We start from the raw sequence: 57,671 nt of genomic DNA on the forward strand, positions 1-57,671 counted from the left end.
GGAAATGTGCGTCGAATGGCAGGTGACGACGCGGCCAGTGCCAATCCTTCGAAAACACCCCCACTCAGGAAACGACAACCGTAAATTCGACGCCTGATTCGAAGTCCAGCGTTGTAGTCGAAAACCGCGGATCGTTGTCGAGGTAGTGCTTGTACGATCGAACGGCGTCCTCGGCGGTGTACATATTGTCGGCAAGTACCACCGATCCCGGGCGCAGCAGGCGCTCGATCTGCTTGAACAGTTTCAGATAGGCGTCGGCCCATATGTCGATAAATACCATGTCGAACGTACCGTCCAGATCGGCAACGGTAGCGTTTGCGCGCGAGCAGGGTATTGAGCGCGATACCGCTTTGCGCGGTCATCTCCTTGAAGGACTGCCCTTCCAGTTCATGCGCGATAAAAACCTCTCGCTGATTCGCTGGCAACTCGTCGAGTGCGTCCTGCAACGCCTTGAGCACCAGCGCGCGAGCGTAGAGCGCTTCGGGGCCGGCATCGTGTGCCGGGAGCGCGAGGTCCAGGCGATACTCGCTGCTCGTTTCGTCCTCGGCGTCGAGCAGGTCGGCCAGCGGCTGCTCTTTCTTTTTGCGAAAACGATCGATGATGCGGTTGCGCGCGGTACGGAAAAGCCACGCGCTCGCCTGTTCGATTGGAGCAGGCAGCCGATAGGCTTGTACGAATTCGTAAAACACGTCCTGCAGGATGTCCTCGGCATCGTCCGGGTCGCGGATCCGGCGCCGGATGAAATTGGCTAGCCTCGTTCGTTCGCGCATCACCGTCGCAGTGATGTCGCGGTCTGGGTCGGTCATCATGTGCGAAGTGGGTGGCGATTCCATGCCTGTGAAGACGTTTCAGGCGCTCGAATATTGTGACGCGCGTGAAAATCCGCTGCCGAACGCATCGCCTCCGTGCACCACGGACGTTCGGCACGGAAGTCCGGTCTTGCCGAATCAGTCCCGCCTTCCTCCCGCAGCTCCGCGGCCCCGCCGGCCCCTTATCCGAACTGGTCAGGCCAGTCTGGCCTTAAGTTCCCGTTGCCGCGGTCGTTAAACAGGACGTTGCCGGCCTTCGGCGACCCCATTCAAATAACGCGGTAACGGAGATCGAAGTCATCATGCTGTCCTCGATTCGTGCTCGGATACTTGCGACCTGCGTCGCCATCGTGGTCACGGCGCTGGCCGTGACGGGGGGGCTGGTCTATTACGTCGTCAAGAACCACAACGACGAGACCATCGACCAGAACCACAAGTCGATCCTCGCCGGTCACGCGCTGGCGATCAACGAATGGGTGGCCAGCAGGGGACGGGAAACCCAGGCACTCGCCGACACGATCGCGATCGGCGAAGGCGACCCGCTGCCAGCGTTGAAACTGCTCGGCAAGTCGGGCGGCTTCGAGGTGTTGACGCTTGGCCTTCCGGACAAGACCGCGTTCTCGAACGTCCCGCTCGCGCCCGGCTACGACGCGACCGCACGGCCCTGGTACAAGCAGGCCGTCAGCGCGGGCCAGCTGGTCGTGACGGCACTCTACCGCGATGCGACGACCGGCAAGCCGGCGGTCGCGTTCGCGGTGCCCGTGGTGCGCGACGGCACGGTGAAGGGCGTGCTGGCCGCCAGCCTGTTCATGGAGAGCGTGAGCGCGATCGTCACCTCTGTTCACCCGACACCGGCGAGCTTCGCGTTCCTGGTGGACAAGAGCGGGCGCGTGATCGCATCGGCCAAGACCGACCTGATCATGAAGCCTGCGACCGGTCTTTCGCCGGTGCTCGATTCCGATCACCTCGGCGCGCTGCAGACGGCGTCTACGCCTGTCGCGGTCGACATCGACGGGGCCACCAAGCTGGTGCGCGCACAGCCGATCGCCGGCACCGACTGGTCGCTGGTGCTCGCGCTCGACAAGGCCGACGTGACGGCCGGCATGCGCGCGGTCGCGACGACGACGCTGGCTGCCATCCTGATCGTTGCCGTCATCGCGGCGGCGCTCGTCGGCGCGATGACGAACGCGGCCTTCAAGCGCATCCTGCTGGTTCGCGATGCGCTCACGGACGTCTCGACCGGCAGCGGCGACCTGACGAAACGCCTGCCTGCCGACGGCGAGGACGAAGCCGCGCAGATCGCGCATGCGTTCAACCTGTTCGCCGAAAAGATCAGCACGATCCTGCTGCAGATTCGCGAATTCAGCGAGTCCGTCAACCTCGCGAGCGCCGAGATCGCACAGGGCAACCAGGATCTGTCGAGCCGGACTGAACATGCGGCGTCGAGCTTGCAGGAAACGGCCGCCGCGCTCGAGGAAATCGCCGGTACGGCACGCAATTCGGCCGATGCGGCAAGCCAGGTGAGCCGTCTGGCCGAATCCGCGTCGAATGTCGCGCTGCGCGGCGGCTCGGTCGTGAGCGAGGTCGTGTCGACGATGAACGACATCACGCAAGCGTCCGGCGAGATTGCCAACATCGTAGGCGTGATCGACGGCATCGCATTCCAGACCAACATTCTCGCGTTGAACGCTGCCGTCGAGGCCGCACGCGCGAACGAGCACGGCCGCGGTTTTGCGGTCGTTGCCGGCGAGGTGCGTGCACTCGCGCAGCGCAGCGCGCAGGCCGCCAAGGAGATCAAGCTGCTGATTCACACGTCGGTCGAGAAGATCGAAGGCGGCTCCGGACTCGTCCTGACGGCCGGTGCAACGATGGACGAAATCGTCGAGGGCGTGCGCAGCATCACGGGCGTGATCGCCGAGATTACCGTCGCGGCGAAGGAGCAGAGCACGGGGCTCGAGCAGGTGAATCAGGCCGTGTCGCATCTCGACAATGCGACACAGCAGAATGCGGCGCTCGTCGAGCAGTCGGCGGCCGCGGCGGCGTTGTTGCGCGAGCAGGCCGCCAGGCTTGCGCAGACGGTCGGCGAGTTCAAGCTCGAGGACAACCGTGCATTGACGTTGCAGCCCGCTTGACGAGGTGCGATACCGGCTACGTCCATCGATCGGCGGCATGGGCGGACGCAGCATCCTTCACGCGTGCGTGCGTTCCCGGATAGCAGGAATCGGGCGCAGCTTACGTGACCTGCGAAGCATGCCCGGCGACGATGCGCCAGCCAGTGCCCGATCGGCGCCAGAGGCGCGTATAGGCAAACGTACCGCCGAACGCCACGCCGTCGAAATGGCCGGCGAGGGTCGCTTGCGTCGTCGTCAGAATCAGCTCGTCGATCGCGCATGCGCGCATTTCGTGGACGTCGAGCTTCTCCAGGCGCAGAAGCTTCGCGCGATGCGCGGCCAGATCGTCCTCCTTCGAGATGACCTGGCCGGTCGGGACGGTAAATACCAACTGGTCGTCCAGCAGCGCATCGAGCGCGTCGACATCGTTGACCCGCATCGCCGCGCATAACGCAGTTTCAAAAGGTTCGATGACGGTACGGATTGCATCCATGTCGGCTCCTCGCTTCATCCTTGAGGGGTTGAGACTGCGCACGCAGTGGCGACGGCGGACGAAGGCTACCGCGCATTCGACAGCGCCTGACGTCGCACCAGCATCACCGTGCAGATGCCGATCGACGCGATGACGTTGACGACCGGATAAAACGCGACCGCGACACTCCACGTGCTCAGCGCCAGCAACGCCAGCGCGTACTTGAGCACGCACAGTGCGAAATAGGCGAGGCTCTCGCTCCACGGATCGCGGATGGTCTTGCGCACGGTCGGGCCGAGGCCGGCCAACTCGATCAGCGTGACCAGGCAGATCGAGATCGTCGGGTCGTCGGTCAGCATCCACAGCGGAATGGCCGACAGCGCCGCGCCCAGAAAAACCCAGTCGAGGCCGGTCCAGCCGCGTTCGCCGCGAAAGACGCTCGCCACCAGCGTCAGAAAGCACGTGATGGCAATCGCCGCCGTACACCACGCGGACGGCCCCGCACCCGCAACGAACTGGCCGGCCGCCGCGATTGCCGTGACGACCGACCAGACGAGCCACGTGAACAGATGCGGGCGCACGGTGCGTCGGTAGATCGCAAGCGCGTACGGAATCGCCGCCAGCAAGGACACGGCCGTGCCGATCACGCCAAAGATCGATGCGGCACCCTGATCGACATTCACCATCGACGCACCTCGCTCGGACTGGCCGACCAGTATGTGGTCGGACGAATTGCGGCGCAATGTCGTGCTGGCGCTTCTGCCCCGGAACGCCGAAAAAATCGAACCCCAAAACAAACGGCACCGGGATCGGGAAGCGGCAGGAAAACCCACTGCACGACGATCGGATGAATAGAAATAACCTCTTCAGTGAGAAGAAAAACTGTTCTTTCAAATCTCTTTTTGATGACCGACAGTTTGCCAACCGGACGATTGCTGCGATGCCCGGCAGTCATGGGCCCAGGTCATGGCTGCCAACGTCGGTCGTCGGGTCGAATCCAGGCGGAGCGCAACACACAAGCGCCGGGTCGTCACAACGGAGTCTTGAATGAACCCAACTTCAGCAGAAAACCATCAGCACGCGGACTGGAGACGTCTCGCGGCGCAGGTCATCCCGAGAACGCTTGCGCATATCGACGGCCGCAGCGTGCCGGCGCGCAGCGGCCGGACGTTCGCCGCGATGAATCCGGCGACCGAGGCCGTCATCGCGGAGGTCGCATCGTGCGACGCACCGGATGTCGACGATGCCGTGCGCGCCGCGCGCCACGCGTTCGAATCCGGCGTCTGGTCGCGCTGCGCACCGGCCGAGCGCAAGCGCGTGCTGTGCCGGCTCGGCGAACTCATCGCGGCGCATGGCGCAGAACTCGCGCTGCTCGACTCCCTCAACATGGGCAAGCGCGTCGCGGACGCGTTCAGCATCGACGTGCCGGCCGCCGGCGGCCTGTTCAGCTGGTACGGCGAAGCCGTCGACAAGCTGCATGGCGAAGTCGCGTCGACCGACCCCGGCAACCTCGCGGTCGTCACGCGTGAACCGCTGGGTGTGGTCGGCGCGGTCGTGCCGTGGAATTTTCCACTCGACATGGTCGCGTGGAAGGTGGCGCCGGCACTCGCGGCCGGCAATAGCGTGGTGCTGAAGCCGGCGGAACAGTCGCCGCTGTCCGCGCTGCGTCTCGCGGAGCTGGCGCTCGAGGCCGGCCTGCCGCCCGGCGTGCTGAACGTCGTGCCCGGTTATGGCGAGACCGCGGGGCGCGCGCTCGGGTTGCATCCCGATGTCGACGTACTCGCGTTCACGGGATCGACGGCCGTCGGCAAGAAATTCCTCGAGTATGCCGCGCAGTCGAACATGAAGCAGGTATGGCTCGAATGCGGCGGCAAGAGCCCGAATCTCGTGTTCGACGATACGGACGATCTCGACCTCGCCGCACGCAAGGCGTGCTTCGGCATCTTCTTCAACCAGGGCGAAGTGTGTTCCGCGAACTCGCGGCTGCTGGTCCAGCGCTCGATCCACGACGCGTTCGTCGACCGGCTGATCTCGCATGCGGCCGCGTTCATGCCTGGCGATCCGCTCGATCCGTCGAGCGGGATGGGTGCGATCGTCGACGAGCAGCAGCATCGGCGCGTGCGCGAGTGGATCGCGCGCGGCCGCGACAGCGCAACGCTCGCGATCGGCGGCGGTGCGCCGCGTGTCGACGGCAAGGGCTACTTCATCGAACCGACGATCTTCATCGACGTGAAGCCTGACGATGCGATCGCGCGCGAGGAGATCTTCGGACCGGTGCTGTCGGTGATGGCGTTCGACACCGAGGACGAGGCCGTGCGGCTCGCGAACGACTCGATCTACGGTCTTGCCGCGTCGGTGTGGACCGGCAGCCTGTCGCGTGCGCATCGCGTAGCGGGCCGGCTGAAGGCCGGGACGGTGTCCGTCAACACGGTCGATGCGCTGAGTGCGCAGACGCCGTTCGGCGGGTTCCGCCAGTCGGGCTTCGGCCGCGATCTGTCCTTGCATGCGATCGACAAGTACACGGGCCTGAAGACGACCTGGATCAGCTACTGATTCGAACCGGCGGGCCGCAAGCGGCCGCGCCGGGCTGCACAACCCTCACTTTTTATCCTTACAAAGAACCGGAGACTTGCCCATGAATGCGCCCAACTTTCCGCATCGCACGACGCAGGACTATCAACGCAGCGACGCCGCGCACCACCTGCATGCATTCGTCGACCAGAAGGCGCTGAACGAGGAAGGCGCGCGCGTGATGGTGCGCGGCGAAGGTGTATATCTATGGGATAACGACGGCAACCGCTATCTGGACGGCATGTCCGGGCTGTGGTGCACCAACGTCGGCTACGGCCGGCCGGAGCTGGTCGATGCCGCCGCGCGGCAGATGAAGGAACTGTCCTACTACAACATGTTCTTTCACACGACGCACCCGTCGGTGATCGAACTGTCGGAGCGGCTGTTCGCGCTGCTTGGCAATCGCTTCAGCCACGTGGTGTATACCAATTCGGGTTCCGAATCGAATGAGGTGCTCATCCGCACGGTGCGGCGCTTCTGGGACGTGATGGGCAAGCCGGAGAAAAAGGTGCTGATCGGCCGCGTGAACGGCTATCACGGCTCGACGGTCGGCAGTGCGTCGCTGGGCGGGATGGCGTTCATGCATGAAATGGGTGACCTGCCGATTCCGAACATCACGCACGTCGACGAACCATACTGGTACGCGAACGGCGGCGACCTGAGCCCCGAGGCGTTCGGCAAGCAAGCGGCGCTGTCGCTCGAGCGCAAGATCCTCGAGATCGGCGCGGACCGCGTTGCCGCATTTGTCGCGGAACCGTTCCAGGGCGCGGGCGGGATGATTTTCCCGCCGGACGGCTACTGGCAGGAGATCGAACGCATCTGCCGCCAGTACGACGTGCTGCTCTGCGCGGACGAAGTGATCGGCGGCTTCGGCCGTACCGGCGAGTGGTTCGCGCATCGTCACTTCGGCTTCGAACCCGACCTGATCTGCATGGCAAAGGGGCTGACTTCGGGCTATGTGCCGATGGGCGGCCTGATCATGAGCCGACGCGTCGGCGAAGCGCTGGTCGACAAGGGCGGCGTCTATGCGCACGGGCTGACGTATTCGGGGCACCCGGTCGCGGCCGCCGTTGCACTGGCGAACCTCGACGTGCTCGAGCGCGAGGGCCTCGTCGAGCGGACGAAGACGGATACGGGGCCGTACCTGCAGAAGGCGCTGCGCGATGCGTTCGACGGCCATCCGCTCGTCGGCGAGATCCAGGGCGTAGGCGCGGTCGGCGCGATCCAGTTCGCGAAGAACAAGGCGACGCGCGAGCGCTTCGCGAACGAGGCCGACCTGACCTGGCACAGCCGGACGGTCGGTTTCGAGCTCGGTGCGATCGTGCGTTCGACGAACGGCCGCCTGATCGTGGCGCCGCCGCTGGTGATCGATCATGCGCAAATCGACGAACTGGTCGGCACGATGCGCAAGGCGGTGGATGCGACCGCGCGCGAAGTGCTCGGGATCGACTGCTGACCGGTCAGGCGACGCGCTTTCGTCCGGCGACTGGCTGGCGGAAGCGCGCTTCGCTCCGAAGCGGGTAACCGTGGCGCCGAGAATCGGGCGTCGAAGGTAGCGGGCGATCAAACGACGTGCTTGCGGTCGCACATCAATTAGGATTGCAAATGACATTGCATTCCGGATGACGATCGCAGCCTTCAATCGGGGCCGAGTGGCCGCGTGACCCTGCTGTCCGCGTACCGACACACATCACGACATCAACAAGGAGACGAAATGAGTCAGGGCGAGTCCATTGCTCATCTCGAGGAAAGCACCATCCAGCCGATTCCGCTGACCGAGCGGCACGGCAGTGCGAAGGATCTGTTCACGATCTGGTTCGGATCGAACATCATGATGCTGACGATCGTCACGGGCTCGCTCGCGACGACGGTGTTCAAGCAGCCGTTCTGGTGGGCCGCGCTCGCGACGCTCACCGGCAGCCTGATAGGCGCGGTCTTCATGGCGCTGCATTCCGCGCAGGGGCCGCAGCTCGGCGTGCCGCAGATGATCCAGACACGCGGGCAGTTCGGGTCGTTCGGCGCGTTGCTCGTGGTCGCACTGGTCGTCGTGATGTACGTCGGCTTCTTCGCGTCGAACTGCGTGTTCGGCGGGCAGGCGCTGCACAGCCTGAGTGCCGCGATTCCGCTCGATGCCGGCGTCGTCGTGATCGGCCTGATCAGTCTGCTCGGATCGATCTACGGCTACAAGCTGATCCACGCGTATGCGCGGCTGCTGAGCTGGTGCTCGGGTAGCGTGCTGGTGCTCGCGTTCGTGTGGATCATCTTCGTGCACGGGTTGCCGGGCGATACGTTCTCGAAGCATTCGCTGAACCTGTCCGGTTTCCTTGGCGCGATGTCGGTCGCCGCGCTGTGGCAGATCGCGTACGCGCCGTACGTGTCGGACTATTCGCGCTACCTGCCGCCCGATACGGGGCCGCGTACGGCATTCTGGTCGAGCTACTGGGGCTGCGTGCTCGGCTCGTTCTTCCCGATGCTGCTCGGCTGCCTGGTCGGCCTGGCAACGCCCGACGGCAACGTCGTGAGCGGTCTGACCGGCCTCACGCAGGGGATCAGCGTGCTCGTGATCGTCGTGCTGTCGTTCGGCATCGCGGCGAGCAACGCGATGGAGCTGTATTGCGGTGCGCTGTCGGCCATCACCGTGCTGCAGACGCTCTTTCCGTCGTGGTCGGGCAAGGCCCGCGCGCGGGCGATCACGGCGATCGTCCTGTGCGCCATCGCGCTCGCGATCGCGCTGTTCGGGCAGGACAATTTCCTCGCCGGCTACACGAACTTCATCCTGCTGCTGCTGTACGTGCTCGTGCCGTGGACCGCGATCAACCTCGTCGACTACTACCTCGTCTGTCACGGCGAGTACGACGTCGCGTCGTTCTTCCGTCAGGACGGCGGCATCTACGGGCGCTTCAACACGATCGCGGTCGGGTCGTACGTCATCGGGATCGTCGCGCAGGCGCCGTTCATGGCGACCGATCTCTATACGGGCGAACTGGCGAGCCGGCTCGGCGGGGCGGACGTGTCGTGGATCGTCGGCCTGTCGCTGACGTCGCTCGTCTACTACGCGGGTTGCAAGCTGTTCTCGCGGCCGCTGCAGGGTGTCGCGGCGAGCGTCGACTGAGTGTGTCGGGGCATCGGCGCCTGCGCGATGTTACGGCGTGAATGTCCGCAGGCGCTCCGCGTGCGCTTCGAGCCCGAAGTCATGGCCGAGCCTTCCGGTGCGAATCTCGCGGAGGTTCGCATCGTATCGGCGTCGCGGGACGGGCTCCCCGCGACTTTCGCACGCGTCGCGTGTCATGCGCCCGTGCTTCAAGGCTCCGCCTTCGTCGCATGCACGTCACGCCGGAATGCGCCGGGGCTCGTGCCCGTCCACTTGCGGAACGCACGATGAAACGCGCTCGGTTCGGTGAAGCCGAGTTCGGTCGCGATCTCCGCGACGCTGAGCGCGTGCCCGCGCAACAGCGACTGGGCCAGCGCGCCGCGCAGTTCGTCCTTGATCGCCGCGAAGCTCTGCCCTTCGCTGCGCAGACGCCGCCGCAGCGTCGCCGGCGTCGTGCCGAGGCGAACGGCCAGCGCATCGAAGTCGGGCCACTCGGCCGCCGGTAGCGCTTTCAGGTGCGCGCGCGTTTTCGCGACCCAGCCGGTGTCGTGCCGGTAGCGGACCAGCAGGTTGCCGGGCGCGCCGCGCAGGAAGGTTTTCAGCGCCTGCGCCGAGCGGATCGTCGGCAGAGCGAGATACGCGGCGTTGAACGCGAGCCGGCTGTCGGGCCGGTCGAAATGCACGGGTACGCCGAAGAACTGGTGATAGTCGCTGCGCTGGCCGGGGCTCGGGCACGCGAAATCGATGCGTTGCAGCGGAATGCGCCGGCCGATCAGCCAGCAGGCGACGCCGAGCAGGATCAGCCAGAACGTCCGGTACGCGAACGCCGGATACGGCGCGCCCGATTGCTTGAGCACGATCTGCGCCTGCCCGTCGGCCACGACGAGTTCGCCGCGCGGCTCGTCGAGCACCACGCGCAGGAACTGCAGCGCACGCCGCAGTGCCTGCTCGAGTGTGCCGGCGTGCAGCACCGCGTGGCACAGCAGCGTGAAGCTGCCTTGCCGCATCGGGCGCGCGGCGAGACCGAAGAATTCGTCGTCGAGCGTGGCGGCGATTGCCAGCCACAGCCGGCCGTACTGTTGCGGCGTGACGGGCTCGCGCACGGCGGCCGGCAGGCCGGCGGCGCGCAGCACGGGTTCCGTCGGCAGGCGTTGCCGGCGCAGGCACGCGAGCGCGTCGTCGACGAAATCCGGCGAAATCATCTGCGGCCCCATTTTTCCGCATCCTCCCGACATGGCAAAAGCGATCACGATTCTAGATTCTGTTTGTCATTGATTGCAATGTGCGGGCTGTCTACTATCGATATATCCCCCGTCGCGCCCCTGGCTCGCCGGCGGCCATAACGCACAGGAGACACGCATGCCTGATGGAGCTACCGCCCGGGCGGTGCCGGCCTACGCCGACGCCGTGGCCCGGTTCAGTATCGAGACCGCCGCCGCGCAGTTGCACGGCGACCTGGAACGCGGCCTGAACGCGTGCGTCGAATGCTGCGACCGGCACGCGACGGCGGACGCGGTCGCACTCGACTGGATCGACCTCGGCGGGCAGCACCACCGCTTCACGTTCGCGCAGATGCAGGCGTTGTCGGCCCGGGTCTCGAACCTGCTGGTCGCGCAGGGCGTGAAGCCGGGCGACGTCGTGGCCGGCCTGCTGCCCCGCACGCCGGAGCTGGTCGCGACGATCCTCGGCACGTGGCGCGCGGGCGCCGTCTATCAGCCGCTGTTCACCGCGTTCGGCCCGAAGGCGATCGAGCACCGGTTGCGCATGAGCGATGCGCGGCTCGTCGTGACCAACGTCGCGAATCGCGCGAAGCTCGACGAGATCGCCGATTGCCCGCCGGTCGCGACGGTGCGCGATGCAGGCGAGACGCTGCCGGCGAACGACATCGATTTCCGCGCGGCGATCGATGCGCAGCCTGATACGTTCGAACCCGTGCTGCGCAAGGGCACCGACCTGTTCATGATGATGTCGACATCGGGCACGACGGGCCTGCCGAAGGGCGTCCCGGTGCCGCTGTACGCGCTGCTCGCGTTCGGTGCGTACACGCGCGACGCGGTCGACCTGCGCGCAGGCGACCGGTTCTGGAACATCGCCGATCCGGGCTGGGCGTACGGCCTGTATTACGCGATCACGGGCCCGCTGGTGCTCGGTCATGCGACGACGCTCTACGAAGGCAGCTTCACGGTCGAGAGCACGTACGACGTGATCGAACGGCTCGGCATCACGAGCCTGGCCGGCTCGCCGACCGCGTACCGGATGCTGATGGCGGCCGGGCCGGAAGCGGCGGCGCGCGTGAAGGGCAAGCTGCGCGTGGTGAGCAGCGCGGGCGAACCGCTGAATCCGGAGGTCGTGCGCTGGTTCGACGCGGCGCTCGGCGCGCCGATCTACGATCACTACGGCCAGACCGAGCTCGGGATGGTCGTGAACAACCATCACGGTCTCGCACACGTGGTGCATGTCGGGTCAGCCGGCTTCGCGATGCCGGGCTACCGGGTCGCGGTGCTCGACGAAGCGGGCCGCGAGCTTGGCCCCGGCCAACCGGGCAACCTCGCGATCGACATCGCGCGCTCGCCGCTGCTGTGGTTCCGCGGCTACTGGCAGCAGGACACGCCGGCGATCGCGGGCGGCTACTACCGGACAGGCGACAACGTCGAGCTGGAGCCGGACGGCACCGTGAGCTTCATCGGCCGCGCAGACGACGTGATCACCTCGTCCGGCTACCGGATCGGCCCGTTCGACGTGGAAAGCGCGCTGATCGAGCATCCGGCCGTCAGCGAAGCCGCGGTGATCGGCGTGCCCGATCCGGAGCGCACGGAGATCGTGAAGGCGTTCGTCGTGCTGTCGAAGGGCTTCGACGGCACGCCCGAACTGGCCGAGGAATTGAGCCTGCATGTGAAGCGGCGGCTGTCCGCTCACGCGTATCCGCGCGCGATCGATTTCGTCGACGCGCTGCCGAAAACCCCGAGCGGCAAGATCCAGCGTTTCGTGCTGCGCAAGATGGAAGCCGAGAAGGCCACTCAACCATGAATACGGACTGCGAATGAATATCAAGGATCGCGTTTTTCTGATTACGGGCGCCGGTTCGGGCCTCGGCGCCGCGGTGGCGCGCATGGTCGTCGAGCAGGGCGGCAAGGCCGTGCTGCTCGACGTCAATGACGATGCGGGCACGAGCCTCGCGCACGAACTCGGTGCGGCCGCACGCTTCGTGAAGACCGACGTGACGAGCGAAGCCGATGGGCAGGCGGCTGTCGCTGTTGCGCGCGACGCGTTCGGTCGCATCGACGCGCTGGTCAACTGCGCGGGCGTTGCGCCGGGCGAGAAGGTCGTCGGCCGCGAGGGCCCGCACTCGCTCGAGCGCTTCGCGCGTGCGGTGTCGATCAATCTGGTCGGCACGTTCAACATGATCCGGCTGGCCGCCGAAGCGATGTCGAAGCAGGACGCCGATGCGGAAGGCGAGCGCGGCGTGATCGTCAACACCGCATCGGTCGCCGCGTTCGACGGGCAGATCGGGCAGGCGGCGTATGCTGCATCGAAAAGCGGCGTGGTGGGCATGACGCTGCCGATCGCGCGCGAACTCGCGCGCTTCGGCATTCGCGTCGTGACGGTCGCGCCGGGCATCTTCGCGACGCCGATGATGGCCGGCATGCCGCAGGACGTGCAGGACGCGCTCGGCAAGAGCGTGCCGTTCCCGCCGCGGCTCGGCCGCCCGGAAGAATTTGCGGCGCTGGTGCGCCACATCGCCGAGAACACGATGCTGAACGGCGAAGTCATCCGTCTCGATGGCGCGTTGCGCATGGCACCGCGCTGACACTGGAGGAAGCGAATCATGACGACTCAGGATCCGATCGTAATCGTTGGCACGGCGCGTACGCCGATGGGTGGTTTTCAGGGCGACCTGGCGGCGGCCAGCGCGAGCGACCTCGGCGCGGTGGCGATTCGCGCGGCGCTCGAGCGCGCGAACGTGCCGGCCGAACGCATCGACGAAATCGTGTTCGGCTGCGTGCTGCCGGCTGGCCAGGGCCAGGCGCCGGCGCGACAGGCCGCGCTGAAGGCCGGGCTGCCGCTCGGCGCGGGCGCGACCACGGTCAACAAGATGTGCGGTTCGGGGATGAAGGCCGCGATGTTCGCGCATGACCTGCTGCTGGCCGGTTCGGCGGCGGTGGCTGTCGCGGGCGGGATGGAGAGCATGACGAATGCGCCGTACCTGCTGCCGAAGGCGCGCGCGGGGATGCGCATGGGGCACGGGCAGGTGCTCGACCACATGTTCCTCGACGGGCTCGAAGACGCGTACGAGAAAGGCCGCCTGATGGGCACGTTCGCCGAGGATTGCGCACAGGCGTACCAGTTCACGCGCGAGGCGCAGGATGCGTTCGCGATCGCGTCGCTGACGCGCGCGCAGCGCGCGATCGCCGAAGGGCGTTTCGTGTCGGAGATCGCGTCGGTGACCGTGAAGGCCGGCAAGACCGAAAGCATCGTGTCGATCGACGAGCAGCCGGGCAACGCGAAGCTCGACAAGATTCCGACGCTGAAGCCGGCGTTCCGCGAAGGTGGCACGGTGACGGCCGCGAATGCGTCGTCGATCTCGGACGGTGCGGCCGCGCTCGTGATGATGCGCCGCTCCGAAGCCGAGCGCCTCGGCCTCACGCCGAAGGCCGTGATCGTCGGGCATTCGACGTTTGCGGACAAACCTGGCCTGTTCGCGACCGCGCCGATCGGCGCGCTGCGCAAGCTGTCGGAGAAAACCGGCTGGAACCTGCGCGACGTCGACCTGTTCGAGATCAACGAAGCGTTCGCAGTCGTGCCGATGGCCGCGATGCGCGATCTCGACCTGCCGCACGAGAAGGTCAACGTGCATGGCGGCGCGTGCGCGCTCGGGCATCCGATCGGCGCATCGGGTGCGCGCGTGATGGTGACGCTGCTGGCCGCGCTGGAAACGTACGGCCTGAAGCGCGGCGTCGCATCGCTGTGCATCGGCGGCGGCGAGGCGACGGCGATCGCGATCGAGCGCATCGCGTAACCAGCGCCTGCGACGCGCGCGCAGGCGATCCGGCCAGGACGCCGGATCGCCTGTGTCGCCGTCGGCACGCGTAACCTGCGGCCGCGTGCCGATCAACCGTCGTCATTCGACGGTTTCGCCCCGCGCCTGCAGGTCGGCGTGATAGGACGAACGCACCATCGGCCCCGACGCAACCTGACTGAACCCGAGCGCGAGCGCGCGTTGGCGCAACTGCGCAAATTCCGCCGGGGTGACGAAGCGTTTCACCGGCAGATGATGGCGGGTCGGCTGCAGGTACTGGCCGAGTGTCAGCATGTCCACGCCGTGCGCGCGCAAGTCGCGCATCACCTGTTCGACTTCGTCGAGCTGCTCGCCGAGGCCCAGCATCAGCCCCGACTTGGTCGACACGTTCGGCAACGCGGATTTGAACGCCCGCAGCACGTGGAGCGAGTGCTGATAGTCGGCGCCCGGCCGCGCTTCGCGGTACAGGCGCGGCACGGTTTCCAGATTGTGGTTGAACACGTCCGGTGGCGACTTCGTGAGCGAGTTCAGCGCGATGTCGAGTCGCCCGCGAAAATCCGGCGTCAACGCTTCGATCGTAAGCGCCGGACTGACCCGTCGCGCGTCGCGGATGCATGCGGCGAAGTGTGCGGCGCCGCCGTCGCGCAGGTCGTCGCGGTCGACCGACGTGATCACGACGTACTTGAGCCGCATCGCCGCGATCGTTTCGGCGAGCCGCGCCGGTTCGTCCGGATCGAGCGGAAGCGGTCGGCCATGCCCGACATCGCAGAACGGGCAGCGCCGCGTGCAGATGTCGCCCATGATCATGAAGGTGGCCGTTCCGTGGCTGAAGCATTCGCCGAGGTTCGGACAACTCGCTTCCTCGCAGACCGTATGCAGCTTCTGCTCGCGCAGCACCTGCTTGAGTGCGATCACCTCGCGCGAGCCGGGGAACGCCGCGCGTATCCATTCCGGCTTGCGCAGCATGCCGGCCGGTTCGGTCGCGACGATCTTCACGGGGATGCGCGCCATTTTTTCGGCGGCGGACAACTTGGTTCCCGCGGCCATCGGCGCGGGGCGGGTTTCCGGATGCGCCATGGCTCAGCCTCGATAGTATCGCTGGGGGACGAACGGGGTTTTCGCGACTTCGATCGCGACCGGCCTGCCGCGGACGATTGCATGCAGCGCCGTGCCGGGCGTCGCGCATTCGGCGGCGACATAGCCGATCGCCACCGGGCCGCCGTGCGTCGGACCGAACCCGCCGCTCGTTACCGTGCCGATCGACCGGCCGTCGGGCCCGGTGATGTCGGCGCCTTCGCGCACCGGCACCTTGTCTTTCACGACGAAGCCGACGCGCTTTCTTTGCACGCCTTCGGCGAGTTGTCTTGCGACGATATCGGCGCCCGGATAGCCGCCGGCGCGCGCGCCGCCCGGACGGCGCACCTTCGAGATGGCCCACAGCAACCCGCCTTCGATCGGTGTCGTGCCGGTGTCGATGTCGTGTCCATACAGGCACAAGCCGGCTTCGAGGCGCAGCGAGTCGCGCGCGCCGAGGCCGATCGGCTCGACTGCCGGATCGGCGAGCAGCAAACGCGCCAGCGCGTCCGCGCGATCGGCCGGTACCGAGATCTCGTAGCCGTCCTCACCCGTGTAGCCGGAGCGACTTACGTAGCATGCCGCGCCGGCCAACTCGATGCGCACGCTCTGCATGAAGGTCAGACCGGCCAGCGGCGGTGCGAGCCGGCCCAGCACCGCCGCGGCAACCGGGCCTTGCAGTGCCAGCAGCGCACGGTCGGCCAGTTCGACAACCGCGCAGCGGTGGCCGATCCGGTTCTTCAGATGCGCGATGTCGCGGGCCTTGCACGCGGCGTTGACGACCACGTAGAACACGTCGTCGTCGAGGCGGGTGATCATCAGGTCGTCGAGAATGCCGCCTTGTTCGTTCGTGAACAGCGCATAGCGTTGCATGCCGACCGGCAGGTCGATCACGTCGATCGGCACCAGCGTTTCCAGCGCGGCGGCGGCGTCCGCGCCCGTCAGCATGACCTGACCCATGTGCGAAACGTCGAACAGGCCTGCATGGTCGCGCGTGTGGAGATGCTCTTTCAGGATGCCGAGCGGATACTGCACGGGCATCTCGTATCCGGCGAACGGAACCATCTTCGCGCCGAGTTCGAGATGCAGGTCATGGAGTGCGGTGCGGGAAAGCGGGTGGGTCATCGTGATTCCATGTAGTTAGGATGTCAAATATTTCACGCCGTCGTTGCATCGACGATGAACGATGGGGACCGCTCTCGGGGGCGTTGATTCCGCCCCCGAGAGCGGCTGCGTGATGACCGTGTGCGTTACTTGCCGTATACCGGCAGTGCGCCGCAGAGTTCCGCAACGTGCCGTCTCACGCGTTCGATGACGGCCGGGTTTTCGATGTCGTCGAGAATGTCGCAGATCCAGCCGGCCACCGCGCGCACTTCGGCTTCCTTGAAGCCGCGGCTGGTGATCGCCGGCGTGCCGATGCGGATTCCGCTGGTCACGAACGGACTTTGCGGATCGTTCGGCACCGCGTTCTTGTTCACGGTGATGTGCGCGCTGCCGAGCGCTGCATCGGCGGCCTTGCCGGTCAGCCCCTGGCGGATCAGGCTCACGAGGAACAGGTGGTTGTCCGTGCCCCCGGAGATGATGTCGTAGCCGCGCGCGACGAACACCGCGGCCATCTCTCGCGCATTGGCGACGACCTGCTGCTGATACGCGGTGAATTCGGGCGACAGCGCTTCCTTGAACGCGACGGCCTTCGCGGCAATCACGTGCATCAGCGGGCCGCCCTGGATGCCGGGGAACACGATCGAGTTGAGCTTCTTCTCGAGCTCCGGGTTCGTGCGCGCGAGAATCAGGCCGCCGCGCGGGCCGCGCAGTGTCTTGTGCGTCGTCGTCGTCACCACGTCGGCGTGGGGTAGCGGATTCGGATACAGCCCGGCTGCGACGAGGCCCGCCACGTGGGCCATGTCGACGAACAGGTACGCGCCTACCGCGTCGGCGATCTGGCGGAAGCGGGCCCAGTCCACCACGCGCGAATATGCGGAGAAGCCGGCCGTGATCAGTTTCGGCTTGTGCGCTTTTGCCAGTGCTTCGACCTGGTCGTAGTCGATCTCGCCGGTTTCGACGTTCAGGCCGTATTGCACGGCGCGGTAGATCTTGCCCGAGAAATTCACGTGTGCGCCGTGCGTCAGGTGGCCGCCGTGCGCGAGGCTCATGCCGAGTATCGTGTCGTGCGGCTCGAGCAGCGCCATGTAGACGGCTGCGTTCGCCTGGCTGCCGGAGTGCGGCTGCACGTTCGCATAGTCCGCGCCGAACAGCGCCTTCGCGCGATCGATCGCCAGTTGCTCGGCGACGTCGACGAACTCGCAGCCGCCGTAGTATCGCTTGCCCGGATAGCCTTCCGCGTACTTGTTGGTCAGCACCGAGCCCTGCGCCTGCATCACGCGCGGGCTCGTGTAGTTTTCCGACGCAATGAGTTCGATATGGTCCTCCTGGCGAATGCGCTCGCGCTCCATCGCCGTCCACAGTTCATCGTCGTAACCTTCGATCTTCATGTTTTTGCTGAACATTCGTCTTTCTCCTGATGTCGGAGCCGCGTGGCGGCGCGCGATGCCCGGTCGGGCAGCGCGGCCGGCGCGTCGTCTCGGCTCCTTGGCGGGTTGAGTGAGGTCGGGGCCGGAGCGGCCCGTCCTAGGATTGATACGCTTCGATCGGCGGGCACGAGCACACCAGGTTGCGGTCGCCGTATACGTTGTCGACGCGCGAAACCGGTGGCCAGTACTTGGCCGAAGCCATCGCCGCGACGCCATGCGGATAGACGGCCTGCTCGCGCGAATAGGCGTGACGCCATTCGCCGACGAGTTCGGCCGCCGTGTGCGGCGCATGCTTCAGCGGATTGTCGTCGGCGTCCATCGTGCCGGCTTCGACGGCCGAGATTTCGGCGCGGATCGCGATCATCGCGTCGATGAAGCGGTCGAGTTCCGCCTTCGATTCCGATTCGGTCGGTTCGATCATCAGCGTGCCGGCGACCGGGAAGCTCATCGTCGGCGCGTGGAACCCGAAATCGATCAGTCGCTTCGCGACGTCGTCGACGCTGATGCCGCTGCTGTCCTTCAGTGGCCGCAGGTCGATGATGCATTCGTGCGCGACGCGGCCGTTCGGGCCCGCGTAAAGAATCGGATAGTGCGGCGCGAGGCGGCTCGCGACGTAGTTGGCGTTGAGGATCGCCGTCTCGGTCGCGCGCCGGAGGCCTTCGGCGCCCATCAACGTGATGTAGGTCCACGTGATCGGCAGGATGCTCGCGCTGCCGAGCGGCGCGGCAGACACCGCGCCGATGCCGGGCACGCGGCCTTCGCGGTGACCGGGCAGGAACGGCGCGAGGTGGGACTTTACGCCGATCGGGCCGACGCCGGGGCCGCCGCCGCCGTGCGGGATGCAGAAGGTCTTGTGCAGGTTCAGGTGCGACACGTCGCCGCCGAATGCGCCAGGTTGCGCGAGGCCGACCAGCGCATTCATGTTCGCGCCATCGATGTACACCTGGCCGCCATGCGCATGGACGATGTCGCATGCGTCGCGCACGCGTGCCTCGAACACGCCGTGCGTCGACGGGTACGTGATCATGATCGCGGCCAGCCTGCGGCTGTACTGCACGGCCCTGGCCGCGAGGTCGTCGATGTCGACGTTGCCGTCGTCGTCGCATTTGACGACGACGACCTGCATGCCGACCATCTGCGCCGATGCGGGGTTGGTGCCGTGCGCGGACGACGGAATCAGGCACACGTCGCGCTGTGCCTCGCCGCGACTCGCGTGATATGCACGGATCGCCAGCAGCCCCGCGTATTCGCCTTGCGAGCCCGCGTTCGGCTGCAGCGACACTGCGTCGTAGCCGGTGATCGCACACAGCATCGCTTCGAGCTCCTGGGCGAGCGCGCGATAGCCTTCGGCCTGTTCCGCCGGCGCGAACGGATGCAGCTTCGCGAACGCCGGCCAGGTGATCGGCATCATCTCGACGGTCGCGTTCAGCTTCATCGTGCAGCTGCCGAGCGGAATCATCGTGCGGTCGAGCGCGAGATCGCGGTCGGCGAGCTGGCGCAGGTAGCGCAGCATCTGCGTTTCCGAATGATGGCTGTTGAATGCGGGATGCGTGAGAAACGCACTGCGGCGCAGCAGCGCGGCGGGCAACGCGTCGGCGGCAGCCGCTTCGACGGCCGCGAAATCGGGCACGGCCCGGCCATCGGCGAAGATCGACCAGAGCATCACGACATCGTCGGGCGTGGTCGTTTCGTCGAGGGCGATGCCGATCTGCCGCTCGCTGATCGCACGCAGGTTCATGCGGCATGCGTGCGCTGCCGCATGCACGGCGCCGGTATGGCTGCCGCTGTCGACCGTGACGGTATCGAAGCAGTACTCGGTCGGCACCGCATGGCCGAGCTGGCGCAGGCCCGCGGCGAGCGTGACGGTGAGGCGATGGACGCGGCGCGCGATCGTGGTCAGTCCGTGCGGGCCATGGTAGGTCGCATAGAAGCCGGCGATGTTGGCGAGCAGTACCTGCGCGGTGCAGATGTTGCTGGTGGCCTTCTCGCGCCGGATGTGCTGCTCGCGCGTCTGCATCGCGAGGCGCAATGCCGGGCGGCCGTGCGCATCGACCGACACGCCGACGAGCCGCCCGGGCATCGTGCGCTTGAACGCATCGCGCGTGGCGAAGTAGCCGGCATGCGGGCCGCCGAAGCCGAGCGGTACGCCGAAGCGCTGGGTGGTGCCGATCGCGACGTCGGCGCCGAATTCGCCCGGCGGCGCGAGCAGCGTCAGCGCGAGCAAATCGGCGGAGACTACCGCCAGCGCGCCGTTCGCGTGCAGCGTCTCGACGACGTCGCGGTAGTCGTGGATGTCGCCGAAGGTGCCCGGGTATTGCAGCAGCGCGGCGAAACAGCCGACGCCGGCCAGGTCGCGGCGCGGGTCGCCGACGACGACCTCGATGCCGATCGGCTCCGCGCGCGTGCGGATGATCTCGACAGTCTGCGGATGGCAATCGCGTGCGACGAAGAACACGCGGCTGTCCGACTTCGCCAGGCGTTGGCAGAACGTCATCGCCTCGGCGGCGGCCGTGCCTTCGTCGAGCATCGACGCGTTGGCGATTTCGAGGCCGGTCAGCTCGGCGATCATCGTCTGGAAGTTGAGCAGCGCTTCCAGGCGGCCCTGCGAGATCTCCGGCTGATACGGCGTGTACGCCGTGTACCAGGCCGGATTCTCCAGCACGTTGCGCTGGATGACCGGAGGCGTATGCGTGTCGTGGTAACCCATCCCGATGAAGGACCGGAACACCTGGTTGCGGCCGGCCAAAGCGGCCAGCTTGTCCAGGGCCTCGGCCTCGGTGCAGCTCGACGCCAGCGCGAGCGGTGCCCCGCTGCGGATCGTGGCCGGCACCACCTGCGTCATCAGTTCGTCGATGCCGTTCACGCCGAGTTCGGTGAGCATCGCGGCCTGCTCGCCGGCATCGGGGCCGATGTGGCGGCGCACGAACAACTCGCGTTGCGCGAGAGAATCGAAAGCACTCATGGCCGTCTCCGTCATTCGCCGATATACGCGCGATATGCGGCGGCGTTCATCAGGCCGGCCAGTTGTTCCGGGCGGTCGATGCGCATCCGGAAGAACCAGCCGTCGCCTTCCGCCGCTTCGTTGACGAGGCTCGGCGTGTCGCCGAGGGCGTCGTTCGCGGCCAGCACGGTGCCGGATACCGGCATCTTGACCTCGCCGGCCGCCTTGACCGATTCGACGGTGGCCGCTTCGGCGTGCTGCTCGAACGCATCGCCTTCTCCGGGCAGCGCGACATAGACCAGATCGCCCAACTGCGACTGCGCATGATCGGTGATGCCGACCGTCGCGCTGCCGTCGGCTTCCAGACGCAGCCATTCGTGGGATTCGGTGTACCTGACCTCGCTCATATGCTCTCTTCCTGACAGGGTTGCGTTAAGTGGAACGGCAACGCAAGCCGGAAGGGCGACGGCGGGAGGATGGGCGAGACGCGGCATCCGGACCAGACCGGGGCATTCCAGGCTGCGTGCCTGATGCCCCCTCTGTCCATTTGCCTGAGAGATTCGCGACCCGACGACGGGACGCTTCTCCTTCGGCGAGGCTTGGTCGGCGACCAGAGGCCTACTCTCCAGAGCGCTAATCGATGTGTCAGTCCTTTTGCCTGAGAGTTTCTGGGGCGATTCCCCTTCGGCGCCGCCGGACGGCGGTCTCTCCTGACACATCACGATAGCTGGCGACAATCTAGTCGCACGCGCGCCGCGCTGTCAACACCTCGTTTGAACCGACGCAGGCGGGGGACGGACGCCGGCGCGCGGCGCCGGCATGGCGACGGCGCTGCAATGCGTTGCGCGACAAGGCTTTGCCGCGATCGCGGCGAGCCGATACTTCGGTGGAGTCCGAAGCGAATATCCGATACCGACTATCTGTCCGGGGACGGGGCGTGACGGCCCGCGTGTGCCATCAGATCGTCGACGAACGCACGCAACACGGTCGGCTGCGCGGCGCCGCGCCGAGTGATCGACGAGAACGGCCACGTCGACGTCAGTTGTTCCGCCGCGATCTGACGCATCCGGCCGGCATCGACCCATTGCTTCGCATAGTGCGTGGGCAGAAAGCCGATATAGGCGCCGGTCAGGATCAGTATCGCCTGCGCTTCGACGTTGTCGACGGTCGCGGCGGCGCTGCCGCTTTCGAGCAGTTGCAGGTCGCGTTGCTGCAGGAACGCACGGGCGACCACCTGGCTCTGCCGGATACGCTCGATCAGCGCATCGCCGGTGGCGTCGCTCGAGAACAGCGGGTGATAGCGGCTGCAGTAGAGCCCGTCGGGTTCGTCGTACAGGTGCGTGTAGGACAGGCCGGCGACGGTCAGCGGAAAGTGGCCGATCGCGATATGCAGCCGCCCGTCGAGCACGCGCGCCTCGAGTTCGGCCGGCGTACCGATGTAGATGTCGAGCTGGACGTCGTGGCCGCGCGACACGAACTGGCGCAGCGCGCGCGGCAGCACGGCGTCGGTGTCGGTGACCGTGTTGTCGATGATGCCGAGATGGAGTTTGCCCGAGATGCGCTGCTTGAGCGCATGGGTGTCCATGCAGAACGCCTCGACGGCGACCAACAGGCGCTGCGCGGATTCGTAGGTCGCGACGCCGTGTTCCGTCAGACGAAAGCCGCTGCGCCCACGTTCGCACAGCTTGACGCCCAGGCGCGTTTCGAGGCTCGTCATCTGTTCGCTGATGGTCGACTGGCTCACGTTCAGCGCCGCCTGCGCGGCGGAGAAGCCGCCGCATTTCACGATGGTCATGAAAATCCTGAGCAGTTTCAGGTCGACGTCCTGCAGTTGCTTCATGTCTCGCTCCGCGCCGTTCATTGCATCGGAAAGTCCGATATGAACATCTGATGCTTGCTATTTTTCCGGTGCAAATTCTTGCCCATAGTGGCTGCAAAGGCAAGCGCGCGGACCGCCGCGCGCATGAAAACAGATCCATACGAATGGAGACGGAGACAATGCAGAACAACAGCTATGAGAAAGGCAGGCTGAACCTGCCGTTCGTCGGTCACTGCACGTTCGCGAAAGCGCCGGTGTGTCTCGACTGGGAGCACATCGACGCGGATGTCGCGATCCTCGGTGCACCGAACGACATGGGCACCCAGTGGCGCTCAGGCGCGCGCTTCGGTCCGCGCGGCATCCGCGAAGCGTCGACGCTGTTCTCGTTCGGACACGCAGGTGCATACGACCACGAGGACGACGCGCTCTACCTGACCGAGGACCAGGTCCGGATGGTGGACGTTGGCGATGCCGACATCGTGCACACCGACATGGCCACCAGCAACGCGAACATCGAACTGGCCGTGCGCAAGATCCTCGCCTCCGGCGCGATGCCGGTGGTGCTCGGCGGCGATCATTCGGTGCATGCGCCGGTGATCAAGGCGTTCGAAGGGCGCGGGCCGATTCACATCGTGCATTTCGACGCGCACCTCGACTTCGTCGACGAGCGCCACGGCGTGCGGTACGGGCACGGCAATCCGCTGCGCCGCGCGTCGGAAATGGATCATATCGTCGGCATGACGCAGCTCGGCATCCGCAACGTGTCGTCGTCGAACCGCAGCGACTACGACGCGGCGCGCGCCGCGGGTTCCAGCATCCTGTCGGTGCGTGACGTTCGGCGGCTCGGCACCGAAGGCGTGCTCGAACGGATTCCGCAGCGCGGTGCGTACTACATCACGATCGACATCGACGGCTTCGATCCGTCGATCGCGCCGGGGACGGGCACGCCGAGCCACGGAGGTTTCCAGTACTACGAAGTGCTCGAGATCATCCAGGCCCTCGCGAAACGCAGCCACGGCAACATCATCGGCATGGATCTGGTGGAAGTGGCGCCGGCCTACGACCCGACCGGTACGACCTCGATTCTCGCTGCGCAGTTGCTGATGAACAGCATCGGCTTCATTTTCCACGCGCGCAGTCTCGCGAAGGGGCGCTGAGCGTCCGTATCGGGAAGCGGGACCAACGTCCCGCCGCACCTCCGAAGTCATTACCGCTTTGCCCGGCGCCCCCTCGTCGCGAGGGGGCGGGCACGCCACAAAGGAAAATCAAAATGGATGCCGTTGTAGCGCAATATCTCGATCGCCATGGCGTTTCGCAGGCGACCCGCAGTTTTCTGGCAACGCCGATGAAGATGTTCATCGGCGGCGCGTGGGTGGATGGCAGCGACGGTCAGTTCGGCACCGTCACCGAACCGTCGACCGAAGGCGTCATCACGCAGATCCCGTTTGCGACGACCGACGATCTCGATCGTGCGGTAGCCGCCGCGCGTCACCAGTTCGATCGCGGCGAATGGCGCCGCCTGAAGCCGCTCGAGCGCGAGCGGCTGCTGCACCGGCTGGCCGACCTGATCGAAGCTCATGCGGACGAACTGGCCGAAATCGAATCGATCGACATGGGCAAGTCCGTCGCGCAGGCCCGCGCGATCGACATCCAGGGCACCGTCGACACGTTCCGCTATTTCGCCGGCTGGGCGTCGAAGCTGCATGGGCGTACGGTCGAGCCGTCGCTGCCCGGCAATTACTTCGCCTATACGCGCAAGGAACCGATCGGCGTCGTCGGCGCGATCGTGCCGTGGAACTACCCGTTGCAGACCATGGCGTGGAAGCTGGCGGCCGCGCTCGCGGTCGGCTGCACGACCGTCGTCAAGCCGGCCGAGCTCACGTCGCTGTCGACGCTGCGCTTCGCCGAGCTGGTCCAGGAAGCCGGCATTCCGGACGGCGTGGTCAATATCGTGACCGGTCGCGGCAGCGTGATCGGCGCCGCGATGGCGAATCATCCGGGCATCGACAAGCTGACCTTCACCGGTTCGACGCCGGTCGGACGCACGGTCGGGCAGAACGCGGTGCAGCATATCAAGCGCGTGACGCTGGAACTCGGCGGGAAGTCGCCGGTGCTCGTGCTCGACGATGCCGATATCGGCGCCGCCGCGCAGGCGGTGGCCAACGGCGTGTTCTTCAACTCCGGGCAGGTGTGCGATGCAGGCACGCGCGCGTATGTTCACCGCGATATCTACGACCGCTTTCTCGCGGCGCTGGCCGACTACACGTCGACGCTGAAGATCGCGCCGGGCCTCGATCGCGACTGCTTCATCAGCCCGCTCGTATCGGCGCGGCAGAAGGATACGGTGCTGTCGTACGTCGAAGCCGGCCGCCGCGAAGGTGCGGAAATCTGCTACGGCGGGCGTCCGCAGGCAGGCCCCGGCCACTTCGTCGAACCGACGATCTTCGCGAACTGCCGCAACGACATGCGCATCGTCCGCGAGGAGATCTTCGGGCCGGTGCTCGTGACCGCGCCGTTCGACACGCTCGACGAGGCCGTTACGCTCGCGAACGATTCGGCGTTCGGCCTGGCCGCGGCGATTTATTCGAACGACCTCGGCCGCGTGCACGGGCTGATTCCGCAGCTGCAGGCGGGTACGGTCTACGTGAATGCGCACAGCACGATCGACCCGGCGCTCCCGTTCGGCGGATTCAAGACGTCCGGATTCGGCAAGGACCTCGGACCCGAGCAGCTCGACTACCTGATGGAGACCAAGACGGTTTGCATGACGCTGCCCTGAGCGGTAGCGCGTGACGTGTCGCTTCGTGCCGGCATGCATGGTAAAAACTTGCAGTCGGCCGGACGCGGCACGGTCCTGACATGAAGCCGTCGACCCGTTCGTTTGAACAGGTCTGATGAATTCGCACTGCTTCGCCCTTTGAAAGAAACCATGGGGTACGACATGCAAGCAGAAACAAACGTATTGAAGGCGCCGCGCGGCGACCACGGCGCCATCGAAGCGCATTCGATCGACTTCGTCCCGGAAAGCGAGCGGACCGACAGGTTGGCCAGCCAGGGGCCGTTCTGGTTCGTCGGGAATTTCACGTTCTTCACGATGACCATCGGCTTCGTCGGGCCGAGCGTCGGCCTCGATGCCTTCTGGACGACCGTCGCCGGCACGCTCGGCATCATGTTCGGCACGCTGTTCATGGCCTTCCACGGCTCGCAGGGGCCGCATCTCGGGTTGCCGCAGATGATCCAGTCGCGCGCGCAGTTCGGCTACCGCGGCGTGGTGCTCGTGCTGTTGGCGACGCTGTTCGTGTTCGCGGGCTTCAACATCGTCAACCTCGTGCTGATGATGCAGGGCCTGAAGACGCTGTTCCACTGGGATCCGATGCGGGTCGCGCTGGTCGTGACGGTGCCGGCCACGATCCTGGCGATTCTCGGCCACGACTGGATGCACCGGACGTTCAAATGGTCGCTGTATCTGTCGCTGCCGCTCTACGGCCTCGTGACGCTGGCCGTGCTGACCGGCTGGATTCATGATGCGCCCGCGGCCGCGGGCAGCGCGCCCGCAGTCCCGCTGGGCTTCAACTGGACCGGCTTCATCGCGCAGTTCGCGGCGGCGGCCAGCTACAACATCGCGTATGCGCCGTACGTGTCGGACTATTCGCGCTACCTGCCGAAGAACACGCCGAGCGGCAGGCTGATTGCCGCGGTGTTCGTCGGCGCGTCGCTGTCCGGTGCGTGGATGATCGCAGTGGGCGGATGGCTTGGCGCACACCTGCACGCCACCGACGTGCTCGTCGCGCTCCATACGGTCGGCGCCGGGATCGCGCCGCAACTGGGCGGCATCGTCGTTGCGATCACGATCCTGGCGTTCCTCCCGGTGATCGCGATGAACATCTACAGCGCGAAGCTGACGGCCATCACGAGCGTCGATTCGTTCCGGAAGATCGAGCCGACCGCGAAAGTACGGATCCTCGCGATCCTGTTCGTCGTGCTGCTGCAGTTCGGCGTCGCACTGCGCATCTACGAATCGGGATCGGGCTTGTCGGTACTCAACATCTATCTGGTCGTGATGCTGTATTTCCTCGTGCCGTGGACGGCGGTCAACCTGACCGACTACTTCTTCGTGCGCAAGGGCCGCTACGCGGTGCCGCATTTCTTCCGTCCGCGCGACAGCCTGTACGGAAACTGGGGTGGGCGCGGCCTGCTGTCCTACCTGATCGGATTCGTGTCGATGATCCCGTTCTTCTGCATCTTCGACGGCGATCGCGAGGTGTACGTCGGTCCACTCGCGAAGGCGATGGGCAGTGTCGACCTGGCCTGGCTGGTCGGGCTGATCGTGTCGGCGCTCGTGTACTACGTGCTCAGCCGCTCGCTGGACCTGCAGCGCGAGGAAGCGGAAATCGCGCAGATCGAAGCGCATATGCCGGAATACACGACCGGCGAGAAGAAGCGCAGCTGACGCGGCGTACGAATACCAATCATCGAGCTGGATAATCAAGATGACTAAGCAATACGACTATATCATCGTGGGTGCCGGTTCGGCCGGCTGCGTGCTGGCCAACCGCCTGACCGAAGATTCGAACGTCAGCGTGCTGGTGCTGGAATACGGCGGCAGCGATCGCAGCGTGATCATCCAGATGCCGAGCGCCTTCTCGATGCCGATGAACACGAAGAGGTTCAACTGGCACTACGAGACCGCGCCCGAGCCGAAGCTGGACGGACGCCGCCTGCACTGCCCGCGCGGCAAGGTGCTCGGCGGCTCGTCGTCGATCAACGGCCTCGTCTATATCCGCGGACATGCGTGTGATTTCGACGAATGGGAATCGCTCGGTGCGCGCGGCTGGGGATACCGCAACTGCCTGCCATATTTCCGCAAGGCTGAAGGCTACAAGTTCGGCGGCGATGCGTACCGCGGCGCGGACGGCCCGCTCAGCACCAACAACGGCAACAACATGCAGAATCCGTTGTATGGCGCGTGGGTGGAAGCGGGTGCCGAGGCGGGCTACATCAAGACCGACGACTGCAACGGCTACATGCAGGAAGGGTTCGGCGCGATGCACATGACGGTCAAGAACGGCGTGCGGTGGTCGACGGCCAACGCGTACCTGCGCCCGGCGATGCAGCGTCCGAACCTGACCGTCGTCACGCACGCGATGACCCGCCAGATCGTGATGGAAGGCAAGCGCGCGGTCGGCGTGATCTATGAACAGGGCGGCGTCCGGCATACGGTGCGCTGCTCGCGCGAGGTGCTGGTGTCGTCCGGGCCGATCGGCTCGCCGCATCTGCTGCAGCGCTCGGGCATCGGGCCGGCGGACGTGCTGCGCCAGGCCGGGATCGCGGTCGTGCACGATCTGCAGGGCGTCGGCGAGAACCTGCAGGATCACTCGGAAATCTACATTCAGTACGAGTGCAAGGAACCGGTGTCGCTCAACGGCAAAATGGGCCTGTTCGGCAAGGCGATGATCGGCCTGCGCTGGCTGCTGTTCAAGGACGGGCTCGGCGCGAGCAACCACTTCGAAGCAGGCGGCTTCATCCGGTCCGAAGCCGGCCTGCGCTGGCCGGACATCCAGTTCCATTTCCTGCCGGCGGCCATGCGTTACGACGGCGACAAGCCGTACAAGGGGCACGGCTTCATGGTGCTTACCGGGCCGAACAAGCCGAAGAGCCGCGGGCATGTCCGCGTGCGTTCCGCCGACCCGTACGAACATCCCGAGATCCGCTTCAACTATCTGGATCGGGAAGAGGATCGTGAGGGCTTCCGTCGCTGCGTGCGCCTGACGCGCGAGATCGTCGGGCAGCCGGCGATGGACCGCTTCCGCGGGGTCGAGCTGGCGCCCGGTCCGGACGTGAAGACCGACGACGAAATCGACGCGTTCGTGCGCGCGAACATGGAGAGCACGATGCATCCGTGCGGTTCGTGCCGGATGGGCGAGGACGACATGGCGGTGGTCGATTCGGAACTGCGCGTGCGCGGCGTTCAGGGGCTGCGCGTGATCGATTCGTCGGTGTTCCCGACCGAGCCGAACGGGAACCTGAATGCACCGACCATCATGCTCGCCGAGCGCGCCGCCGATCTCGTGCGTGGCCGCAGGATGCTCGCACCGTCCGATGCCGCGGTCGGTTTGGTCGAGAAGTGGGAAGCGCAGCAGCGCACCGGGGCGCCGAAGCGCAAGGTCGCGGTGTAAGTGCGGTACGACGTCGCGCGTTGGCCTGGCGGCCGGCACGCGACGGATATGTTCGCACCGGCAGCCGCGCGCGAGCGGCGGGCTGCCCTGTCACCGCTCGGGCTTCGCGTTCGGCGACACCGCGCCGCATGCGCGAATCACGAGCTGCACGACCTGCTCGGTCTTCTCGTCGAACGCCTTCTTCGTGAAGGTGCGCTTGCCGCTCAGCGCGCGGATCTGCGCATCGAAATCCGCGTAGTGTTGCGTGGTCGCCCAGATCAGGTACATCAGCGCATGCGCGTCGATCGGCGCGAGCAGCCCGCGTGCGATCCAGCCGTCGATCACGCTCACGCGCCTGTCGAACCACGGCTTCACGCGTTCCGACAGGATGTCCTGCATGTGCTCCGCGCCGTGGATGATCTCGTTGGCCCAGACCTTCGAGCCGAGCGGGCGCCGCTGCGACAGCGCCATCTTCGCGCGCACGTAGCCGCCGATCGCTTCCACCGGATCGTCACCGGCCTCGAACGAACCGGCCGCGCGATGCCAGTCCTCGAACAGGTCATCGAGCACGCGGCGGTACAGCGCGAGCTTCGTCGGGAAGTAGTAATGCAGGTTCGCTTTCGGCAAACCGGCGCGTTCCGCGATCATCGCGGTGCTCGCGCCGTCGAGCCCGCGTTCGGCGAACACGGCCTCCGCACAGGCGAGCAGATGCGCTTCGTTGGACTCGCGGATGTGTGCCTTGCGTCGCCGCAAAGGGGCGGACGTTTCGTCGCTGTCGGTGGCTTCGGTTGCCGCCTCGTCATGTCTCATCGTTACCCTCGCGCGGCGGGCATGCCGCGTTGGGCTTCATTCTAGCCGCTGATCCGCGTCGAACGCACGCATGCGGATATCGCGCGTCCGCCGCGATGCTGCATTGCGATGGCACGTTTCTCGCTCTAAAGATTCCCGCAAGAAAGACATTGCTTTGGTCATTTTGATCGTCTAAAACCTGTCCAATCGGACAGGATTCGATGAGCGGCGGAAACCTTTCGACCCGATTCGTCGGACGAACTTCGCGAACGATCGGGGCATGCACCGCGCTTGGGCGGCGTTGCCCCGAAACAGGCATGACACGCACCGGCACAGACCGGCTGACGACATTACCGACCCCACAGGAGCGATACGAATGAATGCGGTATCGGAAACAGTGAAGCGGGCAGCGTTCGACACGTCGATCAAGGTCGACGGGAAGCGGTTGTGGGACAGCCTGATGGAAGTCGCGAAGATCGGCGCAACGCCGAAAGGCGGCGTATGCCGCCTCGCGCTGACCGATCTCGACAAGGCCGGCCGCGACCTGATCGTCGGCTGGGCGAAGGCCGCCGGCTGCACGGTGACGGTCGATACGATGGGCAACGTGTTCATGCGCCGCGCGGGCCGCGTGGCCGACGCGGCGCCGGTCGTCACGGGCTCGCACGCGGATTCGCAGCCGACCGGCGGCCGCTTCGACGGTATCTACGGCGTGCTCGGCGGCCTCGAGGTGATTCGCAGTCTCAACGATCACGGGATCGAGACCGAGCATCCGGTCGAGGTCGTGATCTGGACCAACGAGGAAGGCTCGCGCTTCGCCCCCGCGATGGTCGCGTCCGGCGTGTTCGCCGGCGTGTTTTCGCTCGAATACGGGCTGTCGCGCAAGGACGTGGACGGCAAGACGATCGGCGAGGAACTGGCGCGCATCGGCTACGCGGGCGACGTGCCGTGCGGCGGGCGCAAGCTGCACGCGGCGTTCGAGCTGCATATTGAACAGGGGCCGATTCTCGAAGCGGAATGCAAGACGATCGGCGTCGTGACCGACGCGCAGGGGCAGCGCTGGTACGAGATCACATTCACCGGCCAGGAAGCGCATGCGGGGCCGACGCCGATGCCGCGTCGCCGCGATGCGCTGCTCGGTGCGGCGCGCGTGGTCGATCTCGTCAACGGGATCGGCCTCGATCATGCCCCGTTCGGCTGCGCGACGGTCGGCATGATGCAGGTTCACCCTAACTCGCGCAACGTGATTCCGGGCCGCGTGTTCTTCACCGTCGACTTCCGGCATCCGGACGATGCCGTGCTCGCGAAGATGGATGCCGCACTGCGCGACGGTGTCGCGCGCATCGCGGCCGACATCGGGCTCGAAACGGAACTCGAGCAGATCTTCTATTACAAGCCGGTCGCGTTCGATGCCGCGTGCGTCGAAGCCGTGCGTGGCGCGGCCGATCGCTTCGGCTATTCGCATCGCAACATCGTGTCGGGCGCAGGGCACGACGCATGTTATCTGGCTCAGGTCGCGCCGACATCGATGGTGTTCGTGCCGTGTGTCGACGGCATCAGCCACAACGAGATCGAGGACGCGACGCCCGCATGGATCGAGGCCGGCGCGAACGTGTTGCTGCACGCGATGCTGTCGCGCGCATGCGAGCCGGCTTCATGACGCATCGACCGTAGCAGCCCGGAGGCTGCGTATCGCCTGACTACAGGATTCCTCAGCATGACCGCCCCGACTGTGCGTTTACAGCCGGCGGGGACGGCTTTGTCTCCACTCAGTCGAAGGAACGCGTATGACCACCAAGCCAACCGGCGATATCGCCGCGCATCGCCTGTCGTCCACGCAACTCTCGTGCGAATTCTCCGATATCGCACCGCTGCTCGATCCGACCGCCGCCGCGGCCGCCGCGAGTCGCTGCCACTACTGCTACGACGCGCCGTGCGTGCAGGCGTGCCCGACGCAGATCGACATCCCGAGCTTCATCCGCAAGATCGGCAACGGCAACCTGAAAGGCGCCGCGACCGACATCCTCTCCGCGAATCCGCTCGGTGGGATGTGCGCGCGCGTGTGCCCGACCGAGATCCTGTGCGAAGGCGCGTGCGTGCGGAATCACCAGGATGCGCAGCCCGTCGCGATCGGCGCGCTGCAGCGGCATGCGACCGACTGGGCGATGGAAACCGGTGCGGTGCAGTTCCGGCGCGCGCCCGAGACGGGCCGCCACGTCGCGGTGGTCGGCGCAGGGTCGGCCGGGCTCGCGTGCGCGCACCGGCTCGCGCTGGCCGGGCATCGCGTCACGCTGTTCGATGCGCGCCCGAAGGCCGGCGGCCTCAACGAATACGGGATCGCCGCGTACAAGACGGTCGACGATTTCGCGCAGCGCGAAGTCGAGTGGCTGCTGTCGGTAGGGGGCATCACGCTGGAAACGGGCGTCGCGCTCGGACGCGACGTGACGCTCGACGCGCTGCGCGAGCAGCACGACGCGGTGTTCCTCGCGATGGGCCTCGGCGGCGTGCGGGCGCTTGCGATCGACGGCGAGCAACTCGGCGGCGTGATGAACGCGGTCGACTTCATCGAACAGGTGCGGCAGGCCGACGGGCTCGAGAACGTGCCGGTCGGACGGCGCGTGGTCGTGATCGGCGGCGGCAATACGGCCATCGATGCGTCCGTGCAGAGCCGCAAGCTCGGCGCCGAGCGTGTGACGATGGTGTATCGGCGCGGCGTCGACGAAATGAGCGCGACGTGGGCCGAGCGCGAATTTGCGCAGAAGAGCGGCGTGGCGCTCGTCACGCACGCGAAGCCCGTACGCATCGCGGGCGTGAACGGGCAGGTGACGGGCGTCGAATTCGAGGGCGCATCGGGCGAGCGTTTCACCGTCGATGCGGACATGGTGCTGAAGGCGATCGGCCAGACGCTGGCGCCTGACGGTGTCGCGGCCGCGTTGCTGACGGCCGACGGCACGCGCATCGCGGTGGAGGCGGACGGGCGCACGGCGCTGCCCGACGTGTGGGCCGGCGGCGATTGCGCGGCGACGGACGGCGTCGACCTCACGGTGCAGGCCGTGCAGGACGGCAAGCGCGCGGCCGCGTCGATCGACGCGGCGCTCGCCGCACGCGACGCGAAGGCGGCCTGAGCGCACGGCGCACCCGAGCACACCGATCACGACCCCATTCTCACGGAGCCGAACATGGCCGACCTTCGCTGCACCATCGCAGGCATTACCTCGCCGAATCCCTTCTGGCTCGCGTCCGCGCCGCCGACCGACAAGGCCTACAACGTCAACCGCGCATTCGAGGCGGGCTGGGGCGGCGTCGTCTGGAAGACGCTCGGGCTCGATCCGCACGTCGTCAACGTCAGTTCGCGCTACGGCGCCGTGCAGTGGAACGGGCAGCGCATGGCGGGGCTGAACAACATCGAGCTGATCACCGACCGTCCGCTCGACGTGAACCTGAGAGAGATCGCGCAAGTGAAGCGCGACTGGCCGGATCGTGCGCTGATCGTGTCGCTGATGGTGCCGTGCAACGAACGCGACTGGAAATGGATCCTGCCGCTCGTCGAGGATACGGGGGCCGACGCGGTGGAGCTGAATTTCGGCTGCCCGCACGGGATGAGCGAACGCGGGATGGGCGCGGCCGTCGGGCAGGTGCCCGAATATGTCGAGATGGTCACGCGCTGGGTGAAGGAAGGCACGAAGCTGCCGTGCCTCGTGAAGCTCACGCCGAACATCAGCGACATCCGGATGGGATCGCGCGCCGCGTACAAGGGCGGCGCGGACGGCGTGTCGCTGATCAATACGATCAACTCGATCGTCGCGGTAGATCTCGACCACATGGCGCCGATGCCGACCGTCGACGGCAAGGGCACGCACGGCGGTTATTGCGGCCCGGCGGTCAAGCCGATCGCGCTGAACATGGTGGCCGAGATCGCGCGCGATCCGGAAACGCCGGACCTGCCGATCTCGGGCATCGGCGGCATCTCGTCGTGGCGCGACGCGGCCGAGTTCATGGTGCTCGGTGCCGGCAGCGTGCAGGTGTGCACCGCCGCGATGCATTACGGATTCCGGATCGTGTCGGACCTCGCCGACGGGCTGTCGAACTGGATGGACGAGAAGGGCTACGCGACGCTCGACGACATCCGCGGCCGCGCGGTGCCGAACGTCACCGACTGGAAATACCTGAACCTGAAGTACGACATCAAGGCGCGCATCGACCAGGATCGCTGCATCCAGTGCGGGCTGTGCCATATCGCATGCGAGGACACGTCGCACCAGGCGATCACCGCGACGAAGGACGGCGTGCGGCACTTCGAAGTGGTCGATTCGGAATGTGTCGGGTGCAATCTTTGCATGCACGTGTGTCCGGTCGAGCAATGCATCACGATGGAGCGTGTCGATTCGGGCGACTACGCGAACTGGACCACGCATCCGAACAATCCGGCGAGCGCGGATGCGGGTGCAGGTGCGGCGGCGGCACCCGAGAAGCACGCGAAGAAGGCTGCCTGACGACCGGCGTCCGGTGGCGCGGGACCTTCCGCACCGCCGCTTTTCGTTACCCCCTGGGCCGGCATCGTATGATGCCGGCGCTGACGTTTTGCGTGGAGTGCGATCGATGAAATCTGCAGCGAATCCCGCCGATCCCGAAAGCGCCGCGGCGCACGGCGGCAGCCTGTACAACGACGACCTCGCGCCGACGACGCCGGCGCAGCGCACGTGGAAGTGGTATCACTTCGCGGCGCTGTGGGTCGGGATGGTGATGAACATCGCGTCGTACATGCTCGCGGCCGGGCTGATCCAGGAAGGCATGTCGCCGTGGCAGGCGGTGACGACGGTGCTGCTCGGCAACCTGATCGTGCTCGTGCCGATGCTGCTGATCGGCCATGCGGGCGCGAAGCACGGGATTCCGTACGCGGTGCTCGTGCGCGCGTCGTTCGGCACGCAGGGCGCGAAGCTGCCGGCGCTGTTGCGCGCGATCGTCGCGTGCGGCTGGTACGGCATCCAGACCTGGCTCGGCGGCAGCGCGATCTACACGCTGCTGAACATCCTGACCGGCAACGCGCTGCACGGCGCGGCGCTGCCGGTCGTCGGCATCGGGTTCGGGCAGCTCGCGTGCTTCCTCGTGTTCTGGGCGCTGCAGATCTACTTCATCTGGCACGGCACCGATTCGATCCGCTGGCTCGAGAGCTGGTCCGCGCCGATCAAGGTCGTGATGTGCGTGGCGCTCGTGTGGTGGGCAACGTCGAAGGCCGGCGGGTTCGGCTCGATGCTGTCGGCGCCGTCGCAGTTCGCGGCCGGCGGCAAGAAGGCCGGGATGTTCTGGGCGACGTTCTGGCCGGGCCTGACCGCGATGGTCGGCTTCTGGGCGACGCTTGCGCTGAACATTCCCGACTTCACGCGCTTCGCGCATTCGCAGCGCGACCAGATGATCGGGCAGTCGATCGGGTTGCCGCTGCCGATGGCGCTGCTGTCGGTGGTGTCGGTCGTCGTGACGTCGGCCACCGTCGTGATCTACGGCAACGCGATCTGGGATCCGATCGACCTGACGAGCCGGATGACGGGGATCGGCGTGGGCATCGCGCTCGTGATCCTCACGCTCGACACGATGTGCTGCAACCTCGCCGCGAATCTGGTCGGTCCCGCGTACGATTTCTCGAGCCTGTGGCCGAAGGCCATCTCGTACCGCACCGGCGGGATGATTACCGCGACGATCGCGATCGTGATGATGCCGTGGAAAATCCTCGCGACGACGGACGGCTATATCTTCACCTGGCTCGTCGGTTATTCGGCGCTGCTCGGGCCCGTCGCGGGCATCCTGATGGTCGACTACTTCCTGATTCGCGGCACGCAGCTCGATACGCGCGCGCTGTTCGACGAACGCGGCGGCTTCAGCTACGCGCGCGGCTGGAACCCGGCCGCGCTGGCCGCGCTCGCGGTCGGCGTGCTGCCGAACCTGCCCGGCTTCCTGCACACGGCATTTCCGGCGTCGTTTCCGAACGTGCCGGCCTTCTTCAACACGCTTTACACGTACGCGTGGTTCGTCGGCCTCGTGCTGGCGTCGTGCGTGTACGGCACCTGGATGAAGTGGCGCGCCGGACAGCGCGCGCAGATCGCGAGCGCATGACGCGCGAGATGCGTGTCGTGCGGCACCCGACAGTCAACGAGGAGGCAACCAGATGGCAATCCTGATTCGTGGCGGCACCGTGGTCGATGCGGACCGCTCCTATCGCGCGGACGTCCTTTGCGCGGACCCGCAGGACGGCGGCACGATCCTGCAGATCGCCGAGAAGATCGACGCGCCCGCCGGCGCAACCGTCGTCGACGCGCACGACCAGTACGTGATGCCGGGCGGCATCGATCCGCATACGCACATGGAACTGCCGTTCATGGGCACGACCGCGAGCGACGATTTCTACTCGGGTACGGCCGCGGGGCTGTCGGGCGGCACGACGAGCATCATCGACTTCGTGATCCCGAGCCCGAAGCAGCCGCTGATGGACGCTTTCCGCGAATGGCGCGGCTGGGCCGAGAAGTCGGCTTCCGATTACGGCTTCCACGTGGCCGTGACGTGGTGGGACGAGAGCGTGCACCGGGACATGGGCACGCTCGTGCGCGAGCACGGCGTGTCGAGCTTCAAGCACTTCATGGCCTACAAGAACGCGATCATGGCCGACGACGAGGTTCTCGTGAACAGCTTCACGCGTTCGCTCGAACTCGGCGCGCTGCCAACCGTGCACGCGGAGAACGGCGAGCTGGTGTTCCAGCTGCAAAAGGCGCTGCTCGCGCGCGGGATGACCGGGCCGGAGGCGCATCCGCTGTCGCGGCCGCCGGAGGTCGAGGGCGAGGCCGCGAACCGCGCGATCCGCATCGCACAGGTGCTCGGCGTGCCCGTGTATATCGTGCACGTGTCGGCGAAGGACGCGGTCGATGTGATTACCCACGCGCGCAGCGAAGGGCTGCGCGTGTTCGGCGAGGTGCTGCCGGGTCACCTCGTGATCGACGAGGCGGTCTATCGCGACCCGGACTGGACGCGTGCGGCCGCGCACGTGATGAGCCCGCCGTTCCGCTCGGCCGAGCATCGCGAGGCGCTGTGGCGCGGGCTGCAGTCGGGGCAGTTGCATACGACGGCGACCGACCACTGCGTGTTCTGCGCGTCGCAGAAGGCGATGGGCCGCGACGATTTCACGAAGATCCCGAATGGCTGCGGCGGTGTCGAGGATCGCATGTCGGTGCTGTGGCATCACGGTGTGAATCATGGGCGCATCACGCCGAACGAGTTCGTGCGGATCACGTCGACGAACGCCGCGCAGATCTTCAACCTGTATCCGCGCAAGGGCGCGGTGCAGGTCGGCGCCGATGCCGATCTCGTCGTGTGGGACCCGGCCGCGACGAAGACGATTTCGGTCAAGACCCATCACCAGCAGGTCGACTTCAACGTGTTCGAAGGAATGACGGTGCAGGGCGTGGCGACGCACACGCTCACGCGCGGTGCGCTCGCGTGGGCCGACGGCGAATTGCGCGCGGAGCGCGGCGCGGGCCGTTATCTGAAGCGCCCGCCGGCGGCCGGCTACTACGAGGCCGCGCGGATCGCGAACCGGCTGCGCGAGCCGCATCCGGTTGAACGCGCGGGTTGAACGACGCAGGTCATGCGGGGCGTGTCCGTTCGAGCGGCGAACGGCACGCCCCGAACACGTTTACGCATGGCGGGTAGTACAACTGATCGAATTGGAGAAGTACGAAGGAAGCAATGATCGATGCGATGGAACGCAGCGATTTTGACGTCGTTGCAGGCGTGCGCATCGAGCGAGTAACATCCACCAACCCCATGAAGGGGCCGCGGGCAAGGGCCGCCCGCCGGACAGTTCAAATAGTGAGAAAGGAGCACAAGGTGGATATTCTGCGCAGTCTCCTCGGTATGCTGTTCCTGTTGCTGGTTGCCTATCTGTTGTCGAATAACCGCCGTGCGGTAAGCGGCCGGACCATGATCGCCGCGCTGCTCACGCAGTTCGCGATCGGCGCGCTGGTGCTGTTCGTGCCGTCGGGCCGCACGGCGCTGGCCGGGGCCGCGAATGGCGTCAATCGCGTGCTCGACATGGGCAATCACGGCATCGCGTTCGTGTTCGGCGGGCTGGTCGACGCCCGGATGTTCCAGCTGTTCGGCGACGGCGGCTTCGTATTCGGCCTGCGCGTGCTGCCGATGATCATCTTCGTCACCGCGCTGATCTCGGTGCTGTACTACATCGGCGTGATGAAGTGGATCGTCGCGATCCTCGGCGCGGGGCTCGCGAAAGTGCTCGGCGTGAGCCGCATCGAGGCATGTTCGGCCGTCGCGACGATCTTCCTCGGGCAGAGCGAGATGCCCGCGCTCGTGAAGCCGTTCGTGCGCAACATGACGAGCGCCGAGATCTTCACGGTGATGGCGAGCGGCATGGCGTCGGTCGCCGGCTCGGTGCTGGTCGGCTATGCCGGCCTCGGCGTGAAGATGGAGTACCTGCTCGCCGCATCGTTCATGGCGGTGCCGGGCGGGCTGCTGTTCGGCAAGTTGCTGTTTCCGACCGTCGAGCCGAGCCGCGTCGTGGTCGAGGGTCTCGATTTCGACGACAAGCGGGCCGCGAACGTGATCGAGGCCGCGGCGTCCGGCGCGTCGGTCGGCATGCGGATCGCGATCAACGTCGGCGCGATGCTGATCGCGTTCGTCGGGCTCATCGCACTGATGAACCTGATCGTCGGCGGCGTGGCCGCGTTCGCGGGCTTTCCGCAGATCACGCTGGTGGGCATTATCGGCCACCTGTTTGCGCCGCTGGCGTGGATCATCGGCGTGCCGTGGCACGATGCGACGCTGGCCGGCAACTTCATCGGCGAGAAACTGATCTTCAACGAGTTCGTCGCGTACGGCGACCTGTCGCCGTACCTGAAGGGCGGCGAGCACGTCGCGGCGGCCGGCTTGCAGGTGCTCGACCCGAAGACGCTCGCGATCGTGTCGTTCGCGCTGTGCGGCTTCGCGAACTTCTCGTCCATCGCGATTCTCGCGGGCGGCTTCAGCGCGGTCGCGCCCGAGCGCCGCTCGGAAGTGGCACGCCACGGCTTGCGCGCGCTGACGGCCGCGACGCTGTCGAACCTGATGAGCGCGGCGATTGCCGGCCTGTTCTTTTCGCTGCATTGAATCGTGCAGTAGACTCCGACCGATCGAAGAGAGGCAACGATGTTTCTACCGCAGGAATTCATTCGCAGGAAGCGTGACGGGCAACCGCTCGATCGCGACGGGATTGCCGCGTTCGTGCGCGGCGTGACCGACGGCAGCGTGACCGAGGGCCAGGTGGCGGCGTTCGCGATGGCCGTGTTTTTCAACGACCTGAGCACCGACGAGCGCGTCGCGCTGACGCTCGCGCAGCGCGACTCGGGCGACGTGCTCGACTGGCGTGCGCTCGATCTCGGCGGGCCGGTGATCGACAAACATTCGACGGGGGGCGTCGGCGACGTCGTGTCGCTGATGCTCGGCCCGATGGTGGCCGCATGCGGCGGCTACGTGCCGATGATTTCGGGGCGAGGGCTCGGCCATACCGGCGGCACGCTCGACAAGCTCAGCGCGATTCCCGGCTATGACGTGATGCCCGCTACGGAGGCGTTTCGCCGCACGGTGCGCGACGTCGGCGTCGCGATCATCGGGCAGACCGCGCGGCTCGCGCCGGCAGACAAGCGCATCTATGCGATTCGCGACGTGACGGCGACCGTCGAGTCGGTCGCGATGATTACCGCGTCGATCCTGTCGAAGAAACTCGCGGCGGGGCTCGACGGGCTCGTGATGGACGTGAAGGTCGGCTCCGGCGCGTTCATGCCGACCGCGGAGAAATCGGCGGAACTGGCGCGCAGCATCGTCGACGTCGGCAACGGCGCGGGCATGAAGACGACCGCGATCCTCACCGACATGAACCAGTCGCTCGCGCCGTGTGCGGGCAATGCGCTCGAGGTCGCGTGCGCGATCGACTACCTGACGGGCAAGTCGCGCCCGGCGCGCCTGCATGACGTGACGATGGCGCTGTCGGCGGAACTGCTCGTCACCGGCGGGCTGGCACGCGATGTCGCGGAGGCGCGCGCGAAGCTGCAGCAGGCGCTCGACTCGGGTGCGGCGGCCGAGCGTTTCGCGAGAATGGTCGTGGCGCTCGGCGGCCCCGTGGACCTGATCGACGTTCCCGCCCGGCATCTGGCGCGGGCGGCGGTGATCGTGCCGGTTCCGTCGCCGGCGACCGGCGTGGTGCAGCGGGTCGATTGTCGCGGGCTCGGGCTGGCCGTCGTCGCGCTCGGCGGCGGCCGTACGCGCGCGGAAGACGCAATCGACGTCAGCGTCGGACTGACGGCGCTGGCGGAGATCGGGCAGCGCGTCGAGGCCGGCGAGCCGATCGGCTACGTGCATGCGCGCGACGACGCGGCTGCGGCGCGCGCGGTGGACGCGGTCCGGCGCAGCTACGTGCTCGGCGAAACGGGCGAAGCACCGCCGACCCTTTACCGGCAGATCGGCTGATTCTGCTCCCGGAGGCACCATGTCGATGGAACGAAACGAACTGATCGAACAGGCCAAGGCGGCGCGCGAACGCGCGTACGCGCCGTATTCGCGCTTCAAGGTCGGCGCGGCGCTGCAGGCGCGCGACGGGACGGTTTTCCACGGCTGTAACGTCGAGAACGCGTCTTACGGATTGTGCAATTGCGCGGAACGGACGGCGATGTTTGCGGCGATCGCGGCCGGCTATCGTCCGGGCGACTTCGCGCGGCTCGCGGTCGTTGGCGACACGGATGGTCCGATCGCGCCATGCGGCGCGTGCCGTCAGGTGATCATCGAGATCGGCCTGCCCGACATCGAAGTGATCCTGGCCAATCTGAAGGGGGCCGTCGAAGTCACGACGGCCCGTGCGTTGCTGCCGGGCGCGTTCAGCCTGTAACGGCGCGCGCCGCGGCGAGCCGCACGTATCACGCGCCTTCGCGCGCGTCGCGAATCGGAATCACGGTGCGCGCGCCGCACTGGCGCAGCAGGTCGCGCAATTCGTTGATGACCGGAAACACCTCGTGATTCCAGTCGGCGCCCTGGCGATCGTGCGCTTCCTGTTCGCGCTCGACGATCCAGCGATCCTCGCGGAAGATGCGCTCGGTGAACCACACGAGCAGCGGCCACGCGAGATCGAGTGCGAACGGGATGCCGGGCTTGTGGATCGACAGCAGTCCGAACGTGCGGTTGGTGCGCTGTTCGGCGTCGAGCGGCACGTAGACGATCCACAGGTCCATCACGAGCGTGCCTTCGCTCGACCGGATCTGCAGCGTCTGGTACGGGTAGCCGGTGCGTACCGTCATCACGCTCTTGTCGGACTGGTCGGCCGGCTTCTTGCTCGCGCCGAACACGAGCGCCTCGCCGACCGGCTGCTTGCCTTCCATCCGCGCGAACGTGTAGTCGACTTCGACCCAGTCGTCGCCGCGGCGGCGGCCGACCGATCGCGCGCGCATCTGCCCCATCTGCTTGCGGTGCAGGAACTGATGGTTCATGTCCATCAGGTTCTCGTGCATGAACGAGTAGTGGCACTTGACCTCGCGGCCGAAACGGCGCGTCTTGTATGCGCGATTGTCCGCCGATTCGAGCGCGGGGAACGGCCGTGAGTCGGCAAGCGTTGCGTCGCCCGGGAACACGAAGATCAGCCCGTGCGACTCGCGGCACGGATATGCGCGCACGCCGTTGGGCAGGCGCTCGCGGCCGAGGTAGGGTACGTCGACGCAGCGGCCGCTGTCGCACGCGTAGGTCCATCCGTGATAGCAGCAGCGCAGCGTTTCGCCGCTGACGACGCCCGCGTGCAGCGGCACCTGGCGGTGCGCGCAACGATCTTCGAGCGCGTACACGGCGCCGGACTCGGTGCGCACGAGCACGATCGGCTCGCCGGCGAAGTGCACGCCGAGCGTCTTGCCGCGCTTGAGCTCGCGCGACCACGCGAGCGGGTACCAGTGATCGGGATGAATGGGCACGCGGCGCAGGTCGCGCACGGACGCGCCGGAGGACGATTCTCCAACGGTGTTGCTGTCAGGCAAGGGCACTGCGAGCATGCGTGACGCCTCCTGGCTGGGCGGGTGGTCCGGGCGCCGCAGGAAGCGGCGGGGATCAGGAGAAGTCTACGCGAAGTTGCCCGCCACGGCGGACGCGATGCGGGTTTGCCCCGGCACGGCGGCCGGGGTTTCGTTGATGCGGCGCAAACCGGGCGGCAGGCGGCGCGCGGCGGGCGATCACCCGTCACGCGGCCGGTGGCCGGTCAGGAATGGGCTTCACGCCACAGCACCGCGTCGGTGCGGTACAGCGCCGGGAAGTACTGCTTCAGCCTGGTGATCTTCGGCATGTCGTTGTACGCGATGTACGGCGCATCGGGGTGCAGCTCGAGGTAGTTCTGGTGATAGGCCTCGGCCGCATAGAACCCCTTGTAGTCCTCGACACGCGTGACGACCGGCGCGGGGAACACGTGCGCCGTGCCGAGCTGCGCGATGTACGCGGTCGCGACCGCGCGTTGCTGCGCGGTGGTCGGGAAGATCGCGGACCGGTACTGCGACCCTTCATCGGGGCCCTGCCGGTTGAGTTCGGTCGGATCGTGCGCGACCGAGAAGAACACCTGCAGCAGCCGGCCGTACGTGATCTGAGTCGGGTCGTAGACGATGCGCACCGATTCCGCATGCCCCGTCAGCCCCGAGCCGACGAGCGCGTAGTGCGCGGTTTCGGATGCGCCGCCCGCATAGCCGGCCGCGACCTGCTTCACGCCCTTCACGTGTTCGAACACGCCCTGCACGCCCCAGAAGCAGCCGCCGGCGAGCACGGCCGTCTCGTCGTGCGACGCGCCGGGTGATTCGTCGAGCGTCGGCGCGGGCACGGTGCGCATCGGCTCGGCGGAATTGACGATGCGCTGGTAGCCGAACACGGCGGCGGCCGCGAACGCGACGGCGCCGATGCGGCGCAGCAAAGCCGCGCGTCGTCGCGCTGCAGCATCACGGGTGGAGATCGGGTTCATCATTGGCTCCTTTTCAATGGGTCGGGGAACGCGGTGGCCGGGTCTTGCCGCGGCACCCGCGATCAACCGAAAGTGAATGCGTACGCATCGACACCGGGATCGAGAAACTCGATCGCGAACGTGCGATCGGCGATCGCGCCCGGCTGCCGGACGAGCTGGTACAGGCGCTGGCCGGTGACGGTGCCGTAGCCCTGCGCGTCGACGTCGGCGCCGTGCGCGGCACCGGGCGCCGCGCCGTCGAGCGTCACGCGAAAGCGCACGGGCTGGCCGTTCGCGCCCGGGCCGAGCACGAGGTGCAGGTCGCGCGCATGGAAGCGGTAGACGATCCGGCCGTCGGGGGCGGCGAGCGTCGCGCGTTCGGCGCCGACTCGCCACATGCCGGCGAGGCCCCAGTCGTTCAGATCGGGACGGGCCGGCTCGGCGTAGTGGTACGCCGCATCGCGCACCACGCCGCCGGGCGACACGAAATCCTCGGCGCGTGCGTAGCCGACGTAGGTCTCGGGCGAGCGGACGTCCGCGCTGTCGGCCGCCGCGAGCGCACCCTTCGCGGGCGTCCCGGCCAGCCCGAGCGGCACGTTCAGCGCTTCGGGATGGCCGGCCTCGGCGAGCAGCGATTGGATCGCGCGTTCCGATTCCGCATACTCGCCTTCGCCGAAGTGGTGGCGGCGCACGCGCCCCTGCGCGTCGACGAAGTAGTGCGCGGGCCAGTATTCGTTGTTGAACGCGCGCCAGATCGCGAAGCGGTTGTCGATCGCGACCGGGAAGTCGATGCCGAGGTCGTGCACGGCCTTCTTCACGTTGCCGATGTCGCGCTCGAACGCGAATTCGGGCGCGTGCACGCCGATCACGACGAGCCCGTAGGGCGCGTACTTGCGCGCCCACGCGGTCGTGTACGGCAGCGTGCGCAGGCAGTTGATGCACGAATACGTCCAGAAATCGACCAGCACGACCTTGCCGCGCAGGCCGGCCGCGGTCAGCGGCGGCGAGTTCAGCCACTGCACGGCGCCGTCGAGTGACGGCAGCGTGCCTTCGACGGGCAGCGCGGACGGTGTCGTGATGGCCGCGCGCATCATCGCGCCGCCGGCCATCGCACCGCCGGTGGCTGGTGCGCCATCGGCTGCCGCGGCCATCATTGCACCGCCGGCGGCGTTGTCGGCGGCGTTGCCGGTTGCGGCCATCGCACCCGGTGCGCCGTTCGAGCGTCCGCCGAGGCGATCGACGAGCTTCGTTTCGAGGCCGCCCGTCGTGACGGTCGACAACTGCGCGAGCGCGCCGGTGTCGAGGCCGAGCGCGATCGCGCCGACGCCGGCGAGCAGTGCCGCGCCGATCCCGCGCCGGATCCATTCGCCGGCGCCGAGCGAACGCTTCATTGCCGCGAACACCTTCCCGCCGATCACGAGCGCCACGCCGAGCGAAGTCGCCGCGCCGGCCGCATACGCGACGAGCAGCAGCGTCGTACCGACGCTTGCGCCGCGCAGTGCGGCGCCGGTCAACACGAGCCCGAGGATCGGGCCCGCGCACGGCGCCCACAGCAGGCCCGTCGCGACGCCGAGCAGCAACGACGACGCAGGGCCGGCCGGGCGGCCGTCGCGTTGCGCGAACCCGGTGAGCCGGTTGCCGGCGGCGACGAGCGGGCGCGTCAGGTGTTCCGCGAAGCGCGGCATCAGCAGCGTCAGGCCGAACACGGCGAGCAACACGATGGCGATCCAGCGGCCGGCCTGGTTCGCCTGCGCGACCCAGCCGCCGCCCACGGCGGCGAGCGTCGCGACGACGGCGAACGTCAGCGCCATGCCGGCGAGCAGCGGCAGGCCGGTACGCACGAACGGCTGGTCGGCGCGTGCGAACACGAACGGCAGCACGGGCAGAATGCAGGGGCTCAGAATCGTGAGCACGCCCCCGAGATAGGCAAGGACGATGAGCAGCATGATGCGTTCTCCAGTCGGTCGGGAGTGGGGCCGGATCAGGCGGCAGCCGGGTGGAAGGTGAGCGCGAGGCCGTTCATGCAGTAGCGCAGGCCGGTCGGCTGCGGGCCGTCGTCGAACACGTGGCCGAGATGGCCGCCGCAGCGCCGGCAGTGCACTTCGGTGCGGACCATGCCGAACGTCGTGTCGATATGGGTGTCGACCGCGTGGTCGAGCGGTTTCCAGAAGCTCGGCCAGCCCGTATGGCTGTCGAACTTGGCGGCGGACGAGAACAGCGCGAGGCTGCAGCCGGCACAGGCGAACGTGCCGGTCCGGTGCTCGTCGTTCAGCGGGCTGCTGTACGGCCGCTCGGTGCCGGATTCGCGCAGGATCGTGTATTGGGCGGGCGTGAGCCGGCGATGCCATTCGGCGTCGCTGAGCGTGACCTCGAAAGGGGCCGCCGGTGTGCTGGCCGGCGGTGCGGCGAACGCACGGCCGACCAGCGCACGGCGGCCGGCGGACGACAGCGCCGCAAGCGCGGCAAGGCCGGTGGCGCCGGCGAACAGCAGATGTCTGCGGGTGGGCATGATGGGCTCCTGGAAGCAGGTCCTGAAAACATGCGCCCATCGTAGGCAGCGGCCGGTGTCGAAGTCCTCACGGAAAGTTAAATGAATTGTGATGATTGTCAGCGCGCAGGTGCCGCGTCGCCATCCGTCACAGCAGGCACACGCGACGCAGCGCGACCGTCCTCAGATACACCGACTTGTCGAGCCACGGCACGAACACATACTCGTCGTATGCGTCGCAACCGACCAGGATCCAGTGCGACAGAACGTTTGACATGGCGGTCTCCTCGATCCCGCTCGCTTCGAAGTGAAGCGGGGCGGCGCGTCACGATCGCGATCCGTCGTGCCCGCACTCGGTATACCCTGCGCACACGGCGTCTATTCCAGCCGCCGCGCGATGCGCTTCATGCGCAGGATGTCGCACGTCGCCGGAATAAACGGGCCCGCGCCGCGGTATGCGGATCAGGTGCCGGACGCATCGACGGGGAGGGGCCAATGAGCGACGGGGAGAAGCAACTCGGGGACGTTCCGGACCGGTCGCAGTGCGATCGCGAATCCGCGTCGAGCGCGAACGACGAACCACGGCCGCCGGGGTTTCGGGACCGGATGCGCAGTGCCGCGCGAAGGCTGCAGCTCGGCTCTGGCATCATGTTGTGGATCTATATTTCCATACACATGGTCAATCACGCGCTCGGCATCTGGTCGATCGACGTCGCCGAGCGCGCCCTGCACCTGGCGATCGCCGTCTGGCAAAGCCTGCCCGGAACGATCCTGCTGTACGGCGCGGCCAGCCTGCATTTCGCGCTGGCGATCCGCACCATCTACGGCCGCCGGCACTGGACGCTGCCGCCTGCCGAATGGTTGCGTCTGTGGGCCGGACTCAGCCTGCCGCTGCTGTTGATCCGCCACGTCGTCGGCACACGCGTCGCGACGTCGTTCTACGGCTTCGAACCGAACTATGCACGGGTCGTCGTGGCGTTGCTGACGAGCGGCACGCAGGGCTTGCAGATCGCGCTGCTCGCGCCGGGGTGGGTGCACGGCAGCCTCGGGTTGTGGTTTCATTTGCGCCGGCGTGCGTTCTTCCATCGCGCGAGGTTCGTGCTGCTCGGCGTGCTCGTCCTGCTGCCCGTGCTGTCGGCGGCCGGATTCGTGCAGATGACGCGCGCGGTCGTGCCGGGCAGTCTCGCCGCGCCGGCCCCCGACGCCGCGCTGGTTGCCCATCGCGCCGCGCTCGACAGCTGGCGGCATCGGCTCGTCGCCGGCTACCTGTCGCTGATCGTCGTCGCGTTCGCCGGCGGGCATTGGCGAAACCGGTTCGCGGGTGGCGTTTCGCGCGAGCAGCCGTGAACGGCGGCGCGCGCACCGTGGTGCCCGCGCCGGCGGAGACGATCCGCACCGGCGGGCTGCGTGCCGAGCGGGCGCGTTCCGGCCGGGCACGGTCTACTGACAGGAATTGGCATGGGCTTCGGCGATACTGTGCGCTTTCCTATTCAGCGATCCGCGGCGCACGTCGACTCCCTTCTTTCATGACCACCACTCAGGTTTCCGCCCCGCTGAAGGATTCGTTGGGCGAGCAGCAATTCCGAACGCTGTCCGATGCGCTGCATGCGATCGAACCCGGTTTCGACCGGGCGGCATTTCTGGCGACGGCGCTCGACGGTCTCGACGACCTGACGCTGATGGAGCGCGTCAGGCGCGCCAGCGTGGCGATCGACGCGGCGGCGCATTCGTTGGCCGGCGGATACGCCGCCGTGCTGGCGTTGCTGCAGGAGGCGGCGCCGCGATTGGGCCGCGGCTTCGTGTCGCTCATCGCGCCCGATTACGTCGGGCAGTACGGTCGGCACGCGTTCGATCGTTCGATGGACGCGCTGAAATGCTTCACGCGGTTCGGCACGTCGGAATTCGCGGTGCGCGAATTCCTGCGCATCGATACGGCGCGTGCGCTCGCAACCATGGAAGCCTGGTCGCACGACGCGGACGATGCCGTGCGCCGGCTGGCGAGCGAGGGAAGCCGTCCGCGCCTGCCCTGGTCGTTCCGCCTGCGCGACATCGAGGCCGATCCGGCGCTCGCGGCGCGGATTCTCGACACGCTGCGCGCGGACCCGAGCGCCTACGTGCGCCGCTCGGTCGCGAATCACCTGAACGATGTGGCGAAGTCGCATCCGGCCTGGGTGCTCGAGCGCGCCGAACGATGGGGCGGCGACCATCCGCATACGCGCTGGATCGTCCGGCATGCGCTGCGCACGCTCGTGAAGCAGGGCGACGCGCGCGCGCTGGCGATACTCGGTGCGGAAAGCGCGCCGCGTCTCGCCATCGGCCCGTTCGGCGTGACGCCCGCGCGGGTGGTGCTCGGCGAGTCGATCATGCTCGACTGCGAACTGCATTCCACGGCCGACACCGCGCAGCGGCTCGTCGTCGATTACCGGATTGCGTACGTGAAGCAAAATGGCGAGACCTCGCCGAAGGTGTTCAAGCTGAAGGGGTTGACGCTCGAACCCGGCGCGCGCATCGCGCTGCGGCACAGCCGGGCGATCCGCGATTTCACGACGCGCCGGCACTATGCGGGCCGGCACGAGGTCGAGCTGATCGTCAATGGCCAGGTCGTCGCGCGGTCGTTCTTCGAGCTCGCCATGTGAGGGTGGCCGGCCGGTTCGATCCAGGCAGGTGAAGCGGCGGGGGCGTGTTTGGGTCCGGTCGCCACCCGGCGTACCGCATGTGCGCGACGATCGCGACCGGACAGCGAGCACGTCGAGCATCAGCACGACATCGACTGCGGAACAACCGACCAGTGCGGCCGCGCCATCGATGGTGGTTCGCGCGGCCATCCACCCACAAAAGTCGACAAATCGGAACAGATTGGCCCGGCGTTCGTGCCTACCATTCCGACACGCCTCCCGGATTCCCGTACCCCCTCGGTATCGGCAGATGCGCCGCCCGCATCCTGCCGCCCGTCTTTGCCTCGCATCCTGACAAGCCGCCAAAAACGCAAAGGATTCGCCATGTCTGCAAGATCACTCGCTTCAGTCGCGCTGATGCTGCTGCTCGCCGCGTGCGGCGGCGACGCGGATTCGTCCGCACCGGCCGCCTCCGTCGCCGCGGCCGCGATGCGCGCGTCGCCGGCCGCCGGCTGGAAACCGCTCGTGCCCGGCACGAGCTGGCAATGGCAGATCGACGGCAATACGATCAACGAGACCGTGCTCGACCGCGTGAACAATCCCCGCAAGATGATCGACGTCGACATGGAGCGGACCGATGCGGCGACGATCCAGCGCTTGAAGGCGAGGGGCGTCTACGTCGTCTGTTACATGGAGACGGGCGGCCGGGAAGACGGCCGCGGCGATGCCGACCAATTTCCCGGCAGCGTGCTCGGCTACCCCGTCGAAGGATACGAAGATCATGAGCGCTGGCTGGACATCCGCCAGACGAAGATCCTGATGCCGATCATGCTGGCGCGTCTCGACCAGGCGAGGAAAAAGGGCTGCGACGGCATCGAACCCGATCTGGACGACGGCTATCGGCAGGAAACGGGCTTTCCGCTGACACGCGACGACCAGCTGCGTTACAACACGGCGCTGATCGCCGCCGCGCACGATCGGGGGATGTCGATGGGCCTGAAGAACGGCTCGGGAATTGCCGTCGCGATGGCGAAGGTTGCCGACTGGGCGCTCAACGAGGAGTGCAACAAGTTCAACGAGTGCGGCGGTTACGCGAGTTTCATCGCGCTGAACAAGGCCGTGTTCAATGTCGAGTACACGCACCCGGACGACATGACGCTCGCCGATTTCTGTCCGGCCGACAACCGTGCCAATTTCGACGGCATTCTGAAGTGGTCGAGCGACACACTCGCGGCGTTGCCACGCGCCGCGTGCCGGTTCGAGTGAGCGGCATCACTGCATGACGGCGCGGCCAACGCACCTTGCGTTCCGCTGGCCGCGCTTCATCGTCGACACCGGCCGCAGGAGGATGCCGAAGCCTGCATGACGCACGGCCGCCCGATGGCGCGCCCGCGGATGCCCGTAAATTCCCGACGGCGTCCGTCACCGCCCCCGCACCGGTAAATCCTTCCCTGAACGGGAGGTCGCGTTTATGATCCGCCATGCAAGCGGTGGTCGCTGGAATCGCCTGATTGGTCGCACGACCAGTCCGTTCCTTCGGACACCGCTTTCCTTTTGTGCCCTACCTTCACGCGAATTCACGAAGACTCCGTGTAACGTACGGTCTCGTCACTGCCGAACCGAAAGCGATCTGTAAATAACAATGCTGCCGACAAGTTATAACGCGTTGCTCGTTCTTCTTTCGCTCTTGATCGCCATATTGGCGTCCTACACCGTGCTGGACATGGCCGGGCGTATCAAGACCACGCAGGGGCACGCCGCACATTGGTGGCTGGTCGGCGCGGCTTGCGTGATGGGTACCGGCATCTGGTCGATGCATTTCGTCGGCATGCTCGCTTTCGCGTTGCCGATTCCGGTCGGGTACGATCCGGCCATTACATTGCTGTCCTTGCTGATCGCCATCGCCTGCTCCACGTGTGCGCTGTGGCTCGTCTGCCGGGACACGCTGAAGTGGCACCGGCTGTGTGGCGGGGCGATGTTGATGGGGGCCGGCGTGGCGGGGATGCATTACACGGGCATGGCCTCCATGCGCATGTCGCCGGGCATCCGGTACGACCCGTTGCTCGTTTGCCTGTCGGTCGCGATTGCCGTGGCCGCATCGGGCGCCGTGCTGTGGATCGTCTTCATCCGGCGTGCCAACTCGTCTCGCGTGCGCCTGCTCAATCTGGGCTCCGCCGTCCTGATGGGGGCCGCCATCGCCGGGATGCACTACACCGGGATGGCCGCCGCCCGATTCCCGCTGGGCAGCATCTGCGGCGCGGCCGGCTCCCGCATGGACGCCGGCTCGCTGGCGCTGGTCATCATCGTTGCCACGTTGGCCATCCTCGCCATCGCGCTGATCGTCTCGCTCCTCGATCTGCGTCTGGAATCCCGCACGGCGGTACTGGCGACATCGCTCGCCGAAGCCAATCAGGAACTGACGTATCTGGCGCTGCACGACAACCTCACCAAGCTCCCCAATCGCGTGCTGCTCGAAGACCGGATCGACCAGGCGATCCAGGGCGCCGACCGCGAGAAAGGGGGTTTCGCGCTGATGTTCATGGACCTCGACGGATTCAAGGCGGTCAACGACGCCTACGGTCATCATGTCGGCGATCTGCTGCTGGTCGACGTGGCGCGGCGCATCGGCGCGAACCTGCGCTCGCAGGACACGATTGCCCGTCTGGGCGGCGACGAATTCGTGCTGGTCGTGGCGGTGGACGAGCCTGCGGAGGCGGCCGGCGTGGCGGACAAGGTATTGGCGGTGATTCGACAACCGTTCCGCGTGTCCGAGCACGAATTGCGTGTGTCGGCCAGTATCGGCATTGCGCTCTATCCGGGCAACGGCAGCGATTTCCGGGACCTGATGACCAACGCCGATGCGGCGATGTATCACGCGAAGGCGCTCGGCCGGAACGCGTACTGCTTCTTCGAAGCATCGATGAACGCGAATGTCCGCGAGCACCTGAAAATCGTGCAGGAACTCCGTCTGGCGCTGGAGCGGCGTGAACTGGTCCTGCATTACCAGCCGAAGTTCGAAGTGCCCCATGGACCGATCATCGGCGTCGAGGCGCTGTTGCGATGGATGCACCCGACGCGCGGCCTCATTGCACCCGATCAGTTCATCTCGATCGCGGAAAAGACCGGCCTGATCGTGCCGATCGGCGAATGGGTACTGGACGAGGCCTGCCGGCAGATGCGCGAGTGGTGCGATGCGGGTCGAACCGACTGGACGATGGCCGTCAACCTGTCACCGCTGCAATTCGGTCACGCGAGCCTGGTCCGGGTCGTTCAGGCGACATTGCAACGGCACGCGCTGGAACCGCACTGTCTGACGCTGGAGATCACCGAATCCACCGCGATGCGCGACGCCGACGCCAGCTTGAGAATCCTGCAGCAGCTTCACGACATGGGCGTGCGCATTTCCATCGACGACTTTGGAACGGGTTATTCGAGCCTGCTTTATCTCAAGCGCTTGCCGGCCAGCGAGCTCAAGATCGACCGGGGATTCATCCGCGATCTCGAACACGATACCGAAGATGCCGCGATCATTTCCGCGATCGTCGCGCTCGGCCGGGCACTCGACCTGAAGATCGTCGCGGAGGGCGTCGAAACGACGGCGCAGCAGCAGTTCCTGACGCGGCTCGGTTGCAACTCGCTGCAGGGCTTTCTGCTCGGGCGCCCGATGCCGGCGGATCATTTCATCGAAATGACCACGCAAGGCAATGCGGTCAAGAACATCTGAGCCCGTCGACATCACGCATCCAGCAGCGTTTGCGCGTTTGGTGCTGGCGCCGGCACGGGCGACCCTGCCGGCGCTGCGATCACCAGCAGCAGCTTTAACTCGCTGACTGTCCGAGTGCGAGTGTCGACAGCGCGTCCGGATCGAGAGCGCTTTCCGTCATGAGGCGAAGCACGCTTTCTGTCGACAGGATGCGCACGTTCACCTGGCCGTGACGATCGATTTCATTCCCGCAACGCCGAAGCGAGGTGCAAATCCGCGCCAGCGCAATTCTTCACAACGGTCGTCATTTATCGGAGATTTGATTTCCGACGCGAGCCGAAAATGCACGGCCGTTTTCTTTTGTTCATCAGTGAACTGCCTGTCCAGATTCGATGCAGGAAAATAACGAGAAGATTTATGGCGGTGTCGAAATATCCCCCTCATTCGCCCACATCAATCACATGGAATCGAATTCCGGATTTATTTCCGTCGGGTGTGCGTTACGGGGTGCCGTTACGTAACGGGTGACGTGACTCCCGATTCGCAAACGTTTTACGCGTGGAATATGAATTAATCAGATGTTTTGAACAAAAATCATAGGTCATTGTTTTATTGGTATTTTTCTGCGCTGCAGCAAGAAAATCCGGAACAGTGGCACGGATTGTGCATTAAACGATACGTGCCGCAGTAACGAATACCAAAACGATAGACCAATCATGAATCGAAACTACACTCCGAAATCCGGACGCGACGCGGGGGCGAAGCGGTCGAATCCGGGAATTCACACCATTGATCGCTCCGGCAGGCCTATTGATTCAGGTCTGCACGGGAGCGATGTCATTCTCGTCGCAACGAACCGGACCGGCGGGTTCCAGCAGAGCCGATCCGCACGCGTGCGCAGTCGCTAATCGATTCGAATAATCCAGTCAAGTCATCAAATTAGTATTGCGAAATAAATAATTAATCGATATTTCGTATATGTCGGGGTCAATGATGGACGGGTTCTTCTTGCGCGTGATCGACGGCGCGTTGATCGTGGTCGGCGCCTTTGGTGCATTGCATTTCGGGTTTCCGGCCGACGGCCTGTCGCACTCCGGATTCGATGGCTTGCTCGTGGCTTTCGCGGTTGCGCTCGCGTTGTCGGTGTTTCCGGCATGCGGACTGTATCGCGGCACGCGCGAACGCTCGGCGGTCAACCTGATGAGTCGGGCGATTGTCGCCTGGCTCATCGTGCAGGCCGGCGGGTACGCATTGCTGTTCGTATTGCACCGGCTGCATCTGGTGCGCGGACTGTGGTTCGTCTACTGGACGATCACGAGCGGGCTCGGGATGCTGCTGGCACGCACGCTAGCGCTCGCGGTGCTCAAGCTGTTCGTGCGCTTCGGCCGGCGGGCGCGCAGCGTGGCGGCACAAGGGCCGGTGATGGCCTCTCGCATGATGCGGCTCGTGTTCAAGCGCGTTTTCGATCTCGCACTTTCGATTCCGCTTCTTTTTATTCTGGCTCCATTATTCGTAATACTAATTATTGTCGTGAAGCGCGACGGTGGTCCGGCGATCTTCGGGCACGTTCGGGTCGGCCGTGACGGAACGCGTTTCCGGTGCCTGAAATTCCGCACGATGGTCGTCAATGCCGACGAAGTGCTGCGCGAGACGCTCGCCCGCGATCCGGAAGCGCGCGCGGAATGGATGCGGGATTTCAAGCTGAAGAACGACGTGCGCATCACGCCGGTCGGGCATTTCCTGCGCCGTACCAGCCTCGACGAATTGCCCCAGCTGTGGAACGTGCTGCGCGGTGAGATGAGCCTCGTGGGCCCGCGCCCCATCGTCGACCAGGAACTCGCCCGCTATGGCAGCGATGCGTATTACTACCTCATGAGCACGCCCGGCATTACCGGGCTATGGCAAGTGAGCGGGCGCAGCAATGTCGACTATGCGCAGCGCGTATCGCTCGATGTGTCGTACGTGAAGCAATGGTCGCCGCTGCTCGACTTCGGCATCTTGCTGCGAACCGTCAAGGTCGTGATGCGTCGAGAGGGGGCGTACTGACGCGTGCATGCCGTGCGTGTTCGACGTCGCGAGGCAGGCCCGCGACGCGGCGGCATCACGGGGAAGTGGGGGCCGGGTTGGCGTACACCGAGGATGCCGACCAGCCGTCGTATTGGTACGGGTCGCCAGCCGTGCCGCTTGCGGCGCCGCTGTTCCGGTCACGGTAGCGGGCAAGGTGCTGGCGACGCGTCAGCGGGGCGTGATGCTTGCCCGTCGCGCCCGACAGCTTCGGCGCATCGGGTCTGACCGACGACGCGGCGTCGCTCGCCGCGCTGGCCGGCACCGGAAGCATCGCACCGGTCTGCGTCGTGCGGGTGGCGTGCGGTGCGCGTTTGGCGGTAGCGGTGGATGCAGGGAATTGTGCAAGGGCGGTGACGCTGAGCGAAATGCTCGTTGCAACAGCAAGCAGGTGCGGGATTTTCATGAAATGGCAAGAAGCGAGATCGTTTCGGAGTGAGTGCTGATATGCCAGGGCGTGCGGTTGCTTGGCGATGCGCGTGATTGACAGAAGACGGTGGAGGATCGATGCGAACCGCCACCCAACACATAGGCCAAAAAAGATGATTGACCATCTGATCGGTATTCGAACGATAGCACTGTCCGTCGTATCGAAGGAAGCGCGGAACGTACGTCACCGGGTTGCACAATGCGGCGGAATCCTGTCGGTCGCGCTCGCGCTGACGTGGCTCGGCGGCTGCGCGTTTGCACCCGGCATGACTTTTCGCGGCGGGTGCCCCGCCGACGTTTCCGCGGATCCGTCGGGTGCCTGTGGCCGCGCGACGCATGCGGCGTCGCTCGCGGCTACGTCAGGCGGCGCGGCGACCGAAGACGCACCGCCCGCCGGCGCGCTCGTCGAGATCGATGCCGCGCTGATCGACCAGACGCGCGCGAAGGCCGGGCCGTCGATCCCGAACGACGTGCTCTCGCTGTTCCAGCAGGCACGACCGTACACGCTCGGCTCCGGCGATGTCCTCAGCATCGTCGTCTGGGATCACCCCGAACTCAACATGCCCGTCGTCGCGACATCGAACGGCATCGATACGACCGGTTCGAACGCGATCGTTTCCGGCTATACGGTCGACACGAACGGGGTGGTGCAATTCGCGTATGTCGGCCCCGTCAAGGTCGGCGGACTCACGGAATTGCAGGCGCGCGATCTGCTTGCGCGCCACCTGGCGCGTTACATCCGGGATCCGCAGGTGACCTTGCGGATTCAGGCGTATCGCAGCCGGCGCATCTATCTCGACGGCGAAGTCCGCATTCCCGGCCTTCAGGTGATGAACGACCTGCCGATGACGCTGCCCGAAGCGATCAATCGCGCAGGCGGATTCACGTCGAACGGCGATCGCGCGCGCGTCGCGGTCACGCGTGGCGATGCGACCGTGATGGTGAACCTGCCGCGCATGATCGAGCAGGGACTCAACCCCGACAGGATCCTGCTGCAAAGCGGCGATCTCGTGCGCGTCTATCCGGTCAGCGACAGCAAGGTGTTCGTGCTCGGCGAAGTCGGGCACACGATGACGGCGACATTCAACAACGGCCGCCTGACGCTGAACGACGCGCTCGGCTATGCGGGTGGCGTCAGTCCGTACTCGGGCGATGCGAGCCAGGTGTACGTCGTGCGCAGCCGGCGCGGCGCTACGCCGACGGTCTTTCACCTGAATGCGACATCGCCGGCCGCGATGGCGCTTGCGAACGATTTCGACCTGATGCCCGACGACGTGGTGTTCGTCGATGCGTCGTCGCTGGTGCGCTGGAGCCGTGTGGTGGGGATGTTCCTGCCTAGCGCGCAGACGCTCGCGACCGGCCGCAATATCGCTTTCTGACATGAACCGTCTGCTCCTGGTTTGCACCGCGAACGTGTGCCGAAGCCCGATGGCCGAGGTGCTGTTTCGACGCGTGCTGGATGGCGTGCGCGTGATGTCGGCCGGTGTCGACGCGATGCCCGGCATGGGCGCCGATCCGGCGGCGATCGCCGTCATGCGGCGCATCGGCCTCGACCTCGGCCAGCATCGCTCGCAACCGCTGGCGCGCTGGATGATCGAGTCGTCCGCGCTCGTACTGACGATGAGCGAGCGTCAGCGTCAGGTCATCGCCCACCGTTACCCGTCCCTCTCCGGGCGCGTCTGCCGCCTGCTGCCGGACGAGGACGTGGCCGATCCCTATCGGCTCGACAGTACGGCATACGCGGCGACGGTCGAGCGATTGACTACGGGCGTCAGGCACTGGTCCGGCTGGCTGGCCGATGTCACCCGTCATACCCAAACATTGCAGGAAACGACCCATGAACCATCTTGATACGCCAGTGCGTTACGCGGAACCGGACGACGGGCCGCCCGGGAATGTCGCGAGCTATCTCGACGCGCTTTACGACAACCGGCGGCTGATCGCGCTCGTCACGGGACTGATGCTGCTGATCGGCACGACCTATGCGTTTCTCGGGGTGCCGGTCTATCGGGCCGATATTCTGGTGCAGGTCGAGGAAAACACGAATTCGGCAAAGAGCATGCTCGGCGACATTTCGTCGATGTTCGATGTCAAGACGCAGGCATCGTCGGAGATCGAGGTGCTGAAGTCGCGCCTGGTGGCAAGCAAGGTGGTCGACACCTTGTCGCTGGCCATCGACGCGCATCCACGCTACTTGCCGCTGTTCGGGTCGTTGCTGTCCCGGCACGCGACACGCTTGTCGGATCCGTTGCCGTTCGGCTATGTGACCGGCACCGAACGCATTTCGGTTGCCCAGTTCGACGTGCCCGACAAGCTCTACGGCGAGACGTTCGTCATGACGCTGCAGCCGGGCAACACGTACCGCGTGTCGGGCCCGGATGTCGACGCGGGCGGCACGATCGGCGTGCCGCTGAAGGTGGCCACACCGGACGGCCCGCTCGCACTGCTGGTCACGTCGGTCCGCGGCAAGCCGGGTGCCACGTTCGTGCTGCGCCGGTATTCGACGTTGTCGACGATCGAGGATCTCAGGCAGAGCCTGAACATCGCGGAGAAAGGCAAGCAATCGGACGTGATCGGCGTCACGCTCGACGGGACAGACCCGGTGAAGACGGCGATGATCCTCAATACGTTGGGCAGCGAGTATGTCCATCAGAACGAGCGGCGAAAATCCGAGGAAGCCGAGCGATCGATCAGCTTCCTCAGTGCCCAGTTGCCGGAACTGAGGGCCCAGCTCGAGGTCTCCGAGAATCGCTTCAATGAATATCGCGCCAAGCACGGAACGCTGAATCTCGATGAGGAAGCAACGGCATTGCTGCAGCGTTCGGTCGATGCGCAGTCACGCCTGACGACGCTGAAGCAGAAACGCGACGAGCTGATGGCGCGCTTCACGCCGGAACACCCGGCCATCCGTGCGCTCGATGCGCAGCTCGATACGGCGCAGGCGGAAATCTCGGGTATCGATCAGCGTACGCGTGCGTTGCCGCCGGTCGAACAGGACGTGTTGCGACTGCAACGTGACGTGCAGGTCGGCACCGAGCTGTACACGAACTTGCTCAACACGCGGGAGCAACTGCGTCTCGTCAAGGCAGGGAAGGTCGGCAACGTACGGCTGGTCGACACCGCTGCCGTTCCCGAGGAGCCGGTCCGGCCGAAGCGCCTGCTCGTGATCGTCGGGTCCGCGGTCTTCGGGTTGCTGATCGGCGCGACGGTTGCGTTCAGCCGTCGCCGCATGTTCGACTCGATCGACGATCCGATCGAAGTGGAGCACGTCTGCGGCGTACCCGTGTATGCGACGGTGCCTTACAGCCGCCAGGAAGCATCGCTGACGCGTTTGCGCCGGGTCGCGAATTCGCCGTCCCGCGAACTGATTCTCGCGCACAACGCGATGATGGACCCGGCACTTGAGAGCCTGCGCAGCTTCCGGACCGCACTGGAATTCGCGATGACCGACGTGCCGAACCGGATGGTGTTCATCACCGGCCCGACGCCCTCCATCGGGAAATCCTTCATTTCGCTGAACCTCGCTGCCGTGCTGGGCTCGGCCGGAAAGCGGGTGCTCCTGGTCGATGCCGACTTGCGTCGCAGCGGACTCCAGCGAACGGTTCCCGTCGGTCCGGGAGCCGGGCTCGTCGAACTGTTGCAGGGCACGCACCGCGCCGAAGACGTCGTGCACCGCGAGATCCTGAAAGGGGTCGATTTCATCGCGACGGGCAGCGTGCAGGTCAATGCGAGCGATGCGCTGTTCGATTCGGATCTGCGAGCGATTTTGTCCGAACTAGGTGCGACGTACGACGTGATCGTGTGCGACGGCCCGCCGATTCTTGCGGTTCCGGACGCCGCGCAACTGGCCGGCCACGCTGGCGTGACGTTCCTGGTGGTGCGTCAGGGCGTAACGAAACACGGCGAGATCAAGGAATCGATCCGGCGGCTGCGTCACGTGGGCGTGTCTCCGCACGGACTGATCTTCAACGGGCTCAGCGTGCGGCCGGGGCGCTACGCGTACGGCT

At 66.2% G+C, this 57,671-nt stretch carries 44 protein-coding genes, 2 pseudogenes and 1 riboswitch (1 of these 47 running past the window's edge); of the genes and pseudogenes, 27 read left to right on the top strand and 19 right to left on the bottom strand.

The window, feature by feature from the left end; translation table 11 throughout:
- Positions 1-64 precede the first annotated feature (64 nt).
- Both U5809_RS31015 and U5809_RS31020 read right to left on the bottom strand, forming a co-directional pair.
- Positions 65-310 (bottom strand): annotated as a pseudogene (locus tag U5809_RS31015) (O-methyltransferase); the annotation flags it as partial.
- Positions 309-833 (bottom strand): annotated as a pseudogene (locus U5809_RS31020) (RNA polymerase sigma factor); the annotation flags it as partial. The pseudogenes U5809_RS31015 and U5809_RS31020, both read right to left, overlap by 2 nt.
- A 278-nt stretch (positions 834-1,111) precedes the next feature.
- On the opposite strand from U5809_RS31020, the gene U5809_RS31025 reads away from it, so the two are divergent.
- On the top strand, positions 1,112-2,941 hold the full coding sequence (locus U5809_RS31025; protein ID WP_322089311.1) for a methyl-accepting chemotaxis protein: 1,830 nt from the start codon (positions 1,112-1,114) through the stop codon (positions 2,939-2,941).
- A gap of 100 nt (positions 2,942-3,041) precedes the next feature.
- Here U5809_RS31025 and U5809_RS31030 read toward each other — a convergent pair whose 3' ends face one another.
- From U5809_RS31030 to U5809_RS31040, 3 genes are all read right to left on the bottom strand, one after another.
- Entirely contained in the window at positions 3,042-3,413 is a 372-nt protein-coding gene (locus tag U5809_RS31030) for a nuclear transport factor 2 family protein (RefSeq protein WP_322089313.1), read from the bottom strand.
- A gap of 65 nt (positions 3,414-3,478) precedes the next feature.
- Positions 3,479-4,078 carry a hypothetical protein gene (locus U5809_RS31035; protein WP_322089314.1) on the bottom strand — a complete coding sequence of 200 codons (600 nt, stop codon included), beginning with the start codon at positions 4,076-4,078 and terminating at the stop codon, positions 3,479-3,481.
- Complete coding sequence (locus tag U5809_RS31040; RefSeq protein WP_322089315.1) at positions 4,072-4,347, bottom strand: hypothetical protein; 276 nt, start codon at positions 4,345-4,347, stop codon at positions 4,072-4,074. The genes U5809_RS31035 and U5809_RS31040 overlap by 7 nt, the downstream gene beginning before the upstream one ends.
- A 92-nt stretch (positions 4,348-4,439) precedes the next feature.
- On the opposite strand from U5809_RS31040, the gene U5809_RS31045 reads away from it, so the two are divergent.
- From U5809_RS31045 to U5809_RS31055, 3 genes are all read left to right on the top strand, one after another.
- Positions 4,440-5,945: an aldehyde dehydrogenase gene (locus tag U5809_RS31045; RefSeq protein WP_322089316.1), complete on the top strand. Its 1,506-nt coding sequence runs from the start codon at positions 4,440-4,442 to the stop codon at positions 5,943-5,945.
- Positions 5,946-6,027: 82 nt separating this feature from the next.
- Positions 6,028-7,419: an aspartate aminotransferase family protein gene (locus tag U5809_RS31050; protein ID WP_282512505.1), complete on the top strand. Its 1,392-nt coding sequence runs from the start codon at positions 6,028-6,030 to the stop codon at positions 7,417-7,419.
- A 258-nt stretch (positions 7,420-7,677) separates the two neighbouring features.
- The gene (locus U5809_RS31055; protein ID WP_282512507.1) at positions 7,678-9,075 is read left to right on the top strand and encodes a purine-cytosine permease family protein; all 1,398 of its coding nucleotides are present in this window, start codon (positions 7,678-7,680) and stop codon (positions 9,073-9,075) included.
- 188 nt (positions 9,076-9,263) lie between these two features.
- On the opposite strand, the gene U5809_RS31060 is transcribed toward U5809_RS31055, so the two are convergent.
- On the bottom strand, positions 9,264-10,268 hold the full coding sequence (locus U5809_RS31060) for an AraC family transcriptional regulator (RefSeq protein ID WP_322089318.1): 1,005 nt from the start codon (positions 10,266-10,268) through the stop codon (positions 9,264-9,266).
- Positions 10,269-10,413: 145 nt separating this feature from the next.
- Here U5809_RS31060 and U5809_RS31065 point away from each other — a divergent pair, with 145 nt between their 5' ends.
- The 3 genes from U5809_RS31065 to U5809_RS31075 are packed head-to-tail and all read left to right on the top strand — an operon-like array spanning position 10,414 to position 14,071.
- The gene (locus U5809_RS31065; protein ID WP_322089319.1) at positions 10,414-12,081 is read left to right on the top strand and encodes an acyl-CoA synthetase; all 1,668 of its coding nucleotides are present in this window, start codon (positions 10,414-10,416) and stop codon (positions 12,079-12,081) included.
- A 13-nt stretch (positions 12,082-12,094) separates the two neighbouring features.
- Positions 12,095-12,862, top strand: coding sequence for a 3-hydroxyacyl-CoA dehydrogenase (locus U5809_RS31070; protein ID WP_322089320.1), 768 nt, complete (start codon positions 12,095-12,097; stop codon positions 12,860-12,862).
- An 18-nt stretch (positions 12,863-12,880) separates the two neighbouring features.
- Entirely contained in the window at positions 12,881-14,071 is a 1,191-nt protein-coding gene (locus U5809_RS31075) for an acetyl-CoA C-acyltransferase (protein ID WP_322089322.1), read from the top strand.
- A gap of 102 nt (positions 14,072-14,173) precedes the next feature.
- Here the strand turns inward: U5809_RS31075 and lipA are convergent, their stop codons facing one another.
- The 6 genes from lipA to U5809_RS31105 form a co-directional block, all read right to left on the bottom strand.
- Entirely contained in the window at positions 14,174-15,148 is a 975-nt protein-coding gene (lipA, locus tag U5809_RS31080) for a lipoyl synthase (protein ID WP_415877973.1), read from the bottom strand.
- A gap of 3 nt (positions 15,149-15,151) precedes the next feature.
- Positions 15,152-16,270 (bottom strand): glycine cleavage system aminomethyltransferase GcvT, encoded by a 1,119-nt coding sequence (gene gcvT, locus U5809_RS31085; RefSeq protein WP_322089323.1) that lies wholly within the window; start codon positions 16,268-16,270, stop codon positions 15,152-15,154.
- A 125-nt stretch (positions 16,271-16,395) separates the two neighbouring features.
- Positions 16,396-17,652 carry a serine hydroxymethyltransferase gene (gene glyA, locus U5809_RS31090; RefSeq protein WP_322089324.1) on the bottom strand — a complete coding sequence of 419 codons (1,257 nt, stop codon included), beginning with the start codon at positions 17,650-17,652 and terminating at the stop codon, positions 16,396-16,398.
- 121 nt (positions 17,653-17,773) lie between these two features.
- Positions 17,774-20,653, bottom strand: coding sequence for an aminomethyl-transferring glycine dehydrogenase (gcvP, locus tag U5809_RS31095; protein WP_415877974.1), 2,880 nt, complete (start codon positions 20,651-20,653; stop codon positions 17,774-17,776).
- Positions 20,650-21,024: a glycine cleavage system protein GcvH gene (gene gcvH, locus U5809_RS31100; protein ID WP_322089326.1), complete on the bottom strand. Its 375-nt coding sequence runs from the start codon at positions 21,022-21,024 to the stop codon at positions 20,650-20,652. The genes gcvP and gcvH overlap by 4 nt, the downstream gene beginning before the upstream one ends.
- Before the next feature lie 229 nt (positions 21,025-21,253).
- Positions 21,254-21,340, bottom strand: a riboswitch (glycine riboswitch).
- A gap of 193 nt (positions 21,341-21,533) precedes the next feature.
- A complete protein-coding gene (locus U5809_RS31105; protein WP_322089327.1) occupies positions 21,534-22,457 on the bottom strand; it encodes a LysR family transcriptional regulator in 924 nt (307 codons plus the stop codon).
- Positions 22,458-22,615: 158 nt separating this feature from the next.
- Here U5809_RS31105 and speB point away from each other — a divergent pair, with 158 nt between their 5' ends.
- From speB to betA, 4 genes are all read left to right on the top strand, one after another.
- Positions 22,616-23,593 carry an agmatinase gene (gene speB / locus U5809_RS31110; protein WP_322089328.1) on the top strand — a complete coding sequence of 326 codons (978 nt, stop codon included), beginning with the start codon at positions 22,616-22,618 and terminating at the stop codon, positions 23,591-23,593.
- Positions 23,594-23,706: 113 nt separating this feature from the next.
- Positions 23,707-25,215, top strand: coding sequence for an aldehyde dehydrogenase family protein (locus U5809_RS31115; RefSeq protein ID WP_282512528.1), 1,509 nt, complete (start codon positions 23,707-23,709; stop codon positions 25,213-25,215).
- 162 nt (positions 25,216-25,377) lie between these two features.
- Positions 25,378-26,886, top strand: coding sequence for a purine-cytosine permease family protein (locus tag U5809_RS31120; RefSeq protein ID WP_322089329.1), 1,509 nt, complete (start codon positions 25,378-25,380; stop codon positions 26,884-26,886).
- A 40-nt stretch (positions 26,887-26,926) separates the two neighbouring features.
- Positions 26,927-28,612, top strand: a complete 1,686-nt coding sequence (gene betA / locus U5809_RS31125; RefSeq protein ID WP_322089331.1) for a choline dehydrogenase — start codon at positions 26,927-26,929, stop codon at positions 28,610-28,612.
- A 90-nt stretch (positions 28,613-28,702) separates the two neighbouring features.
- Here the strand turns inward: betA and U5809_RS31130 are convergent, their stop codons facing one another.
- Positions 28,703-29,401 (bottom strand): TetR/AcrR family transcriptional regulator, encoded by a 699-nt coding sequence (locus U5809_RS31130; protein ID WP_322089332.1) that lies wholly within the window; start codon positions 29,399-29,401, stop codon positions 28,703-28,705.
- Between the two features lie 355 nt (positions 29,402-29,756).
- Between U5809_RS31130 and U5809_RS31135 the strand changes: the two genes are divergently transcribed.
- From U5809_RS31135 to U5809_RS31170, 8 genes are all read left to right on the top strand, one after another.
- On the top strand, positions 29,757-31,037 hold the full coding sequence (locus tag U5809_RS31135) for a Zn-dependent hydrolase (RefSeq protein ID WP_322089333.1): 1,281 nt from the start codon (positions 29,757-29,759) through the stop codon (positions 31,035-31,037).
- A 127-nt stretch (positions 31,038-31,164) separates the two neighbouring features.
- Positions 31,165-32,502 (top strand): NAD(P)-dependent oxidoreductase, encoded by a 1,338-nt coding sequence (locus U5809_RS31140; protein ID WP_322089334.1) that lies wholly within the window; start codon positions 31,165-31,167, stop codon positions 32,500-32,502.
- 54 nt (positions 32,503-32,556) lie between these two features.
- Complete coding sequence (gene preA / locus U5809_RS31145; protein WP_176051753.1) at positions 32,557-33,870, top strand: NAD-dependent dihydropyrimidine dehydrogenase subunit PreA; 1,314 nt, start codon at positions 32,557-32,559, stop codon at positions 33,868-33,870.
- A gap of 106 nt (positions 33,871-33,976) precedes the next feature.
- Positions 33,977-35,485 carry an NCS1 family nucleobase:cation symporter-1 gene (locus U5809_RS31150; protein WP_322089335.1) on the top strand — a complete coding sequence of 503 codons (1,509 nt, stop codon included), beginning with the start codon at positions 33,977-33,979 and terminating at the stop codon, positions 35,483-35,485.
- A gap of 52 nt (positions 35,486-35,537) precedes the next feature.
- A complete protein-coding gene (gene hydA / locus U5809_RS31155) occupies positions 35,538-36,995 on the top strand; it encodes a dihydropyrimidinase (RefSeq protein WP_322089336.1) in 1,458 nt (485 codons plus the stop codon).
- 254 nt (positions 36,996-37,249) lie between these two features.
- Positions 37,250-38,524 (top strand): NupC/NupG family nucleoside CNT transporter, encoded by a 1,275-nt coding sequence (locus U5809_RS31160; protein ID WP_322089368.1) that lies wholly within the window; start codon positions 37,250-37,252, stop codon positions 38,522-38,524.
- A gap of 39 nt (positions 38,525-38,563) precedes the next feature.
- Positions 38,564-39,880 carry a thymidine phosphorylase gene (deoA, locus tag U5809_RS31165; RefSeq protein ID WP_322089337.1) on the top strand — a complete coding sequence of 439 codons (1,317 nt, stop codon included), beginning with the start codon at positions 38,564-38,566 and terminating at the stop codon, positions 39,878-39,880.
- A 25-nt stretch (positions 39,881-39,905) separates the two neighbouring features.
- Entirely contained in the window at positions 39,906-40,295 is a 390-nt protein-coding gene (locus tag U5809_RS31170; protein ID WP_322089369.1) for a cytidine deaminase, read from the top strand.
- Between the two features lie 28 nt (positions 40,296-40,323).
- On the opposite strand, the gene U5809_RS31175 is transcribed toward U5809_RS31170, so the two are convergent.
- From U5809_RS31175 to U5809_RS31195, 5 genes are all read right to left on the bottom strand, one after another.
- Entirely contained in the window at positions 40,324-41,439 is a 1,116-nt protein-coding gene (locus U5809_RS31175; RefSeq protein WP_322089338.1) for an aromatic ring-hydroxylating dioxygenase subunit alpha, read from the bottom strand.
- Positions 41,440-41,642: 203 nt separating this feature from the next.
- Complete coding sequence (msrA, locus tag U5809_RS31180) at positions 41,643-42,386, bottom strand: peptide-methionine (S)-S-oxide reductase MsrA (RefSeq protein WP_322089339.1); 744 nt, start codon at positions 42,384-42,386, stop codon at positions 41,643-41,645.
- A gap of 62 nt (positions 42,387-42,448) precedes the next feature.
- A complete protein-coding gene (locus U5809_RS31185; RefSeq protein ID WP_322089340.1) occupies positions 42,449-44,311 on the bottom strand; it encodes a cytochrome c biogenesis protein DipZ in 1,863 nt (620 codons plus the stop codon).
- A gap of 35 nt (positions 44,312-44,346) precedes the next feature.
- Positions 44,347-44,874 carry a peptide-methionine (R)-S-oxide reductase MsrB gene (msrB, locus tag U5809_RS31190; RefSeq protein ID WP_322089341.1) on the bottom strand — a complete coding sequence of 176 codons (528 nt, stop codon included), beginning with the start codon at positions 44,872-44,874 and terminating at the stop codon, positions 44,347-44,349.
- 127 nt (positions 44,875-45,001) lie between these two features.
- On the bottom strand, positions 45,002-45,130 hold the full coding sequence (locus tag U5809_RS31195; RefSeq protein WP_279612993.1) for a hypothetical protein: 129 nt from the start codon (positions 45,128-45,130) through the stop codon (positions 45,002-45,004).
- A 371-nt stretch (positions 45,131-45,501) separates the two neighbouring features.
- On the opposite strand from U5809_RS31195, the gene U5809_RS31200 reads away from it, so the two are divergent.
- From U5809_RS31200 to U5809_RS31220, 5 genes are all read left to right on the top strand, one after another.
- Entirely contained in the window at positions 45,502-46,200 is a 699-nt protein-coding gene (locus U5809_RS31200) for a hypothetical protein (protein WP_415877975.1), read from the top strand.
- A gap of 179 nt (positions 46,201-46,379) precedes the next feature.
- The gene (locus U5809_RS31205; RefSeq protein ID WP_322089342.1) at positions 46,380-47,489 is read left to right on the top strand and encodes a DNA alkylation repair protein; all 1,110 of its coding nucleotides are present in this window, start codon (positions 46,380-46,382) and stop codon (positions 47,487-47,489) included.
- Positions 47,490-47,852: 363 nt separating this feature from the next.
- Complete coding sequence (locus tag U5809_RS31210) at positions 47,853-48,734, top strand: endo alpha-1,4 polygalactosaminidase (RefSeq protein WP_322089343.1); 882 nt, start codon at positions 47,853-47,855, stop codon at positions 48,732-48,734.
- Between the two features lie 376 nt (positions 48,735-49,110).
- Entirely contained in the window at positions 49,111-51,192 is a 2,082-nt protein-coding gene (locus U5809_RS31215) for an EAL domain-containing protein (protein WP_322089344.1), read from the top strand.
- A 972-nt stretch (positions 51,193-52,164) separates the two neighbouring features.
- Entirely contained in the window at positions 52,165-53,217 is a 1,053-nt protein-coding gene (locus tag U5809_RS31220; protein WP_322089345.1) for a sugar transferase, read from the top strand.
- Positions 53,218-53,272: 55 nt separating this feature from the next.
- Here U5809_RS31220 and U5809_RS31225 read toward each other — a convergent pair whose 3' ends face one another.
- Entirely contained in the window at positions 53,273-53,641 is a 369-nt protein-coding gene (locus U5809_RS31225) for a hypothetical protein (RefSeq protein WP_322089346.1), read from the bottom strand.
- A gap of 136 nt (positions 53,642-53,777) precedes the next feature.
- Between U5809_RS31225 and U5809_RS31230 the strand changes: the two genes are divergently transcribed.
- The 3 genes in view from U5809_RS31230 to U5809_RS31240 are tightly spaced (at most 1 nt apart) and all read left to right on the top strand, a layout consistent with a single transcriptional unit that may run on beyond the window.
- Positions 53,778-55,043: a polysaccharide biosynthesis/export family protein gene (locus tag U5809_RS31230; protein WP_415877976.1), complete on the top strand. Its 1,266-nt coding sequence runs from the start codon at positions 53,778-53,780 to the stop codon at positions 55,041-55,043.
- A 1-nt stretch (position 55,044) separates the two neighbouring features.
- Positions 55,045-55,515 carry a protein-tyrosine-phosphatase gene (locus tag U5809_RS31235; RefSeq protein WP_322089347.1) on the top strand — a complete coding sequence of 157 codons (471 nt, stop codon included), beginning with the start codon at positions 55,045-55,047 and terminating at the stop codon, positions 55,513-55,515.
- On the top strand, positions 55,502-57,671 hold the 5' portion of the coding sequence (locus U5809_RS31240) for a GNVR domain-containing protein (RefSeq protein WP_322089348.1). It continues 53 nt past the right edge of the window; 2,170 of the gene's 2,223 nt are visible here — the first part of the coding sequence; the start codon lies at positions 55,502-55,504; its stop codon lies off the right edge, out of view. The genes U5809_RS31235 and U5809_RS31240 overlap by 14 nt, the downstream gene beginning before the upstream one ends.

Source organism: Burkholderia sp. BCC1999 (assembly GCF_905339975.1).
In the GTDB taxonomy this organism is placed as follows: Bacteria; Pseudomonadota; Gammaproteobacteria; order Burkholderiales; family Burkholderiaceae; genus Burkholderia.

Bases quoted from the DNA above. Each gene is read 5' to 3' on its own strand.
- U5809_RS31035 (WP_322089314.1), bottom strand. From the start codon at position 4,078: ATGGTGAATGTCGATCAGGGTGCCGCATCGATCTTTGGCGTGATCGGC.
- U5809_RS31230 (WP_415877976.1), top strand. From the start codon at position 53,778: ATGATTGACCATCTGATCGGTATTCGAACGATAGCACTGTCCGTCGTA.
- U5809_RS31210 (WP_322089343.1), top strand. From the start codon at position 47,853: ATGTCTGCAAGATCACTCGCTTCAGTCGCGCTGATGCTGCTGCTCGCC.
- U5809_RS31220 (WP_322089345.1), top strand. From the start codon at position 52,165: ATGGACGGGTTCTTCTTGCGCGTGATCGACGGCGCGTTGATCGTGGTC.
- U5809_RS31130 (WP_322089332.1), bottom strand. From the start codon at position 29,401: ATGAGACATGACGAGGCGGCAACCGAAGCCACCGACAGCGACGAAACG.
- U5809_RS31070 (WP_322089320.1), top strand. From the start codon at position 12,095: ATGAATATCAAGGATCGCGTTTTTCTGATTACGGGCGCCGGTTCGGGC.
- betA (WP_322089331.1), top strand. From the start codon at position 26,927: ATGACTAAGCAATACGACTATATCATCGTGGGTGCCGGTTCGGCCGGC.
- U5809_RS31200 (WP_415877975.1), top strand. From the start codon at position 45,502: ATGTTGTGGATCTATATTTCCATACACATGGTCAATCACGCGCTCGGC.
- U5809_RS31140 (WP_322089334.1), top strand. From the start codon at position 31,165: ATGACCACCAAGCCAACCGGCGATATCGCCGCGCATCGCCTGTCGTCC.
- U5809_RS31075 (WP_322089322.1), top strand. From the start codon at position 12,881: ATGACGACTCAGGATCCGATCGTAATCGTTGGCACGGCGCGTACGCCG.
- U5809_RS31120 (WP_322089329.1), top strand. From the start codon at position 25,378: ATGCAAGCAGAAACAAACGTATTGAAGGCGCCGCGCGGCGACCACGGC.
- speB (WP_322089328.1), top strand. From the start codon at position 22,616: ATGCAGAACAACAGCTATGAGAAAGGCAGGCTGAACCTGCCGTTCGTC.
- U5809_RS31065 (WP_322089319.1), top strand. From the start codon at position 10,414: ATGCCTGATGGAGCTACCGCCCGGGCGGTGCCGGCCTACGCCGACGCC.
- lipA (WP_415877973.1), bottom strand. From the start codon at position 15,148: ATGGCGCATCCGGAAACCCGCCCCGCGCCGATGGCCGCGGGAACCAAG.
- U5809_RS31195 (WP_279612993.1), bottom strand. From the start codon at position 45,130: ATGTCAAACGTTCTGTCGCACTGGATCCTGGTCGGTTGCGACGCATAC.
- U5809_RS31025 (WP_322089311.1), top strand. From the start codon at position 1,112: ATGCTGTCCTCGATTCGTGCTCGGATACTTGCGACCTGCGTCGCCATC.
- preA (WP_176051753.1), top strand. From the start codon at position 32,557: ATGGCCGACCTTCGCTGCACCATCGCAGGCATTACCTCGCCGAATCCC.
- msrA (WP_322089339.1), bottom strand. From the start codon at position 42,386: ATGAACCCGATCTCCACCCGTGATGCTGCAGCGCGACGACGCGCGGCT.
- U5809_RS31205 (WP_322089342.1), top strand. From the start codon at position 46,380: ATGACCACCACTCAGGTTTCCGCCCCGCTGAAGGATTCGTTGGGCGAG.
- U5809_RS31045 (WP_322089316.1), top strand. From the start codon at position 4,440: ATGAACCCAACTTCAGCAGAAAACCATCAGCACGCGGACTGGAGACGT.
- U5809_RS31175 (WP_322089338.1), bottom strand. From the start codon at position 41,439: ATGCTCGCAGTGCCCTTGCCTGACAGCAACACCGTTGGAGAATCGTCC.
- hydA (WP_322089336.1), top strand. From the start codon at position 35,538: ATGGCAATCCTGATTCGTGGCGGCACCGTGGTCGATGCGGACCGCTCC.
- U5809_RS31060 (WP_322089318.1), bottom strand. From the start codon at position 10,268: ATGGGGCCGCAGATGATTTCGCCGGATTTCGTCGACGACGCGCTCGCG.
- U5809_RS31105 (WP_322089327.1), bottom strand. From the start codon at position 22,457: ATGAAGCAACTGCAGGACGTCGACCTGAAACTGCTCAGGATTTTCATG.
- U5809_RS31115 (WP_282512528.1), top strand. From the start codon at position 23,707: ATGGATGCCGTTGTAGCGCAATATCTCGATCGCCATGGCGTTTCGCAG.
- U5809_RS31215 (WP_322089344.1), top strand. From the start codon at position 49,111: ATGCTGCCGACAAGTTATAACGCGTTGCTCGTTCTTCTTTCGCTCTTG.
- glyA (WP_322089324.1), bottom strand. From the start codon at position 17,652: ATGTTCAGCAAAAACATGAAGATCGAAGGTTACGACGATGAACTGTGG.
- msrB (WP_322089341.1), bottom strand. From the start codon at position 44,874: ATGCCCACCCGCAGACATCTGCTGTTCGCCGGCGCCACCGGCCTTGCC.
- U5809_RS31150 (WP_322089335.1), top strand. From the start codon at position 33,977: ATGAAATCTGCAGCGAATCCCGCCGATCCCGAAAGCGCCGCGGCGCAC.
- U5809_RS31055 (WP_282512507.1), top strand. From the start codon at position 7,678: ATGAGTCAGGGCGAGTCCATTGCTCATCTCGAGGAAAGCACCATCCAG.
- U5809_RS31135 (WP_322089333.1), top strand. From the start codon at position 29,757: ATGAATGCGGTATCGGAAACAGTGAAGCGGGCAGCGTTCGACACGTCG.
- U5809_RS31030 (WP_322089313.1), bottom strand. From the start codon at position 3,413: ATGGATGCAATCCGTACCGTCATCGAACCTTTTGAAACTGCGTTATGC.
- U5809_RS31050 (WP_282512505.1), top strand. From the start codon at position 6,028: ATGAATGCGCCCAACTTTCCGCATCGCACGACGCAGGACTATCAACGC.
- U5809_RS31185 (WP_322089340.1), bottom strand. From the start codon at position 44,311: ATGCTGCTCATCGTCCTTGCCTATCTCGGGGGCGTGCTCACGATTCTG.
- U5809_RS31235 (WP_322089347.1), top strand. From the start codon at position 55,045: ATGAACCGTCTGCTCCTGGTTTGCACCGCGAACGTGTGCCGAAGCCCG.
- U5809_RS31225 (WP_322089346.1), bottom strand. From the start codon at position 53,641: ATGAAAATCCCGCACCTGCTTGCTGTTGCAACGAGCATTTCGCTCAGC.
- gcvH (WP_322089326.1), bottom strand. From the start codon at position 21,024: ATGAGCGAGGTCAGGTACACCGAATCCCACGAATGGCTGCGTCTGGAA.
- gcvP (WP_415877974.1), bottom strand. From the start codon at position 20,653: ATGACGGAGACGGCCATGAGTGCTTTCGATTCTCTCGCGCAACGCGAG.
- U5809_RS31170 (WP_322089369.1), top strand. From the start codon at position 39,906: ATGGAACGAAACGAACTGATCGAACAGGCCAAGGCGGCGCGCGAACGC.
- deoA (WP_322089337.1), top strand. From the start codon at position 38,564: ATGTTTCTACCGCAGGAATTCATTCGCAGGAAGCGTGACGGGCAACCG.
- U5809_RS31040 (WP_322089315.1), bottom strand. From the start codon at position 4,347: ATGACTGCCGGGCATCGCAGCAATCGTCCGGTTGGCAAACTGTCGGTC.
- gcvT (WP_322089323.1), bottom strand. From the start codon at position 16,270: ATGACCCACCCGCTTTCCCGCACCGCACTCCATGACCTGCATCTCGAA.